This is a genomic window from Paenibacillus sp. L3-i20 (genome assembly GCF_022180385.2).
Classification (GTDB): domain Bacteria; phylum Bacillota; class Bacilli; order Paenibacillales; family Paenibacillaceae; genus Pristimantibacillus.
The window spans coordinates 2522978-2580648 of record NZ_BQME02000001.1 but is presented as its reverse complement, the minus strand read 5'-3'; the positions used below and the strand labels follow the sequence as shown (position 1 = coordinate 2580648).

The window sequence follows — 57671 nt, the reverse complement described above, 5'->3', positions numbered from 1 at the left end:
GTTGATTCCGATTCCGAATTTAAGCAACAATGAATTTGAAGCGGCACGTAAATATGAAGCGATGGGACTTGGCAATAAGCTTTATACGTTCAGCCCAGATGACTACAAAGATGTCGTGTTAATCTGGAACGGACAGAACCCTCAAACAGGCGCCAAGCTAGAGGTTATTCAAGGCGCACCCGAGGGAGCGCCGATGCCTGATCTTGCTGAACTCCCTGAGGAGTTTGCACCAGGTATTTCGGAAGAAGACTTTAATGAAATTGCTCGCAGATTAAAGAGGAATGCCGGACTGTAGATTGGAACAACTCGATATAGGTATGCTTCCACGAAGACCTCTCGACACTATGATAGGAAGAGGTCTTCTTTGCACTATTATGTCGCCTTGATCAAATGAATCAAATGGTTTAACTCTTGTTCACATTGCTCTGTTGTTTGCCAAGCCTGCTCGTCATTCAATAATTTACGTAAAAATTTCTTTACCTCTGGATGTAATTTAAGCTCCTCTTCCCAGCCCTTTTCAACTTCGCCATCAGGATGTTCGTATCCCGCATACATGACGAACAGGAACAAATGTCCAAGTCCGAACCAATCACTTGCCGGAATTGGAGCTCTCATTCTCTTTTTAATAAAACCAGCACTATCATAAGTTTGCCCGCTTAGTTCACCTAACGCATGACGGAGCTCAGCAGGCAGCTCTTCATTAATACTGCATGATAATCCAAAATCAATTAAATAAAATGTACCATCTCGCATCAATACATTCGGAATGCGGACATCTCGGTGAACGAATCCTTCGTTATGCAAATAGATTAGCGGCTTCAGCAGCGCTTGAATGATAAGTAGTGCATCTAGTTCGGAATAGCTCTGCTCGAGCTCATAAATGGAAAACTCAAGGTTATAACCTTCCACATATTGCATGATGAGCCCTTCATCTAGCCAGCGCTTGCTATAATTAAGCCACTTGGGAATTTGTGCATGACTAAGCGATTCCATAATGACACTTTCTCGTCGCAGCAGTTCAATGCCGAGACGACCTTTACTAGGTTTATTTCGTTTCAATAAAACAATTTCATTTGTTTTTATATCGGTACAGGTATACGCCTGCCCATAACTGCCCATACCAAGCATATGATCAATACGATATCGATTCTCCCAAATAGTACCTTGCTGAAGTGGATAATCACGCCAGTTGCTAACAATTTGGGAAACTCTCATCTTTAGACTTCTCCACATTCCAATCAACTCCTAGTTTTAGCATATCGCCCACTAGCTTAGTTGTCGAGCCAATGATTAGGCATTATTATCAGAAACCATCCTTCTATTTTAACGTATTAATAATCTATGCTATTAATTTTTCTCCACCACAATTTAAAGGAGGATTCATTATGTTAAAGCGAATATTACACTCACTAACAGGCCGACAAAAATATGGATATCAACATTTCAGCAGCAGCGACTTCAAGAAAGGGAAATATCCGCCGCCGCACTACCCAGGTCAGCCACCATATCCAAATCAGGGTCAACACTATCAAGGTCAACCGCCTTACCCGAACCAACATGGTCAACATCCGGGACAGCCGCCATATCCTAACCAGAATGGGCAATACAACGGACAACCACCTTACCCGCATCAGAATGGGCAATACAACGGACAACCACCGTACCCTAATCAGAATGGACAATATAACGGACAACCTCCGTACCCTAATCAGCCGCCACATTATCCGCCGCAGCATCCGAATCATAACTACGGTCATGGGTATTATAAGAAGAAGTGGAAGTACAGTAGCTCATAAAAATATGCACCTGTTAGAAATGTATTAGTAAAGTAAACATTTATCTGACGACAGTTTCATAAGAGGCTAAACTGTTCAAGGTAGAATAGGAAAAACACGAATCAGAGGTGTATGGTACAATGATGCGAGTCATAAACTTCAAAAATCGTTCCGTTCCTGTCTATTACTCAACCGAACAATCAGCATCTGTAGAACTGCTTTCTCATAAATTGTCCGAAATGGAACTCGATTTTGATTTCAGAAAAAAATGGAGAAGAATTAAATCTGTTGAAATGGTGCGCGATGTTGCGATTTTCCAATACAACGATGGTACGAAGCTCTATTTGGAAGTCAGCTAATTGAAAGTATTGTAACAAGCTAAAGACCCGCCCGGCTAGTAATTAGCCTGAAGCGGGTCTTTTTTTATACTCGTATGTATATACTATCTAATAGCCTCTAGCAGAATTTCGTTCTCAATTAATTTAAGATTAGCTTGTGATTTATTGTTGCGCAGCATCGTCATATCGATCAGAGTTGGTTCCATCGGCTTCCCAAGAAGATAACCTTGTACATAGTTGCAGCCCCACTCCTTGAGCATCTTGTATTGTTCTTCATATTCAACACCCTCTGCAATAACCTCTAACCCAAGCTTCTGCACAAGTCCAATTATCGCCTCTACAATATGCCTGTCTGCGCTTTGCAAATCTATTTTTTTCACAAAAGATTTATCAATTTTCAAACAATGTATAGGTAGATGCTTCAAGTTGCTAAATGTAGAGTAGCCTATGCCGAAGTCATCTAACACGATACGGACGCCTGCTGCACGTAATTGGCTAAGTGTTGCAATAGAAATATCTGAGGAATAAATCATAATGTTTTCGGTTATTTCTAGCTCAATCGAATGTGGTTGTAGACCGTTTTCCCGAATAATATTTAATACCGTTTCTGTAAAGGTAGGGTCCACAAGCTGCACAGGAGATATGTTGATCGATATTGTCATTTCACTAGTATTGTATTTCGTTAGTCCTGCTAACATCTTGCACGCTTCCCTTAGCACCCATTCACCAATTGGCACAATCAATCCATTTTGTTCAGCCAATGGAATGAACTCATTTGGAGTGACTGGACCTAGCTGTTGATGATTCCAACGTATTAAAGCTTCATATCCCTTTAACCGTCCGTCTGCTAAGCGATAAATGGGTTGATAACTGAGATGAAAATGACGAAGAAATAATGCAGGTCTCATGCCCGTTTCAATCGTTATTCGTCTATCCATCCGCTTTGTATCATCAGCATTGTAGAATAGTACTAAATTCCCACCTTGCTCTTTGGATTGATGGAGTGCTGACTCTGAGTGACAAATGATTTGTTCACTCGTATGACCGTCATTCGGATAAAGGCATACACCGATACTGGCTGTTAAATAAAGCTCTGTGTCAGTATCCTCTATTGGCTGTGATACAGCGTATTTAATCGCTTCAACCCGCTTCCAACCACTTGTATCCTCTTCATCCACTTGCATAATTATTAAGAAAGCGTTGCCTCCAATTCTAATGATTGAATGCATACACGCCTCTGATATTGCTGTCTCTATATCTATTAACCTCTTATATATAGTGTTCAACACATAGTTTCCGAAATCTGTACCTCTAGTTTCATTGATTCGATAAAATCGATCCAAGTCTACTAATGCTACTAGCAATCGCTTACCCGACATACGCGCATGATTAATTGCTAACTCCATCTGTTTGAATGCTGCACTGCGCCCAGGTAAATCGATTGACCTTCCCATAATGAACTCCCCTTCCAAACTTTATCGTACTTTTGAATTACTCCAATAGTCGCATATAAATATTAGAAAAGTGCCCTGTAGACTTTTAGAAGATTGTTAGATATTTTAATGCATTGGGATTTAACGGGGATTTAACGGGGTATTTACAAAAAAAAGTACTCCGCAACAGCGGAATACCCTCATCCTACATCAGTACTATTGACTTTCATCAATAATAGTAATAGTTCTATCTATCTCGTACTGTACATCTTAATTTGCGTACTTGTACCCAAATCCCCAGACAGTTCGTATAAGCTTAGGTTCTTTTGGATTTTGTTCGATTTTTTTACGAAGATTAACGATATGTACATCAATTGCACGGTCTGTGACGAAGGAATCAAATCCTCTAATGGCATTTATCAATTCTTCTCTGCTAAACACTTTTCCGGGATGAGCGAGAAATAGCTTCATTAACTCATATTCGGAGAAGGTCGTTTCTACCAATTTTCTGCGTACTAGTAACAGACGTCTCTCAACATCAAGCTGAATAGGATTTTCTTCCTCAGCCGTCACAATTGTTGCCGCCATTTGCAAGGCAGCTTCCACATGAGTCGTACCCGAGCGACGAATTAACGCCTCCACTCGCGCTGTCAATTCATGCATACTAAAGGGCTTGCACAAATAATCATCCGCACCGGACTTTAACGCATGCACTCGTTCAGAAACTTCACACTTCATCGATAATATCATAATCGGTACTTGTGAGTAGCTTCGAATTCTAGTACAAACCTCAATACCATCCATATCGGGAAGCATGAGATCTAGGAGAATCAGATGCGGCTCGAAACTGCCCGCCAGCATAAGTCCTTCCTCTCCGCGAAAAGCCTGTTGGACTGTGTAGCCTTCCTCAGTAAGATACATGGACAACATGTTACTCATCATGACGTCATCTTCAATAACTAAAACTTTATACACCGGCGTCACCCTCTAACAAATTGAAGATTTCTGTCGAAATTATATAGTAACTCTACTATACAATACCAAACTCTCTCGAACAACAGATTGTTAGAGAAATGTTAGATTTATTTGTCGAAACCTATCTTTTGGTGACGAAGGCTACTAATCAGATTAGTTAATTCCGCTGCTAATCGTTCCATTACGGTCTCAAATTCCGCTGACTCCATTCGACCATTCTTAACCATTTCCTCTACTTCGGACGCTGCTTTCCCAACTGGCACAGCAGATAAATAGCCAGCTGCTCCCTTTAACGTATGAAGCATTCTAAGGGCTGCATCAAATTCTGATTGATTCAACTTTAGTTGTAATTGTTCCATAAACGTATCGTAATCCTGCTTAAATTGCTCAATCATATGTAGCAGTATAGGCAACTTTCCATTCACACGCTCCAAAGCACTTACTACATCCATTCCATCAATAAGCGTTAGCAAACTAAACTCAGCCCTATGCAGTTGCTGTGATTGTCGTTCTATTGAAACTGTCTGAGTCCCAGTACCTCTCCCCACTATCTTATTTCGTAACAGAGATTTGGACGAATTATCAAGCCAATAGAGCAATACCTCTTGAAGCCTATCTACGGCAAGCGGCTTAGTAATCACATCATTCATACCTATACTTATATAATGCTCATGATCCCTCTTCACGATATTCGCAGTAACTGCAACGATCGGGATATGATTAAATTTCTCCATACTTCTAATGATGCGAACTGCTTCCGTTCCATCCATTATCGGCATATGAATATCCATCAGCACGAGATCCCATCGTGATTCCTCCAGCATTCTCAGCGCTTCTTCCCCGTTCTGGGCTAACCCAACTTCATAACCGCAATCCCTTAACATTTCTAAAGCGACTAGCTGATTTATTTTGTTATCCTCAGCCAAAAGGATTTTCACAAGATGACTATCATCTTCTGCAATCTGCTCTGTTTCATGACGCTCAGCCGCTTGTTGTTCCTCAGCTCGTTTTCTAAACACTGGACCGAGTGCCCGCAGAACAGCTCCTCTAACTACTGGCTTAGTCAAAATAGCTTGAGGACGTACTTCAACATCCAAGCTCTGTAGTTCATCTCGGCCATACGTCGTTGTAAGAGCAATAATCGGAATGCCCACTGCTTCTGCTTCAAGCTGGAAAGATAACCACGTATGAATACCGTACATATCAGACATTTCCATATCCATAAGAAGCAACTGTGGCATAGCTCCCTCACCGATACGACGAAGCTTATCAAGAGCAGTCTGCCAACTGTCGAAAGCAATGACGGAAAATCCTATCGTTTCGAACATATAAATCCAATGCTCACGCATCTTCTTGTCATCCTCCACAACCCAGACGGTCCCCTCTTTGCCAAAGATCATATTCGGATTGTGAGGTTCATAACGATAAGGATCTGCAGCAAAGGATAATGTAAAGTGGAACTGACTTCCTACACCTACTTCGCTGGAAACAATAAGTTTGCCTCCCATGAGCTCTACTAGATTTTTCGATATGACAAGCCCAAGTCCTGTACCGCCATATTTGCGTGTAGTAGAACTGTCCGCCTGTGTGAATGGCATAAACAGTTGGTCCAACAGCTCCTTATTCATCCCGATTCCCGTATCTGATATTAAGAATTGTACGGTTACCTTATCCGACGTTTCCTCTACAATACGAAGCTCAAGCTTGACCAGTCCTTTGGGAGTGAATTTTATGGCATTCATACACAAATTAAGGAGCACTTGTTCTAGCCGCATAGAGTCACCTGTAAGCATAAGCGGAAGTTTCTCAGGCGTTTTGATCATAAATTCAAACTGCTCCTTCCCGCCAAGGAACACGCTCAGACCATTCGCTAACCGATGAAGTAACTCTTCCGGCTGGAATGGCAGCCGCTCTACTTCGATTTTCCCCACTTCAATTTTCGAGAAATCAAGCACATCGTTTATGATACGAAGCAGTGACTCTGAGGACATATTCATCTTGTCTAAATAGTCCTTCTGAATAACGGATAGATCTGTCTTACGAATCAATTGTGTCAAGCCGATTATGCCATTAAGTGGCGTACGAACCTCATGGCTCATAAGTGCTAGAAACCTGCTTTTCGCTTTATTAGCTTCATCAGCTTCTTGCGTTGCTCTTACAAGTTCTTCTTGCACGCGCTTCTGCTCGGTAATATCCCTTGCAATACAAGAGAAAAACATCTCTCCAGTAACAGAATCGGCATGGGACACCACAACCATGGATACATACAGCGGCTCACCATTCAGCTTTAGTAAAAGAGCATCGCTCTCCCAATAGCCATGCTCTTTGGCGATCGCTGCACCTTCAAGCAATTGCTTGAACAACCCCTCGCCAACATATCGTTTAACGAGGGAGTCGGAACCTTCACTATGTACTAGACTCAGCATATCTTTTCCTGCTCGATTGACGTAGATAAACTCACCATCCATATTAACGGAAGCAATTAAGTCCTTCGCTGTTTCAACAATATCAAGTAACCGATTGCGTGCTCGTTCTACTCGCTTACGATATGAAATATCTCTTATCATTCCAACAACACCGGTAAATTTCCCATTACGATCTTTAAGTACATTAGAACTGTGCAAAGTTGGAATACGAGTCCCATCCTTATGAATGAACATCCACTCCCGTTCTAGAGTGTAACCCTCCTTACGAAGTTCCTTAAGCACTTCCAGTCCGGGCTGAATCTCTCTGCCAAGCTCCAGTGACAGACGCTCGGCTTCAGCTTTTATTTCATCCCCATCCATAAATAGCAGAGGGGTAGCATGTCCAATTAGTTCTGATGTTTTGTATCCGATCAGTTCTTCCGCTGCTTGATTCATGTAGGTAACTCGATACTGATTGTCCAAGACGATAAACCCATTTTGATTTTGATTAATGATCGCATTCAGTCGGTCGAACATTTCCTGTAGATGTTCCATCATCCCATTAACTGAATGTGCGAGTTGACCTATTTCATCATTTTGGGATGTGTCCAGATGATTGGCTTGGAACTCGCCGCCTGCTGCCTGTTCAGTTACGGATAATATATGTTCGAGTCTTTTAACAATCCGCTCAAAGTATAAATAAAATAATAATGCAATGACGATCTCCGCAATCGCTATCGTTAATACAATTCGCCAAAATATAGGCGAAAGCATCTCCTCCATATTCGAGAACGGCTCCTGCAGTGCCAGCCTCCATGGTGTCCCTGCTACTTTGGAGTAAAAGACCATATAGGAGTCACCATCGATACGAACATTCACTTTACCTTCATTATGACTCAACATTTCATCAGCAACGAGGTTAAGCGAAGAATCCCATCTAATCGATGTCTTATCCGTTAAGTTAGAATTTGAGTCGTATATAATGGCTCCATTATCGTTATAGAATCTAACAGGAGCATCTTCCTCTCCATAATCAAGAAATCGATTAAACGAAGTAAACGGAATTGATCCATAAAAGACGCCAACGATTTCAGTGCCGCGACCATAAACGGGCACGACAATAAAGGTTTGTTCCATTAAGGAAAAACCCGGCTTGTATGGATCTGTTATTGTTAGTTCACCATCGATAGCTGATTTGAAAAAGGACTCTTCGCTCATATCAATTGTCGGACCATCACTACGATAGGCATTGCCATTTTTATCGATAAAGCCAAGTGAATGATAAGTAAATCCATTCCGAATTAGTTCTCTTCCCAAATAGCCCAAGCGATCCTCATTCGTTCCGAACCTAATCACTCCTGTTCGACTCATAACGAGCATCTCTGCCCGGCGTATATCCATCCAAGCAGCAATATTGTTTGCCTGACTGCTTTGTTTACTGCTTATCTTCTCAATCTCCGATTGGATCATAGCTACCTTGACGGCAGAATAATTACCGACACCAGCAAGAAAAAGAGGAATAAATGAAATTGATAAGATTAAAATTAAACCTTTCGTTCTTAGCGACATTTTATTCATCATTTATCCCCCTTTCACCGCTGCTGACTAGTATGAGACGTATAATTCCACTTATTCTGCAGCTGAAAGAATTAAATCGATTTTACTTAGCTCTTCACTGCTAAAGGACAAATTGTTAATAACGGCCACGTTGTCATCGATTTGTTCTACTCTACTTGTACCAATCAATGCGGTAGTTACTTTTCCATCCCGAAGTACCCATGCCAGTGACATTTGAGCAAGAGACTGCCCGCGTTCTTTAGCAATGTCATTGAGTGCTTTAATTTTGTATAGCTTACCCTCGGTTATTTGTTCTGTTTTCAAAAATACGCTCGAACCAGCTGCTCGTGAGTCAGCAGGAACACCGTCTAAATAACGATTTGTCAGCAACCCGCCAGCGAGCGGCGAGAACACGATTGAACCAATGCCTTGTTCATCCAATACATCTTGAAGCCCATTTTCTATTCCACGATTAAACATAGAGTAAGAAGGCTGATGAATGAGGCAAGGTGTTCCAAGATCCTTCAAAATAGCAGCGGCTTGCACGGTTTGCTCTACGTTATAATTTGAAATTCCTACATACAATGCTTTACCTTGGCGAACCACATGATCTAGAGCCCCCATCGTTTCTTCAAGCGGGGTTTCCGGATCTGGACGATGTGAGTAAAATATATCGACATAGTCTAGTCCCATACGCTTCAAGCTTTGATCGAGGCTTGAAATCAAATATTTGCGCGATCCCCATTCCCCATAAGGACCACTCCACATTTCGTAGCCTGCCTTCGTTGAGATGATCATTTCATCCCGATAAGACGACATATCGTGCTTTACTATTGTTCCGAACGTTTCCTCAGCCGAACCCGCTGGAACACCATAATTGTTCGCTAAATCAAAGTGAGTAATGCCAAGATCGAATGCCCGTCTCACCATAGCTCGGCTATTCTCATAACGGTCAGTACCACCGAAGTTATGCCATAATCCCAGTGAAATCGCAGGAAGCTTCAAGCCGCTTCGTCCTACTCGATTATATTTCATTCCATCATATCTATCGTTTGCTGCTATATAGGTCATTACCGTAACCTCCGTTTATATGTTTTAGCTCCATTTAATAGATAAATAAATCAGTTAGCCACCTTATCCTCTAGCTTCAAATGCGGACTATTTTGTAACGTTTCTTGGAAAAATTCCTTCTGTACGGCTACAAGTCGCTCCCAAGCATGGATACATCTTGGATCAAAGTGTCTGCCGCTTTCTTTGAGCAGAATGACCATCGCTTCATCATGAGTCATTGCTTTCCGATACGAGCGCGATGATGTAAGTGCATCATACACATCTGCAACAGCAGTAATACGAGCCACTAACGGAATCTCTTCCCCAGACAGTTGATCTGGATAACCGCTGCCATTCCATTTCTCATGATGCCAACGGATAACCGCAAGTTCCTCTAACATAAAGCCCAAACGCTTGCAAACATCATAACCTGACACTGGGTGTGACTCAATAATAGTACGCTCTTCATCCGTCAACTTCTCTGGTTTATTCAATATACCATCTGGGATGTATAACTTACCGATATCATGTACAAGACCGCCCTGTGCAATCGCACGCAGCTGGGCTGATGATAATCCTAGTTCTTCTCCTAGCTTAAGGGCATATAGCGCAACACGATAGTTGTGTCCCGCTGTGTATGAATCCTTCGCTTCGGTAGCCATTACAAGCTCTCTCACACTCGGAGAAATATACGTATTAATCCAGTCTTCGGGGTTAGCGCGGAATAAAAGTTTAATCGATGCGGTTATAGAACCCGTGCTTAGATGTTCTCTTATAATGCCGCTCACCATAATAATGACAGAAGCGAGTAATAAGAAATGATAGAGCCACCAACTCGCCATCCATGCTTCGCCAGTAACCATGATGATCTGCGCAATAAACATCCAACCAGTACTATAAACAATAGCTAGTTGAAGCGGGAATTTGGATACGAGATAGGTTTGCAAATTTCGATAGATTGTCCATGCATTCATCAATAATATAGCAGCCGTCGTTATCCACTTACTAACACCGCCCTTGAGATGCAGATGATACACAAAATCCGGGTTCAACCATAAGTATGTGCCGAATGCCAAAAGCAATGTCGACCAAACAGGCAGAAGCCACATTTGTTTAATCGACAGCCATCTAACTACTTTGTGATCAGCGGAAATGGAGCAAAGCCATAACCAGAGAGCAGAAAGCAGCACACTTAATTGAGCAACACTTCCTGAAATACCTGTATGATGCATGAGTAATCCTGGCGTTGATATACCATGTAATATAAACATGGCTGCCAATGAAACGTAAGAAAGCGAAAGGAAACTGACCTTAATATTGCGTATTCGAGGGGCAACTACGCCAATAGCAGCTGCTACCGCTAGAGCAAGCAATGACACGACACTTACAATATAGAAGTGACCTTGCGGTGTATGTATTCTTTTATCTAAAGGAGTCATTGCAATAAATAAATAGCAGAGCAGGGGCAATATCATCAAGACTCCAAGTGTAATAAATACTCGCTTATGTTTTCCCAAGTCGATCCCTCCATCTCAATTGCCATATCATTATTTGGATAACCCAATCAACCATTCATCAACTTCTTCTCGCGGCATTGGCTTCCTGAAATAATAACCTTGCATGATCGAGCAACCTGCCCCGCGGAGAAACTCCAATTGACGCTCTGTTTCGACTCCTTCAGCAACAAGCTGAATATTCAGTTGGTTCGCCAAAGTAATAATTGTATTAACAATTGCCCTCTTGGAGGGGGATTCATAATCTTGCATGTAAAGTTTGTCAATCTTCAACGTCTGGAAAGGAATTTTATCGATCGAACCTAAGAAAGAATACCCTGAACCAAAGTTGTCCATTGACACCCTTACACCAGCTTCCTGAAGTGGGAACAGCTGCCTAGTCGCTTCAGCTGCATAATTCATAACGGTAGATTCTGTTATTTCGAGCTCAAGTAAAGCTGGCAGCAGTCCAGAACGCTCCAGCGCTTGATTCACCATATCTTGAAGTCCTTGGCACTCGAATATCGTAACAGAAAGATTAACAGACACGCCTAGTTCACCCGTTCCGGTCAAATTCCACGCCTTACAATCTCGACAAGCTTGTTCCATCACCCATCTTGTAATGGGTACAATTAGCCCCGTTTCTTCAGCTATAGGTATAAATTCGTCAGGCGCAATCGAACCAAGCTGCGGATGTTTCCATCTAAGCAGAGCTTCAAATCCAATTGGCTGATTCGTCACTGCGTTCCACTTCGGCTGATAGTAATTCGATAATTCGCCCAGCATTAGTGCTGTTCGAAGTCCCTTCTCAATTTCCATTCGTCTTGCAAGCTTTTGATTCAGCTCCTCATTGTAGGAACAATACTGGTTCTTCCCCTGACTCTTCGCATAATACATCGCAGTATCTGCGGCTTTGAGCAGCTCCGTCCGTTTCGTTCCGTGCTGAGGAGAATAGCTAATACCAATGCTCCCCGTTACATAAAGCTCATTTCCTCCAAGCCAATACGGCCGTCTAATTTCCTCTAATATTTTTTCAGCGAGCTTCTCCACTGGTATGGTCGAACTATCATTAATAATGATTAAAAACTCGTCTCCACCTAGTCTGAACATGCTCTGCGTCTTATTCACAAATTGATTAATCCGTCTTCCTACTTCCTGCACGAGCAAGTCGCCGGTATCATGTCCAAGCGTATCATTAATAAGTTTGAATTGATCCAGATCGATAAACAATACTGCACTTTCCGACGAATTCCTTAATTTCTCATCAAAATAATGATTCATCGCATGACGATTCGGTAATCCAGTAAGCGGGTCACTATAAGCGAGACGTTTGAGCGTAATGCGCTCCCAAAATAAAGCAGTCCATGTTACCAATATGATTGCAAGCATGACACCTGATAGAGAAAATAAGATTGATAAATCTATGCTTTTTTCAGAGGAATGACCCAATGCTTTAGGTGAGTGGCACCAAAACTGCGCTGCTTCCATTCCCATGTAGTGCATACCTGATATAGCTATGCTCATAAATAAAGCAGCAAATATTTTGGTCCACCACGCCTGACTATTATCTTGAAATCTCTTTAATAGATAAATAGCCCCATAGGATGCAATAATGGCAAATACAGCTGATGATGCCCATAATAATGAATCATATGTTATATCTATTTCAGAAGACTCCATTGAAGCCATGCCTGTATAATGCATTGCAACAATTCCGCAACCCATAAAAACGCTTCCCAAAATCAACTTCAAGTTGGTCACTTTAGAGGTTAACGTTACATAGAAAGCCAGTAATGATGCTATAATACTTGCTAGAATTGATAGTATAGTATTGGGTGCACGGAAATTGACCTCATAATTAAGATTAAAACCAATCATTCCTACAAAATGCATCGTCCAAATACCACTACCCATTACTACTCCTGACATCAAAAGCCAGCCAAGCTTCGCATTACCTCTTGAGTTCGAAATTTTATAGGAGAGGCTTAGGGCTGAATACGAAGTGAATAAAGCGATTAAAAATGATAACAACACAATCCAGCCATCATAGCTACCCTGTAATCTGATCAAACTATCCCTCCGTGACATACATCATCGTTAAATTATAACAATATTATAACAATACAATTAATATGATTCGACATCCCTTGGAAGTTTTTTTATTTTAGATTAAGGTTTTTTTTATTATCATTTGTTATAGTAGGTGAAGAATTGCAATTTGAAGGGAGTTTATGGAATGACTAACAAAGACTCGCAGTCGAACGATAAGCAAATAGATAACGATACTGCGAACAAAGAACGTACTACAAACGAGGGTCAACATAATGAAGAAACGTTGTCCGAAGGAATTGAAGCTAAGCACGATGAGGCTTATGAATCCAAGGATGAACCTTTTGATGACAATGATGACACATCCGAATCTTCGGTGAAAGAAAGCTCAGGAAGCCAATATGTCGTATCTGCTGGTGCACCTCCTGCCCCTGCCAAAAAAGGTGGACTAGGCTGGGTTGTTTTATCCGCGGTGTTGGCAGTTGCTTTGATCGTTGTATTGATTAAGCCGCCATTTGGAGACAGTGGTAAAGATGCTGTTGCAACAGTTAATGGAAGTAAGATTACAAAAAACGATCTTTATGATGCGCTAGTAAAAATTTATGGACCAGCTTCGCTTACGAATATGATCGAAGAAGAACTAGTTCAACAAGAAGCTGCTGCTGCAAGTGTTGAGCTGACTGATCAAGATATTTCGGAAGAAATTGAAGCGATCAAGCTACAATTCGGTTCAGATGAGGCATTCAATGCTAAGCTCGCTGAGAGCGGTATTACTATCGATGATCTTCGTGAAGACGTGCGTCATTACACATTGATCCGTAAAATTCTACAACCAAAAACAAACGTAACAGATGATGCAGTGAAAAAATTCTTCGACGAGAACAAAGCCGTACTAGGAGCTGCGCCTGAACAGGTTCGTGCTTCGCACATCTTAGTTAAGACGAAAGAAGAAGCAGACGCTATTATAGCTGATCTGAAAGCAGGAGCAGACTTTGCTGAAACAGCAAAAACAAAATCAACAGATACAAATTCTGCTGTAAATGGCGGTGACCTGAACTTCTTCGGTAAAGAAGGTGACATGGTTCCTGAATTTGCAGAAGCTGCTTTCGCTCTTGAGGTTGGAGCTATTAGCGGAGCTGTGAAAAGTGATTTCGGCTACCATATTATCAAAAAAACCGATCATAAAGCAGCTAATGAGCCTAAATTCGAAGACAAAAAAGCTGCAATTCGTACCGTTTTGATCGGACAAGAAGTGAGCCAACTTTCACCAGCATGGCTAGAAGAAATTAAGAAAAAAGCGAAAATAACGAATTCTTTTGACAAAAAAGAAGAGCCAGCAGCTGAAACAGAAGCACCAGCAGCTAAATAATAGCGTTATGTAGAAGGGTCGGTTCATGGCTCCCATTATGGGAGTTTATGTTACCGGCTCTTTACTCATTTCATAGATTAAGGCAAAATAGGGATAGATTGATCTACTTATGGAGGTTTATAGATGAACAACTATGAAGTACGCCATTTTCAAGATACTTTTACCGTTTATGAACTTCAGGAGCGTAACACTTCATCACGCGTTCTTGTATGCCCAGAAAGAGGCGGCATCGTTATAGGATGTCAATTGAATGGAGAAGAGCTCTTTTACTTGGACAAGAGTACCTTCGAAAATCCAGCTTCCAATATTCGTGGCGGCAATCCTATTCTATTCCCGATTTGCGGATCACTTAAGGATGGCGCTTATGTGTGGAATGACCACACGTACAAGATGGGGCAACACGGTGTAGCTCGTACCGCTAATTGGGAAGTTGTTGATACATCAGCTTCGACTGAAGCTTCCATCACACTTCGTCTTCGGGCGAACGAAGACACTCTTGCAGTCTATCCGTTTAACTTCGAGCTAATTTTCACATATGTGCTGCTAAACGGAGAGCTTCATACTCGCCAACAATATCGGAATTTGGGCGAGACAGAGTCGATGCCATTCTATTCAGGCTTCCACCCTTACTTCGCCATTGCATCTAGCAAAAATATCGCTTACGAGTATGATGCGACTCGTTACTTGGACTTTAACGACAATCTTGTGAAGCCATACCTTGGTTCTATTGACATGGAACCTCTTGTAGAATCCATTTGTCTAATGGATGCAAAGCGAAGCGAAATAGCCTTCCCGATACGTGAAGACGTTCGCGTAAGGCTCCGCTATGATGACATTTTTAAATATATGGTTATTTGGACGATCAAGGATCGACCGTTCATCTGTGTTGAACCATGGATGGGAATGCCTGATGAGTTAAACCGAAAAGAAGAACTCACCATGCTCGCTCCTGGTGAAGAGTTGAGTACCAATTTGATTATTAGCTGCGAAAAATAAAAAAAAGGGCTACTAAGTAGCCCTGCCCTGCTACTTAGTAGCCCTCACCTTGTCCACCCGTAACGATTGCAACGCTTGCGCTTGCCCCGATACGTGATGCTCCTGCGCGCAACATTTGAAGCGCTGTATCTAGATCACGAACGCCTCCTGATGCTTTAACTCCTAGATCTGGACCAACCGTCTTACGCATAAGAGCGATATCCTCTGCTGTAGCACCACCATGACCAAATCCTGTTGACGTCTTCACAAAGTCTGCTCCAGCTTTTACGCATAGTTCACAAGCAGTTACTTTCTCTTCATCCGTTAGCAATCCTGTTTCCAGGATAACCTTTAGTACAGCTTTATCTTTACATGCTGCAACAAGTCCCTCAATATCACGTTGAACTGCTTCAAGATCTCCAGATTTCAGAAGACCAATATTTAGAACCATATCTATTTCTGTAGCACCATCTGCAATTGCTTGCGTTGCTTCGAAAGCTTTGGATACAGTCGTCGTTGCGCCTAGTGGGAATCCAACTACCGTTGTGATACCTACTCCTGAACCTGCTAGTTCTTTAGCCGAAAGTTCCACCCAGCCTGCATTAACGCAGACAGTAGCGAACTTGTTTTCTCTAGCTTCTTTGCAAATGTGGATAATTTCCGCTTTAGTTGCATCAGCTTTCAATATCGTATGATCGATCATAGCCGCTACTTCTGCTGATGACCATTCCTTTGTATTACTCATTAAGTCGTCCTCCATTATGCTAATAAGATATCTTGTACTCATCCATTATACGAAGCTTTTAGCCAAAGAACAACTTCACTCAAGTTTACCCCTTGTTCTTTTCTTTAAACCGCTTACCCCATTACTATTAACGCTAACATTAATTTACTTTTTCCTTGCAGATACGCTATTATGAAGTTCCTTCACCTCGTTCAAAAATAAAGTTAAAAATGAAAGATTATCTTTTTATTCGAAATCGAGGTTTTATTTATTCTTTACATTAAATTCATAAAAATTAGTACAGGATAATCAATTTTATTGTAGAATAAGTTGTTATTCCAATCTTTAAACCATACTAATTAACAGCGGAGGAATGATCTATTCATGGCAATGAAATCGAAATGGATGTTATCAGCAGTACTCAGCACGACCTTGTTATTCGGTGCAATAAGTGGTGCAGCGGCTCAAGAAGCAGCAATCAAAAAGTATCCTAACGCAAAACATATTACCGTTTTGCACACCAATGACATGCATTCTCGTGCGCTAGAAAACAGTAATGGAGAAATGGGCTTCGCTAAACTAGCTGGAATCTTTGACAGCTTCAAAAGCAAAAACCCTAACACTCTTGTGCTGGATGCTGGTGATGCTATTCATGGCACAACTTTTTCAACTCTTGTACGTGGAGAAAGTGTAGCAAATGTAATGAATTTGATGGGCTACGACGCTATGACTCCTGGTAACCATGAATTCAATTACGGCTCTGATCGCCTACTTGAAATTGCCAAAACACTTAAATTCCCGATGCTAAGCGCAAATCTTGTGGACAAGCAAAACAAACGTGTATTCGAACCTTACGTTATTAAAGAAATTAATGGTGTAAAAGTCGGTATCTTTGGTTTGTCAACGCCTGAAACCGCGTACAAAACACATCCTAAAAACGTTGAAAAAGTAACCTTCAATGATCCAACAAAAGAAGCACAAGCGATTGTTGATGAAATTGACGATAAAACAGACGTTATCATTGCTATTTCTCATCTAGGAATGGACAAAGCAAGTGTTGATACTAGTACTAAAGTTGCAACAGAAGTAGAGGGCATTGATGTTATTATTGACGGTCACAGCCATACTGTTCTTGAAAAAGGACTTGAAGCTGACAACGGAACTCTAATCGCTAGTACTGGTGAATATACTAAAAACGTAGGTGTCGTTGACATCTGGGTTGAAGATGGAAAAGTAGTTGGCCGTGAAGCAGCGCTTGTTAACAATGAAGCTGTTAAAGATATTAAGCCAAATGCTGTAGTAGCAGAACGTGTTACAGCTATCGTTGCTGAGCAAAGCAAAATTCTTGCTGAAGAAGTAGGTACATCCTCCGTTGCACTTGAAGGTGCTCGCGAGAAAGTACGTGCAAGTGAAACTAACCTAGGTAATCTAGTTGCTGATTCCTTGCTCTACGTTACAAAAGCTGATGTAGCACTAACAAATGGCGGCGGCATTCGTGCTTCCATCGATAAAGGTCCTATCACTAAAGGCGAAGTTATTACTGTCCTTCCTTTCGGTAACCAAATCGTTACATTGAAAGTAACAGGCGCAGACATTAAAGCTGCTTTGGAAAATGGTACTAAGGGCTACCCCGCTCCAGAAGGTTCTTTCCCACAAGTTGGCGGTATGACATTCAAAATTGATCCTGCTGCTGAAGCAGGCAACCGTATTCACTCGATTACAATCGGCGGCAAGCCAGTAGATGAAAAAGCGCAATACATGCTTGCTACTAATGATTTCTTGGCTGCTGGTGGAGACGAGTTCACTATGTTTGGTCAATATCCACAAGCTGGTATGTACGGATCACTTGATGAAGCACTAACTTCCTACATCAAGTCTCTAGGAACTGCTAACCCTGCAATTGAAGGTCGTATTACTGAAGGCCCAGCTCCTGCACCTGTTAAGCCAGAACCGAAACCAGAGCCTAAACCAGAAGTTAAACCAGAAATTAAACCAGAACCAAAACCTAAGCCAGAACCTAAACCAGAAGTTAAACCAGAAGTTAAACCAGAGCCTAAACCAGAAGCAGTAGTGAAAAGCTACACTATCAAAAAAGGTGACACTCTTTGGGCAATTGCTCGCAAACATAAAACAACTTGGCAAGTACTTCGTGACCTTAACAAAATAAAAGATGCTGATGTAATCTTCCCAGGGCAAACAATTATTTTGCCAAGCTAATTTAATCTCTCTAGTTAAAGTAAACCACTCGCTGACTTAAGTCAGCGAGTGGTTTTTTCTGTACTTCCTAAATTCGACAACGCAGAATACTCACATCATGAGCGTTACGACGGAAGAGGATACCCCGATGAACTAGCAAGAACTGATATCCCGCTATTAGGTCGTGTGATCGCAATTGCAGATGCATACGATGCGATGACCTCTAATCACCCATATCGAAAGGGAATGCCCCCAGAACGGGCACTCGCTATATTAGAGGACGGTAAGGGGACACAGTGGGATCCCGAACTCACAGAAATATTCCTCGGATTCGGTAGAAATCTTTTAATCGGCAATAATAATGATCTCACGTAATACCTATAGTTTGCTGCTATTAGCATCCTTTAAATACCATAGAGTTTATGTTTCCATTCATTTAGGCTATAATTATAACAACTACTATTGCATGTATTTGAAATAAAGGAGGTGGAGCATGAACGACAACCAACGCATACACACTAAACATAATATAGTACTCCGTAGCTTATTTACATTAATCGTCCTGCTCCCCCTCCTGCTTTCAGCATCTTTTGCTTATCAAGCCGGTAACATTTTTGAACTGACAGCAGGCACTAACAAATCAGCTGCTAGTTCATCCAACTTGCATATTACGCAGGGCAAACATCCTGCTGACACTAAAGCTTTAGTTCCTAATAGTCCCGATGTTCTCACGGCAGCTATAAGCTTGCTCACCATATATCTCATAACAGTGCCCATTTCCTTCATCCTAGCTCCATATCTTCAGATGCTAAAGGATAGGCTGCTCGCACCAATTAAATTCACCTCGACTTATGTGAACAACTATCTGAGTCTTAAACGCCAATTAATCTGAAGAATGACCTTAGGAGGAACATCTATGAATATCAGAGAATCAGACTTGCCGGGTATCGGCAGAAAATATCAAATGATCACACGCAGCGGTGATAAATTTGTTGTCGTCATTCACGACGATGGAAGACGTGAGCTATACCACTTCGACTACGACGATCCAGATGACAGCATTTCCTTAGTCACTCTTGAGGACGAGGAAGCTCGTCAAATAGCCGCTATAATCGGTGGGATGACCTACAAACCAAAGGCACTTGAAACGATTGAAGTTGCACTTGACGATCTAACAATTGAATGGTACAAAATCGAAACAAATGCGTCGTGTATCGGACGCAGCATTGGTGATGTAGACATTCGCCAGACAACAGGAGCAACAATCATTGCTGCTGTTGAGAAGGACGCTAAACATATTAATCCCGGGCCGGATTATAAGTTCAAAGCGGAAACGACTCTGATTGTTGCAGGAGAACGCCAACAGCTAAAACTTCTTAAGGCGATGCTGCAAAACGGGAGTCGTTAGTTATGGATCACATGGTGCTTGAAATCGGCCTTGCCGTTATACTCGTTGCCTTAGTCGGCATCTTTGCAACGAAAATCCGTTTCTCTGTCATCCCTTTTTACATTCTGATCGGAATGGCAGTCGGGCCCCATGCTCCTACTATAGGCGTACTTGACTTTACGTTCGTCAATAGCGCGGAGACGATCCATTTTCTTGGACGTCTCGGGGTTCTGTTTCTGCTATTCTATTTAGGCTTAGAATTTTCAGTAGGCCGTCTAATTAAGTCAGGTCGAAATATCGCCGTAGGCGGAACCATCTATATTATTATCAACTTTACACTAGGTTTATTGTTCGGATTCGCTACTGGATTTGACTTCGCGGAGACAATGGTTCTCGCAGGTATTACAACGATCTCGTCTAGTGCGATTGTTGCTAAAGTTCTCGTTGATTTGAAACGTACAGCCAATTCAGAGACGGAAATGATTCTTGGCATTATTATGTATGAGGATATATTCCTTGCTGTGTACCTCTCTGTTTTATCGGGTCTTGTCCTTAGTGACGAATCCTCGTTAGGAGGCGTACTATTATCTGCTTCATATGCACTTGGATTTATGCTTATATTCCTTGTACTTGGAAGAAAGGCAGCACCACTGCTAAATAAGCTGCTGAACATTCGCTCCAACGAATTGTTCATCTTGCTGATCTTCGGCTTAATGTTTTTCGTAGCGGGACTTGGCGAAACCATTCATGTCGCTGAGGCGATTGGTGCATTGCTATTCGGACTTGTGCTTGCAGAGACTGAACATATGAAACGGATCGAGCATTTGATCTTGCCGTTCCGTGATTTCTTCGGAGCTCTGTTCTTCTTCAGCTTTGGTCTAACGATTGAGCCAAGTAAGCTCGGCGGTGCGGTATGGCTGACTCTTGGAGCTGTAGCACTAACGCTATTCGGCAATTTCATTGCAGGAATGCTTGCAGGTAAGAGCGCAGGTCTCTCGCCTAAAGCTTCATCGAATATCGGGCTTACCATCGTTTCTCGTGGTGAGTTTTCTATCATCGTCGCGAACGTAGGTATTGCTGCTAATTTGGATGATAGACTTCAACCATTTGCAGCACTGTACGTGCTAATATTAGCAATACTTGGACCTTTGCTTACTAAAGAATCCAAACATATTTATAAAGGGCTTAACTTTATATTTAAATGGGATAAAACAAAACCTAAGCCACGTAGAGAGCGCAGTACTTCAGGCGGTTAAAAAATCAGAACATTTGATTTAATGAAACAAGTAAGCGCAATCTGTTAACGTTGTTCCATTAAGAGCCAGTATACATTCCAAGACAAAATAAGAGGGTACAGCTGTTGATGCTTGCGCATCGCTAGTTGTACCCTCTTTCTTGTTCCTGTTATGAGCGACCAAATTGTGCCTCATGCAGGCGACTATAGATTCCGCCTACCGCAATTAGTTCCTCATGTTTGCCTTGTTCGCTTATACCATCCTCTGTCACTACGACAATACGATCCGCATTTTTGATAGTTGCCAGTCGATGTGCGATAACTAATGTCGTCCGTCCTTCGGACAATTCACTTAGCGACTGCTGAATTGCTGCTTCTGTCTCGGTATCGAGCGCTGAGGTTGCTTCGTCCAAAATAAGGATTGGCGGGTTTTTCAGAAACATTCGAGCTATAGCTAGTCGTTGCTTCTGTCCACCGGATAACTTAACACCCCGTTCTCCAACGACGGTGTCCAGCCCATTCGGGAGTGATTGTATAAATGATTCAAGCCTCGCTCTGCGCGCAGCCTCCAATATGTCGCTATCGTGAGCACCCAGCTTACCATAAGCAATATTTTCTCGTATCGTGCCAGCAAAGAGAAACACATCCTGCTGTACAATCCCTATTCCTTGGCGCAGAGACTCTAACGTCAAGTCACGGATATCATAACCGTCTACCGTAATGCTGCCTCCTTCAATCTCATAGAACCTCGGAAGCAAGCTGCACAGTGTTGTTTTCCCCGCTCCAGATGGGCCAACGAAGGCTACAGTCTCACCTGCTTTTATTGAAAGACTAATGTTGCGTAGCACTTTAGCCTCACCTTCATAACCAAAAAATACATCGCGGTATTGAATGTCACCGTGCAATTTGTCTGCAATAATTGCATTAGGTCGATCAGCTACATCGGGTTCTGTATCCATCAGTTCAGTATAGCGTTTGAAGCCTGCTATACCTTTCGGATAACTTTCAATAACTGCATTAATTTTCTCGATCGGTTTAAAGAAAATGTTCGTCAGCAATATGAAGGTCATAAAGTCACCATATGGCATCCCTTTTTCTAGCACATAAAAGGCACCTGCGATAAGGACAAACAAAGAAACAAATCGCATTAGCATATAAGATATGGAGTTGTTCATACTAATAAGCTTGTAAGAAAACAGCTTTGCCTCACGGAAACGAAGATTGTTTCCTTTAAACTGCTTATCTTCATGTTTCTCATTAGCGAAAGCTTGCACGACGCGGATACCGCCGACAGTATCTTCGACGCGTGCATTAAAGTCCGCCATATCCTTAAACAATCGATCAACTGCTTTGGTCATTTTGCCATTAAAGAATAGAACGAGCCAAATAATAATCGGAACGATAATGAAGGTCATAATGGCAAGCTCAGGCTGGATGAACAGCATAATACCGAATGCTCCGATAAGTGTCATTGCGGCAATAAACATATCCTCTGGTCCATGATGGGCAACTTCACCAATCTCGAACAAATCATTTGTCAGCCTAGAAATTAAATGCCCTGTCTTCGTATTATCGAAAAATCGGAAACTTAATTTTTGTACATGGCTGAACAACTTCCGCCGCATATCAGTCTCAATATTGATACCCAACATATGTCCCCAATAGGTGACTATGAAAGATAACAGCGTATTAATGACATAAATAAGCAGCAACACTGCACAAGCCGAGACAATCAATCCCCAGTCTTTTGCCGGCAAAAGTGTATTGATTACATAGCCAACTGCAAGAGGAAATCCTAATTCCAATATTGCTAGCAGTACTGCGCAGCCGAAATCAAGGAAAAACAACTTTTTATACGGTTTGTAATATGAGAAAAAACGACGTAACATACAAAACTCCTCTTCTGTCCATTATGCAAGTTACAGGACCATTAAATATTACCCATTAACAGGGAAATCATACCTAATTGATCCTATCTAGGTCAAGGTATTCAATGATTCTAACTATTCATTACGAGCTGGAAGCAATTGAATTGCCGCCTGCTTCCCACTGATCTGAATACCTGTTGCCTTCTTGCCGCTGCTGGATAAGTCGGTGATGAGCCGTTCCAGTAGCGCTTTCGCTTGCGGCCCTTCCTTACCTTGAATACGCACAACTAACATGACGCTGCTCCCGGATTCCAGCAGTTTCTCCCCTTGTCTGCACTTCGTATCATAATCGTGATCTTCTATGTTAGCCGTCAAACGAATTTCTTTCACCTTCACAGGGCCTTCCTTCAATCTCGTTTCCCGTTGCACCTGCTCCTTCTGTCGCTGTGCTCCGCCTCGGCTCATCAGCTTGCAAGGTGGCGGACTGCTCAGCAAAGACGTGCAAACCAAATCAACCTTGAGCTCCTTTGCCATAGACAATGCCTTATCACGAGCAACGACACCCAAATTTTCACCTTGCAGCCCCGTCAGTTGCACCTCAGATGCTTTTATCGCTTCATTCATCGTTAGTTTAGTTCCCATGTCACATTACTCCTTTTCCACGATCGTAAAATGCAGCATTAGCTCAAACGAACTAATGCTGTGCTATAACCCTATTATACGTCGAGGGCGCTTTCATTACGAACTCTATCCGTGTGAGCGGACGTACTATCATGATTTTGGGCCGCAGCCGCTTTCCGTAAAAATTTCTGTCCGCGCCATCGGAAAACGGAGATGATTCCACGTACATATTCGTCTGCAATCATACAAATGTATATTCCAATCAAGCCCCAGCCCATCATTATGCCCAGCGTATAAGAAAGACCAGTGGCGATAATCGCCATCGATAGAAGTGAAACCCACATCGTAAACCGCGTATCCCCTATTGCATTAAGTGAATTGGTTAACGCCATATTGAGCATTTTGGCAGGCTGCAATATTAAATTTAATCCTAACAAGGAAATTCCGAGTGCAATAATTTCAGGATCTTTTGTGAAAATGCTTAATATCTGCCCGCCGAACAAATAGAGCAAACATGCGTTGACGATAACTAGCGCTAATCCAATCCAAAGTGCGCTGTATGCTGCTTTGTAAGCTTCCTTAAACTGACCCGCTCCAAAAAGATGAGCGATTCTAATTTGGATTGCAAGAGCAAGCGAGTAGCCAAGAAGGAAACATACGGACTCAAGCGTATTCATATACGTTCTAGCGGCCAGCTCCAGTGAGCCTATCGTTGCGATAAAGGAGAAGATTGCAAGCTGAGAAAATACCCAGCACGCCATATTGACGCCAAGTGGCCAGCCGATACGCATCACATCTTTGAACAAGCCACGATCGAATAAACCGAGATGACGCAAGAAGATCGGCTCGTCAAAGGTGCGTAGGAACATAATGAACAATACGACGCAGGCTAACAACCGACTAATGACAGTAGACAACGCTACCCCCATAAGTCCCCATTCCGGCAATCCAAATTCTCCAAATATAAATCCATAATTTAAAACAACATGAAAAACATTCATTCCAATTGCTATATACATAGGTCCTCTTGTATTACCTGTACTGCGAATTGCTGTGCTAAGCGCCGACATAATCGCAACCAGCACCATCCCGCCGCCAACGATGGAAATATACGTATTAGCAAGAGGCAGCAGTTCTTCCGGCAGTTGCAACATAGAGGATACCTCGGACGGAGCCACATACAATACAACACTAATAGCTAATCCAATCCAAAAGCTGACCGAAAGCGCCATTATGCCTATCTTCCTTGCTTGGTCTCCTCTTCCCGCTCCTAATCGCTGGGCAATTAATATGCCTGCACCGCTAGCAACAGTAACGAACAAAGTCATTAGCGCTGAAAATAATTGGTTCGAGAACCCTACAACGGCGACCGCATCATCAGAAATTCGGCTAACCATTAACGTATCTGCTGCTCCTAATAAAAATTGTAAAAACAGCTCAATAAAAATAGGCCATGTCAGCATCCACAACGATAATTTTCTCTCTCTTTTAGCCACAATTGGCTCCTCCTGTATGAACCGCATCTGCAACAGTTCTGTTAGTTTATGCATTATAGATGTTATACTGAGCCAGATGTATCATAATTCAACGAAAACTACTACAATTCCAACTTATACTTATATAGAGTAACAAACTGCAAAAAGCATAACGAATGCCCCCAACAAGATCAAGGTATTCAATGGTTAATAACCATTTGTTCCCACAAAAACTCATGTACGCTAACTTTGACTACATCCATCGCAATTGTCGGAACTGTTGCTCTGTTGCACATCCCAACAGTGCAAGCAATTCCTGTAGATTTCTACGAGCATAGCATATAGTCATGATCATTTGGTTGGAAACTTCCCCCACCTCATCAAAATAAGGCGCTTCTTCATACGTAGATTACTCTACTAACGAAGAAGCGCCTTTTCTCTTCACGTTGCTAATGATTAATGCCCTGCACTTTGTTCATGATCTTTACCGTCAAAGGTAGGATCAAGCTTGCTGTTGCCCATGAAACAAACGACTACCAGCGCCAGAGCCGCTGGAATGATTGCAAGTGCAAACGTAAATGTAATCGAAGATGATAATGAACTTGTAATCGCATTAAGCACATCAGGAGGGAATTTCTCCCGGGCCTCTGGATTAAGCAGCTCTCTTGGATCTCCAAATACCATTTCTCCTCCACCTTGCACTCCACTACTTGCAAAAGCTTCCTTCAGTTTGCTAGTAAACATATTCCCCTGAACGATGCCGAAGATTGTTATACCTACTGTCATTCCCAATGAACGGATAAACGTAAGTGTAGAGCTTGCTGTCCCTCGCTGCCTCGCTGAAATACCATGAATCGCAGCGTTACTAAGGACAGAGAAAGATGCCCCTATTCCAAGTCCGATTAGAATCATATAAAGCGTTACTTCCAGACGACTCGATTCCGGTGTTAACGTGGTAACAAGCACTGAACCGACTACAAGTAAAATAAATGTAGCTACCATTATGTTGCGATAAGGGAATTTTGTAAGAAGAAAACCACCAAGTGTTGCAGTTACAACAGAACCGACCATCATCGGCAGAAGCACAAGGCCGGAATTTGTAGCCGTTCCGCCCAACACACCTTGAACGAATATCGGGATATAAACTGACGCTACTATAAAGGCTGCGCCACTAAAAAATCCGCTAAGAATAGTAGTCGTATATACACGATTTTTGAACAATCCATATGTAATAATCGGTTCCTTTGCCTTAGTCTCCACATATAAGAAAATAGCTAGCAGCAATCCGCTGCCCGCGAACATACCTATAATTTCTGGAGAAGACCAAGGGAATGTTTTGCCGCCAAACTCCAGAGCGAACATAAGACAAATGACGGACCCTATTAATGTTATTGCACCTAACCAGTCAATAGGTTGTTTCGAATGCTCATGCGATTCTTTATAGAAGAAAGCGATCATACAAAGAGCGATGACGCCAAGCGGAAGATTAATATAGAATATCCACTCCCAAGCAATATGATCGGTAATATAAGCACCAAGCAGCGGGCCAAATATACTCGACATACCAAACACCGCTCCAAACATTCCACCCATCTTACCTCTCGATTGTGGTGGAACTGCATCAAGCATAATGGTGAACGAAGTCGGAATAAGTGCACCAGCTCCAATACCTTGAATCGCTCTAAAGAGCGCAAGCTCCGTAATATTGGATGCGGTACCGCATAACGCTGATCCGATCATGAAGATGATAATACCGAAAACGAAAAACTTTTTCCGTCCGTACATGTCCGAAAGTTTACCGAAGATTGGCATACCGGCCATTTCCGCTACCATATAGGCAGATGTAACCCAAACAAACTTTTCTAATCCTCCAAGCTCCCCTACGATATTACCCATAGCCGTTGCGACAATCGTATTGTCCATCGCAGACATAAGTATCGCAAGCAATAAACCTGCAATAACGATGCCTAAAGGTTTATTACTTTGTTTGGCAATCACCACTTTTGAGCACAGCCTTCCAACATTAAATTTGTTGTTCTACTTCTACTAAAGATTTTGCATGTTTTACGTAAGATGTCCGGTATTCTACCCTTCCAACCTCGCAACCAGGTCCTAGCTTTACAGAGCTACCTCGAATGACATCCACAATCGCATATTCCACATAAACGTCGTCACCTTCGATTAAGTCTGTACGCAGCGCCGCCTGCAAGCCTGGTCGGAACAGCTCATTCAATAAGCCACCTCGACTCCTCTTGATCGATACGCTGCTCCCTACAACTTCCTTGGCAGTTGAGGGTCCATACATCAGCAATTTAACCCTTTCTGCATTGACCGTATCGTTACAATCAAACGCCCCTCGAATTTCTAAATTCTCCCCTTCAATCGGACCATCGACAGCTAATCGACCAGTCAGTCGCACATCTTCACCACGAAACTCACCGCTAACTTTGAGCTCGCCCATCCCACGAAGATCGCCGCCGCTGAATGAACCTGCTATCTTCATTTCTCCGGTAAATTTCATGAACCTTGATATAAGACTTCCCCGTACATCAACTGTCCCCATACTGCTCCATCTCTCGCAAGTAACATCTCCTTGTAATAATGCTTCTCCAGTAATCTTCACACGAGCAAACATGCCTCCCGGTGCTTCGGACTGACCAACCATCTTCAGATCGTTCACACCATTAATCATGAACTCTCACCTCTTCCAAAACACTGGCATCAGGATGGACGATAAGTTCATCACTATATTCCACCAATCCGATTTTGCAGCCCTTGCCAATCACGACACGGTTGCCCCGCACTACCTCTGCGTGAGTGTATTCCAGTTGGACAGCATTACCTTCGATCAGATTCACGTCGAATCGTACTTCACCTTTTGGAATTGCCCATCTCCAAAGCCAGTGAAACTTGCTCTCGCTAAGCCTTCTCACGGTGATTTTCTCGCCTCCGACCTCCTTTACACGACTTGCCAAATGCATAAGTCCAAGCTCTATCTCATCTGCATTCAACAAACCACCAATCGTCATAGCGCCCTGTACGATAAGCTGTTCCGCCTCAAAGTCCCCGTTAGTGGTTAGCATTCCATTCATTTTAAATAGCTCCACTGCAACTGCCCCACCTATGTTTGCCATGCCGTCTATTCGTACGTCGCGCGCCTTTAGGTATCCTGCAATCTTAAGCTTGCCGTCGCAACTTAATTGCTGCGCATTCAAAGCACCGTCAATATGGAGAACCCCATTTACTCGTGAATCCCCTGCCACGCTCACATCTCCTGAAAACCGACCAACACCATCGACCGTAACATTGTTATATTCTCCACCACCAATGTTACTTACACCATTTATTTTTAGTTCTGAACGTTCTCTTCGTGAATGATCATTCATCCCATTTTGATGGTTTGTCCTGCTAATCATCGCCGCACCCTCTTTCATGCCAATTTCCCCTTCAGCTGCTCAGCTTGACCAGACATCGAAAGTCGTGAGACAACTTTAACCCCATTATCGAAATATAATTCTGCTCCAGATGCTACAAGCATAAAGGACGAAATACCCATCCGCCGAATGAAAATCATATCACAAGGATTTCCTTTGAACTTTGAGAAGTGCTCCTGTAATACCGTTAAAAGTGTCGCTCCTTCACTCACACTCATATCACCCGATTGCAGCATAACTTCTATCGTATAGAGATAAAGCATTTGATCAAACGAATAGATGTGATCCGCTTCGTCTTTTGACATCCATGTTTGAATGACTACATCTGAGATTAGGTTACGTGATATAAAATCACTTCTTCGCATTTCTAGATCAACACTTCCCCCAGTTAGCTTCTCAGCCAAATCATCCAGCGAAAGTTCATCTTTCATATTCAATATTTTATCAATACGGGTCAGCACTAGTTCTCTTGGGAAAAAGGTTTCCTGACCTGTAAAAGCTGATTTCCGTATAAACCATTCCTCGGGTATAAGCTGCTTTCGTTTCCAACGGTACAGTTGCCCGTATGATATTCCCGTTGCATCTAGTAATTCCTTTTTCGATATTAATTCCGACGACATGGAATCACCTCCCAATTTAATGTAACATAACATTGTTACGCTGTAAAGACGAACAATGTTATCTCCTTATGTAGAACGCAAAAAAGGATATACGCCTGCGGGTGTCCCCTGACAGGTGCATATCCTTTTATTTTGATCACACTGAACTTTACTTACGATGCATCTTGAACTCTAAAAACAACTCATTGTAATGGGACAGCATGCGTGGACCTAAATTGTTGTACACTTCAAGACGCTCTGTCAGCTCTTTATCTGGATAAAATCGCTTATCACCAGAGATCTCCTCAGGTAGAAAAGCTAATGCATCCTTGTTTGGTGTAGAGTAGCCTACATATTCTGCGTTCTGTGCAGCTACTTCAGGGTCCAACATAAAGTTGATGAACTTATGTGCACCTTCTAGATTACGTGCCGTTTTCGGGATGACCATATTATCGAACCACAGATTAGAACCTTCTTTCGGTACGACATAGTCAAGCTCTTCATTTTCGCTCATAATTTCAGAAGCATCACCTGACCACACTAAGCCTGCTGCTGCTTCCTCGTTCGCAATAAGCATCTTAATCTCGTCACCCACGATTGCTTTTACATTTGGCGTTAGCTTAGCAAGCTTTGCTAATGCTTCCTGCAAATGTGCTTCGTTCGTATCATTTAGTGAATAACCCAAACTATTTAAACCCATCCCCATAACTTCGCGTGCTCCGTCAAGCAGGAACACTTTGTTACGCAAACTTTTATCCCACAGATCATCCCAACTCTCAAAGGTAAGATCGCCAACTAGATCAGGATGGAACACGATTCCAACTGTCCCCCAGAAGTAAGGTACGGAATAAGTGTTTTTGGGATCAAAGGCAAGCCCCATAAAGCTGGAGTCTATATGCTTAAGATTCGGCAGAAGTGAATGATCGATCTCTCGTAGAGACTTCTCTTCCTTCATCTTGCTAACCGCATATTCAGAAGGGATTGCAACGTCGTAAGTCGTGCCTCCCTGCTTAATCTTTGTCATCATCGCTTCGTTCGAATCAAACGTTTGGTAAATGACTTTAATGCCCGTTTCTTGCTCGAAGCGCTCAATTAGCTCGGGATCGACATAATCGCCCCAGTTATAGACCGTGAGCGTGTTGCTACCGGAGTAGCCTTCGCTGGAATTCAAATACACGGTTGCGTACATAAGGCCAAACGCCACTACAAACACAACCAAAAACATGCGGACAAGCTGACTCATGCGTGTCCCTCCTTCCCTACCGGTCTGTTATTGCGGCGGTTAATAAAGTAATAGCCGATAACGAGCAGCACCGTAAATAGGAAGATCAATGTGGACAATGCGTTGATCGACAGCGAAACACCTTGACGTGCTCTCGAATAAATCTCCACCGACAACGTTGAGAAACCATTGCCCGTTACAAAGAACGTTACCGCAAAGTCATCAAGCGAATACGTTAATGCCATAAAAAATCCTGCAAATATACCAGGCTTAATATATGGAAAAACAACCTTCGATAACACTTGCCAAGAACTTGCACCCAAATCACGTGCCGCATCAATCAGTGTACCGCTCATCTCTTGCAGCTTCGGAAGCACCATTATGACGACAATAGGGATGCTAAAAGCAATATGAGATAACAGTACAGAAACAAATCCGAGCTGAATGCCAGCTATCGTGAACAGAATGAGGAATGATGCACCAATAATGACATCCGGGCTGACGATAAGCACATTATTCAGTGCAAGCAGCATTCCTTTTGGTCTATTTTTTCTAATATTGTGTATCGCAATTGCTCCAAACACACCAATAATAGTCGATATTGCAGCTGAAAGAAGTGCGATTACAAATGTGTTCAATACAATAATGAGCAATCTCGTATCTTGGAATACTTCCCCGTAAAATTCGAATGTAAAACCTTCGAAGTTCCGCATCGAGCCGCCGCTGTTAAAGGAGTAAAACATAAGGTATAGAATTGGCGCATAAAGAATCGCAAATACCGCGATCAGATATAAATTGGATAACCGCCATTTACTTTTTGTCAATGTCGATCAACCCTCGCTTTCGGTTCCCGGTCAGAAGCATTAGCAGTACCATTGCAATAATAAGGAATACAGCAATAGTTGCTCCCATGCCCCAATCCTGCGTCACCAAGAAATGCTGCTCGATTGCTGTTCCAAGCGTAATCACTCGGTTACCCGCGATTAGCCTTGTAATCATAAAGAGCGACAACGCTGGAATGAACACCGCCATACAACCAGCCTTTACACCATCTATAGTCAGCGGAAATACGATACGACGGAACGTCATCCAAGGTGAAGCACCAAGATCACGCGCTGCGTCAATTAAGGTCGGGTTCATTTTTTCAAGTGCATTAAAGATCGGCAGAATCATAAACGGGATAAATATATATACAGATACAAATACAAAACTAAAGTCAGTAAACAAAATTTGCTTATTGCCGATGCCCGTCAGCTCGAGCACCGCATTTACGAAGCCATATGTACCAAACAAGCCGATAAACGCATATGCCTTCAGCAAAAGATTAATCCAGCTCGGCAGTATAATGAGCAGCAACCAGAGCCCCTTATGCTTTGTCTTCGTTAATAAATAAGCAGTTGGATAAGCAACTAGCAGTGAAAACAATGTAATAAGAAATGCATACCAGAAGGAGCTAAGCGTCATTCGCAAATAAACAGGTGTAAAAAACTTCGCGTAATTATCTAATGTAAAGTTGCCTTCAACATTAAAAAATGAATAATACACGATGAGCAGAATCGGTGCAATAACAAATAACACGATCCATAGTACATAAGGGACGAGATACAGATTGCGAGATCTAGCCTCCATGGCTATCCTCACCGCCGCTTTCTTCATAAGACTCAAGCCGCTTGTCGAATTCCTCTTCCGTCTCTCCCAGCCTCATAACGTGAATCGCTTCCGGCTCAAAGGTCAGACCAATTCGTTCGCCAACGATTGCTTTGCGAGTGGAGTGAACGAGCCACTCATTATCCGCATCATCATAGCAGCTTATTTCGTAATGCACACCGCGGAACAGCTGCGTATCTACACGGACTTGCAGCTTACCGTTTGCAGCTCCAGTAATTTCAAGATCCTCTGGACGAATAACAATATCGATAACTTCTCCATCGTTCAAGCCTTGATCGACACATTCGAACTTATGTCCTGCGAACTCGACCTCAAAGTCACGCACCATACGTCCTTTTACTATATTGGATTCACCGATAAAATCAGCTACGAAGCGGTTGATCGGCTCATCATAAATATCCGTAGGTGTTCCTGATTGTTGAATTGTCCCTTCACTGAGAACAAATATTTCGTCTGACATCGCAAGCGCTTCTTCTTGATCATGCGTAACAAAAATAAATGTTATGCCAAGACGACGCTGCAACTCACGCAGCTCGTACTGCATCTCAGTCCGCAACTTTAGATCAAGTGCAGACAAAGGCTCGTCAAGCAACAATATTTCCGGTTCATTCACAATTGCACGTGCAATAGCAACACGCTGACGCTGGCCGCCCGACATTTCAGTTATTTCACGCTTCTCATATCCGCTTAAGTTAACGAAGCGTAATGCTTCCATCACTTTCGTTTCTATAGCCTCGTTCTTAAGTCCTTTGATCCTCAGACCAAACGCAACGTTCTCAAACACATTCAAATGTGGAAATAACGCGTAGTCCTGGAACACTGTGTTCACTTGACGCTCGTTAGCTGGTACTCGATTAATTACTTTTCCATTAAAATAGATGTTCCCTTGCGATGGCTCTGTAAAGCCGGCAATTAGCCGCAGAATCGTCGTTTTTCCACAACCCGACGGTCCAAGCAGCGTATAAAATTTGCCCCGCTCAATTTCAAAGCTAACATCCTTAAGTACAGCAGGCTCATTATGGGCATACTGCTTCGTCACATGCTCGAAGCGAATAATGGTGTTGTTTTGCAATTGTTAGTCCTCCTTAGCCACAATAAAAGAAATCATAGTGATTATACAGCATCTCCGAAAAAGGGCAAGTGGAAACAAAGGATTCAATGCGCTCATTCGTTCACTTGCTTGGTAGGTTATGTATGAACAGTATACTGTTACTATTCCTTGTTTTCCTATTTTCAATCAGTCCACCAGACTGCTCTTCAATTTAAAGAGGATGCCCTACATTTGCAGTGAAATATTCAATATCCAACAGCATCCAACTATACTCATATATAAACATAAAGCGTTAGTTTATCACACTGAAGATCGAGAAGAAATATATTCTGTTGTATCTGCTCTAAAACAGAAATAAAGAGCGCTGTTTAAGCGCTCTTCATTATACATTCCTTTTTTATAATTATACAGCCGTTACTTCGCGACTTGAATCAGATTGACTTTCACGACGGTGACTAGTAATGAAGTAAATCAACGTCATGATAGCGAACAACAATCCGAATGCTGCAAGAACGCCTGCGTGACTCCACATATTGCTGATATCTCCGCTGGAAATGACATCTTTAAGTCCAGCAACAGAGTAAGTCATCGGCAACCATGGTGTTACATGCTGTAACCAACTTGGCGTTAGTTCCAGCGGGAACGTACCTGCAGAGCTTGTAAGTTGTAGAATCAATATCACAATCGCTACAAATCGACCTGGGTTACCTAATGTTGTTACGAAGAACTGAATCAACATCATAAACGTTATGCTTGTCAAAATTGAGAACATAATAAAGAGTGGCATATTTTGCACATCAAGTTTAAGCAAGAAAATCAATACCGCATCCGCAATCAATGCCTGTATTGTACCAACCAGCATTAGCGTCAATGACTTGCTCCAGAACCAGCTCCAACCGTTTATTGGACGAATTGCGGGCTCACGAACCGAATACACAATTGTTATTAAAAGAGCACCTACATACAAACCTAATGACAAGAAATATGGTGCAAATCCTGTACCGTAGTTCGGTACTTCAGTTACTCGATCCACGTTTAGATTAATCGGATCAGCGAACATATTTACCATCTCATCGGACATCGACAAATCTGATGTTTGCTTAGAAGCATCCCCTAACTTCTGAGACAGCTCATGTGAGCCTCCATCTAGTTCAAGCAATCCCGAAGTGATTTGTGTAGCTCCATCCTCAAGCTTCTTAGTTCCTGTCGTTAGCTCACTTACCGATGAGTCCAACTTCGAAATACCAGCTGCAAGCTCACTAGCGCCGCTATTCAGTTCGACAAGTCCTGACGACAATGTCTCAGCTCCGCCTTTTGCTCCAGCCAACTTCTCATCCAAAGTTGCTGCACCAGTAGAAAGATCGCTTAGCCCCTTCATAAGACTAGCTGCTCCTGCACTTAATTCCTTCTGACCGGCAGATGATTGACCTAAACCGCTCGCTAATTGCTTACTTGCTGCAACTAACGATTGGAAACTCTCATTATCAGTCAAGCTCGGATCGCTCGCTGCAAGTTGCTCTAATCCTGCTGCCAACGTCTTCGCACCATTTTCTAACTCCGCTGTACCTTTAGCCGAAGCTTCTAGTCCACCTGCAATTTGTTTAGATGCACCCTGTGCACTTGTTGCCCCATTGGCAAGCTGATCAGTAGCTCCAGCAAGCAATCCCATTCCGCTAGCTAATTCAGTAGCACCATCTTTTAACTTCGAGCTGCCTTCTGCTAGCTTGCCTCCAGCGTCATTTAGCTTAGATGAACCCTCTTGAAGAGAAACAGTACCACTAGCTAATTTAGTCAGATTTTGCTCAAGCAACTGAGCGCCATCCTTCGCTTTTGTTGTTCCATCCGCAAGTTTGTTTGCTCCGTCACTAGCCTTTACAATACCGTCCGCAGCATCCTCAAGCTTATCGAATACTGTCCTTGTGTAAGCTTCTGTTACTTCCTTGTTCAACATACCTTTCATCTGCTCAACTGCTGTATTACCTATTTGAGATGCAAGGAAGTTATAGCTTTCATTCGGTAAATATACGAGCTGTGCTTGCTCCGGTTTATCGGAAGTTAGTGATGTTGTCTTCTCCGAAAAGTCCTTTGGGATTTCTATAGCCATATAGTATTTATTATCTTTCATACCTTGAAGAGCTTCTTCCTTACTTATGAAGTCCCACTTGAATGTCTGATTTTCTTTTAGCTTTTCCTCAAAATCTTTTCCGATATGCATCGATTCGCCTTCATATTGGATTCCTTCATCGGAATTAATGACTGCTACTGGCAAGTCCGCAAGCCTTTGATACGGATCCCAAAATGCTCCAAGAAACATAGCCGCATACATGACGGGAACAGTCAAAACTGCAATAACTGGAATTAACACCTTTTTATTGCGAGCAATTGCGGCCAGTTCTCTGCCAAATTGCTGAATACCTCTTAATTTCAATATCCTCACTCCTTTAAATCTGCTTAATACCAATTGACCATTATAGTATTTTGGTCAATTTTGGTTATAAAAAAAGGCATCCCGCTCACACAGGAGCCAATCCTTGTTCCAAATAAAATCTCAATCGTTCCGCTACTTTCGATTTCTCCAGCGGCTCGTTCGTTTTTTTCCATTCAACAGTAAGCGCCGTATACAGCTTAAGCATGACGAATGCGGTCATTTCTGGCTCACATTGCTTAATCTCGCCCTTTTCTACTGCACCCTTTACTTGCCAAGCGATATAACCAATAACCGCCTTCTCCAATTGGTAAAGTCCTTCAATCGCCATCGGTGTACCAATTTCCCGTACCTCTTGCGACAATTTCAAGGCTAATTCATGTTCTTCGCGGAAGTCGAGCAATAGCTCAAGTGCTGCATTCAAATTGTCAAAAAACATTCTGTTCGGGTCGATTGCTTTCTCCGCAATACGTTTCATTTCCAAACTCAATTGATTCATTATTTCTTGAAACAGCTCTTCTTTGTTCGTAAAAAAGGTGTATATCGTCCCTTTACCGACATTCGCAATTTTGGCAACTTGGTCCATCGTTGTCGCCTTATAACCAAACATCGAAAATGACTTAGCTGCCGCTTCTAAAATTTGCTGTCGTCGATCAATGGCCATTTGTGCACCTCCCCATTAACAACTGCTCGTTATGCGTTATGACCAAAATACTAATTCGGTCATTTCGTCCGTGGATTCATATTATCACGTTCATCGCACAAGATCAACCCTCACCAATCACCTTTTTAATTCAGCTGCAGATGGCGGGATGACTTGTCACTCCAATTAACGATATAATAAAGTATAACGCAGATCAGTACATACATAATTATTAAAGGAGAGATCAACGTATGACTTATAGAGAAATCACATCGATCGATGAATGGAACAGTGCTTTAGAACAATCGAGCACACGTCCGATCGTCGTGTTCAAACACAGCACAACTTGTCCAGTGAGCGCCAACGCACATGACGAGTTTAACAATTATTTGAAGAGTACACCTCGCGAAGACATCGATTATTTATTTGTAAAGGTAATCGAATCGCGTCCTATTTCCAATCAAATTGCTGAGAATACAGGCGTTAAACATGAATCTCCACAAATCATCTACATTGATAAAGGCGCAAAAGTGTGGACTGCTTCTCACTGGTCCATTACAAAAGCTCATATTAGTGCGGTTTTGGATTAAGTACTAACTGCATTTGAATATTGATGAGTCTGCCTCAAAAGTAAGTTCGCTTACTTGAGGATACAGCTCGCTTTATGAAAAATAGGCAACAATCAGAAAGGGCTGTGCTAGGGAGGTTATCCCTGTACTGCCCTTTCTGTTTTTTGGTCTATCTCCGCCTTCTTGAGCAAATTGTAGGCAAGTGACCGCTAAACTACATCACTAAGTAGAAATATATATTAAGAGCAGTTCTCTTCAACTTTAATTTCGTCATTTGTGATGATAGCTGTTGAATATCCAGATATGCTTTCCGTATACGAGCATACTGACGCTGAAGCCGTATTACCTTTCGAATCAATATATGTTAAGTAAATGCCACCTTCACCAGTTATGCTGAGGTTTGGCTTAATCGTTCGTTTTTCTCCGCTTCGTATCTCTTTTTTAAACACATCTTTGGAATTTCCTTCGTTTTCTTTTTCCCGAGAAGCGCTTGTTACAGTTCCTATTTCAACAAAAGTTAGATCGTGATCCGATTCATTATGAATCTCAACCTTGAAACTACCCAAGGCTCTTACTATTTCTAATTTTGAAATCTCGTTTATTACCATTATCATTCCAATACCAATAATTAACACGCTTACTAGAGTAATTAGAAAATACTTTAATTGTTGGTTCATTTCTCTCAACCTCCATTTACAAAACATACGCTATTTACACTATTATTGTTGCAATCCTCCGCTTGACGGTATGTGTATGATGTACCTCAATTGAGGTATTTTTCGACTTTAATCTCGTTTTCCCCGCCTTATCTTCACACTAAAAAGTCATTTATTACTAATTTCTATATGAAATATAGACTAGATGAATTTCTCCGATAAGCTGAAAGGGCTATCAGTTTCTGGAAAGTCAGGACTAATAGCGCTTTCAAGGTTGTACCATTCAGCCCATTCTAAATAACGAATTTATATGGTTATCTATAATATGTCGGAATATATCGATTTAGGAGGATTTACATCAATGAAACGTCTATCTCTACTAGTACTTGGAATTATGTTGTTATGGGCAACATTTACTACCCCAATAGCATACGATCAAGCAACGGTTGCAGCCTCAGCATCCGCATTCACAGATACAAAAGGTCATTGGGCTGAGAAAACAATCAATGAAATGGTTAGTCGAGGCATACTTGAGGGCTACCCAGATGGGACTTTTAAACCAGATGCTACAATTAAAGTTGATCAATTTGTAAAAATGTTAGTTCTTTCGTACACTGACCTTCACAAAAATGGCTCGCGCAGCTGGAATGCTGCATTTTTAAATTCTCTAAGTCAAGAGAACCAGGCCATTTTGAAGCAAGATTACCGGTATTTCACCTTTACCCCCAGCACAGTAGGTTATTGGGCTAAGGAATTTATCGATATTGCAAGTGATCTGCACTTCCTGAATAAAAGTCGCTATGCTGATTTTCAGGCTGACATGAATCGTGAAAACGTAGCAGAAGTCATTTATTACACTCTTCAAGAAACAGAGTTTTTGGAAGATAGTCAATTTGGTCAGAAGATGGCCCAAGCGTACGGAGACATCAATGGAGCAACCGATCGTGAACAACGGTTCATCGCTGAATCGCTTGTGAAAGGTATTATGGAAGGTTTTCCGAATGGATTTTTTGGAGTTGGACAAAAGGTAACTCGTGCTCAAGCACTCGTGTTATTAGAAAGATTGACGAACAAATCCAAACGGATCGTCGTGAAAGTGTCGCCGGACAAGCTGGAGAGAATTGTACCTACTGCCGGCGGTGGCACCAAAGTTATTGTTTTCCCTGACAAACGGATGTGGGATGCTTATGAAACACTTCTCCAAGTGAGTCAACTGCGTGGAACCAACCATGACTTATACGATACGACACTGCGCCTATACAAGGATAAAACAGAAAAAGATAGCGTCTATAATCGTCCATTAGGTTCAACGAATATCAACGAAGAAGCTGCAATATGGCTCGATCCACAATACAACACGTATGGCATCACCATGCGCCTACGTGACGGTTCACTAGCTCGGAACAAAGAAGTGGTGGAACAATTTGCGAATAGTTTATTCGGCTACAACGCCATCGCATTTAAAGAGTTATTCGACAATGTGTGCGTTAAAGTAGAAAAAGGCGAAGCAGTAACTACCCAACATACGTTGATAGGTACTGATACCGTAAATATTTTGGTAGACACCAAAAATAAAACAGTCATCTTCTCCATTGCAACCAAAAAATAAAAATAGCCTCCAAGCCTATGAATGGTTTGGAGGCTATTTTTCTACTACAGTGTCGATTTTGCTTTATTACAATTAAGCTTATATGATCGTCCATATCTACGACCGTAATATACAATACGTCTAATCATCGATTGATCCTGCAATATGGCGAATGGACAATGATCTGGCCTCGTATTTACCTCTAGTATCCATGGGTGCAGTTCTCTATCTATCGCAATATCTAATCCAATTTCTTTTAGGCTCGGATAGTAGCGATGAAGTCGTTTCATCGTATCGACACCAATTCGATTTAAGTCTGAAAGCAATTGATCCATCCTGCTTTGGGAAGCGTAAGGTTGCAACACTTGAGTTGCAGGTAAAATCGTTCCGCCTTGACTACCGTTTGTTACGATTTTCCCTGGGTAAGCAATTCTAGCCACTGTGCCTGTCGCCTCCCATCGCTTTGACGGGGTTTGCTGCACAACTAAACGAAGATCATATGGTCTATCATCATAAGTTAATAGATGAATGCCTCTCTGCACGATATAACCTTTGCCTAGAGTATCTTTTTTAATGGAAAGATATAGTCCATCAAAGGTCCGAAAAGTCCGCTTTCTACCCAAAAGTTGATATGAATAGGTTCCAGCAGACGTTTTCTCCACCTTCATAACACCACGGCCCATCGAGCCGAATGTTGGTTTTACATAGACCATTGAATAATCTTGCAGCATTTTCAATAAATTGTTGCGGTTAAATCTCTTCGTTAATGGGATATAATTTCGTAATTCCTCATGCCCTAGTAAATAATTCGTCTTCGCCCACTTGTCAGTTGTCCGATATACACTTTTGCTTGCACTCACCTTAAGTTTAGGCATTGTCCGCATCTGAACTCCCTTCTATCGCGGCGTCATGCTGACGCTATCTGGTCCTCCACCTGCCACTATTCTAGACTTGTATCTCTACTATTCTCGCTCTACTACTACTATACGAAAAAATAGTCATTTCGCTTTAGGCCGCTGTCGTCATAGCTGAACCAACTATCCGCAAACACATATGATTTATTATTGGAGAAATAGGTTCAAACAAACTTATCCTCATAGGAGGTCTGCTATTAGGTGTACACAACACGACTGCTTCATCAGCTTCGTATTATTGAACAACTTCACCCGTGGTACAGAGAGCTACTTCAGCAAAGGGGCACTGTTCTATCAGCTATTCACGAGGAGCAGTCGCTTGCCGCAGAGCAGTTGCCTCTCATGACAGCCCCATTATTAGATCAACTTTACTATTCGCAGCCACCTAGACAAGAGCCAGGACTGTCCATATTCCGCACCTCTGGTACATCATCAGGCATACGTAAAGCCATTTATTATTCCCAAGACGATGATGACCGTTATATAGAAGCTAAGAAAACGAGTTATAAGGAATGGCTTGGCGAAAAGAGCACCGTCTCACGAGCTTTGGCAGATATGGGTACCGGTCACGCAGCGAGTACTGCGCTCACTATATTCGAGCAGCTCGGCTTTCAAGGAGAAGCGATCCCTTTCACCTCACCTATTGAGGATCATATTGCAAAGCTTCGTTCCTTCAAACCAGACCTTCTTTATACGATGCCATCGATATTAGAAGCAATTGCGGATGCTGTTCCTCCTAATGAAAATTTTGGCTTGCAGAAGATTATTCTTGTCGGTGAGCTTGCTACTGCAGATTGGCAAGCCAACATGGCTGCAAGGTTCCAAATCACTACTCGTGATATTCTCGACACTTACGGTTCTATAGAGGTTGGTGCAATTGCGGCATTTTCCCATGAGTTCGGTCTTTATATATTAGCGGATGACTTAATTGGAGAAGTGTTGCGGGCGGAGGATATTAGCGAAGAATTCCAGACGTTACAGCATAACGAAGGGGTGCTCATTCTAACCTCATTCTCACGCAGTCTGTTTCCGGTTATTCGTTACGTTACTTATGACGTAGTCAGAGATTTCCGAACGATCGAAATTAATGGCAAGCAAAGGCAAGGATTTACTTGTATTACAAAACGAATTGGTCCAGAGCTCAAACATGGAGAAAAGATAAGCCTCTACGACATCGAACAAGTGGTCAATCGTCATCTGAACGATGCTTTGCTGCGCGTAATGGTGCAAGATAACAAACTCAAACTTTTTATAAAGAGTGACCAACTAACCAACAAAGTCATTTCCATTATTAAGCTTGAGGTCGAAGGGCAGATTGACGATATTGGACAAATGATTCGGAATCGACTGCTGCAAGGCATCGAAGTCATTGCTGTTGGCAAACGCGAGCAGCTTCCGAGCGGAACGGTAAAATCGAAGAAGCTGTACCAATGAAAGGGGCTGCGTCCCATGAATGAAGGTTGGCTCACGCAAATCGGCCATACCCCTCTCGTTCTATTATCAAAGCTGTTTGCCAATTCACGCGGGATAAAGGTATACGGCAAGTTGGAAATGATGAATCCAACCGGCAGTGCCAAGGACCGCCCTGCACTTCGCATTATACAAAAGGCATATGAGCAAGGCAGAATTAACCGAGGGTCGGTCATTATAGAATCGAGTTCCGGAAACATGGCAATAAGTTTAGCTGCTATTTGCTCCTATTGGGGTATGAAATTTATTAGCGTTATTGACCCGCGAACTGCTGCTCAAAATATTTCGATTATGAAGACTTATGGAGCTGAAGTTTCTTACGTGGACTCCCCTGATCCCGTCACAGGTGAATTCCTACCCGCGCGATTGGAACGAGTCCGTCAATTAACGGAAAGTTTGCCCAATAGCTTCTGGCCTAATCAATACGGCAATGAACATAATTACATGGCCCATTACGAAGGTACGATTCCCGAAATTATTGAAACGCTTGGACATATCGATTATATCGTTGGCGGGGTAAGTACTTGTGGAACGATGTTCGGCTGTTCCCGGTATATTCATGACAACAATCTTACTACCAAAGTTGTGGCAGTTGATGCAGTAGGGAGCGTTATTTTTGGCGGCGAAAAGGGATCAAGAAGGTTCCCTGGACTTGGTGCAGGAATCATTCCTCCCTTTGGGCAAAATCAGTTTATGGACTATGCCATTAACGTAACTGACAGAGATATGGTTGTTGCATGCAGGGAGCTGGCAGCCCAAGAATCTATTCTTGCAGGACCTTCTACAGGTGCTGTTATTGCCGCGTTGCAGTCGATCATTGCGAATATTCCCGATCAGTCGACTTGTATTGTTATCGTCCATGATCGAGGCGAACGCTATATGGATACCGTGTTCAATGATGAATGGGTTAATGAGCAATTTCGTGACATTTCTCCACTAGAAAGGAGCTTTTGACTTGCTTTATATCGGTGAGGAGCAACTTCGCTCAATCGGCTTCGAATGGCCTGAACTGGTCGACCAGCTCGAAGCAGCCGTTCACATTATGAATGGAGATCATTATTCACAGCCGCTAAAGCCTTATTTACGCTATAACGATCCAATCAATCGCATTATTGCGATGCCTGCCTATATCGGCGGCACAATACACGCAGCAGGCTTAAAGTGGATCGCAAGTTTTCCGGACAATTACCGACTGAATCTGCCCAGAGCACATAGTGTTACAGTCTTAAATGATGCTGACACAGGTGTACCCAGTGCTATATTGAACACAGCTTTAGTGAGCGCTGTAAGAACGGCTTCCGTTAGCGGCTTGATGCTGCGTCATTTCTTAGAAAGCCGTTCTACTGCTTCCGGCCCGCTTCGAGTAGGTATTATCGGCTGGGGTCCGATCGGTCAGTTTCATTATGAAATGTGTAAAAACATGTTTGGTGATCTCATCGAATCTTTCTATATCTATGATGTACGAACGATTGCTACCGAAGCAGTACCTAACGATATGTATCGCGAGCGGCTAACTATCGCTAGCAGTTGGGAAGAGCTTTATTCTGCATGCAACATAATCATTACGTGTACAGTAAGTCCTGAGCGATATATTAATAATACTCCCTCGCCCGGCTCATTTTTGCTTGATGTGTCGCTTCGAGACTATCAGCTTGATGCGATCAAAGGAGTAAAAGCAATTGTCGTCGACAATTGGTCTGAAGTATGCCGAGAAAATACTGATATTGAGCTTCTTCACCTTGAAAATGGACTACAAGCTGCAGAGACAAGTTCACTAAGCGATGTTGTCTGCCATGGAGCTCTTAGGCAATACGACGAGAGAGAAACTATCCTATTTTGCCCGATGGGAATGGCTATCTTCGATATAGCCATTGCGGCATGGTTTGCTCGCAGAGGAACTGAGCTTGGCATTGGTATACAGCTTCCGTAGTATTGACAAATAAGTAAATTTTCTTATACATTATATTTGTTGCAATTTAATTGAATCCTATGAAATAGATACGTACGATTGCGGGCAGCTTCGCGCATTCGTTATGGAGGCCGAACTAATGCCCGATGACATTTTAAAGTTAGACAACCAAATATGCTTTGCCATTTATGCCAGCTCACGCGAAATTACGAAGCTTTATCGCCCTCTTCTGCTCGATCTTGGACTGACATATACGCAATATGTTACGATGCTGGCACTTTGGGAACAAGATGAAGTTACAGTTAGCGCGCTAGGTTCGAAATTATATCTCGATTCCGGCACACTCACGCCTCTTCTCAAGAAGCTTGAGCATGCTGGCTATGTCACTCGTACTCGCGACAAAAATGATGAACGAAACGTTCTCGTTGCACTTACTGAGCAAGGAAAGTCACTTCGTGAGAAGGCTTTGGATATTCCAGAAAAGCTATTCTGCCAATTAAATGCAACACCTGAGGAAGGTGCGCTCCTCGTAGAACAGATGCACATGTTGATGAACAAAATTAATAAGCTCTCAAGTAAAGACCCGTCACATCAGTAATGGAATTGACTAACTGCCAATGCTTAAAGCGAGGGAAGTCAACCGTATATACAAGGTAATAGCCGCCGGCGACACTTCACATCGCCAGTGGCTATTTTTATTACTTCAACGTTCTGTCCATCTGTATATTGATACAAGATAATTATTATTAGTCAAAGGTCCTCCACCAAATTCCTGCACATTCCGGTAAATGTGTGATTTGTTCTCGTGCAACTCGATCACCCAGCTCATCACCAAAAAAGAATGTCGTCAATCGTTCCGCCTGCTCTACATTTACAAAGTTGTAGTCTGTTCGTATCCATTTGTGATTAAACCCATATACATTGCTAAGCTCCGCATAGTATGAGGTCAGAAAATCCGGTGGATGAGGTGTTTCATAACCTGTTCCCATCGTCTCAAAGATAATCGCTGTCCCTCCACCCTTTAGGACCCTCTTGAGTTCTCCAATAACACGTTCAAGATTACTCCTCCAATCTTCATGCATCGATGAACATACATAACAAATACTCCATCCCGACACGATCATATCCGCACAATTATCTTCAAGCGGAAGCTGCCGATGATCACCAGCAAGCACGCTCCAATTAGTAAGACCTGCCTCACGCAATCGATCACTTGTCAGCTTTAACATTGCTGATGATGCATCAATAGCTGTAATTGACTTCACATTCGGAGCAATTACCGTCGTCAAACGACCTGTTCCCGCACCAAGGTCTATAACATCTAACCCTTCCAAAGCACGGATCTCGGACACATATTGCAACATGCTTGATTGTCTAGCAATTAGTTCATCGTATTGATCTGCTTCTCTTCTATAAATCTCTTCATGATTTGGCATCTTGATATCAACCTCCACGATTTAATGTCCCACTAACACCATAAACGTTGCCGTAACGAGAAGGTCAAGAGAAACGAAAATATTTATCAGAGTTGTCATGCTATAATAAATTTCAGTAGAGATCGGGGGCATACCATATGATCAAGAAACTAATGATAGCTGCTATTTATGCGCTCATTGCTTTTCTTATTTATATTTTTGGCGACAACATTCTTAATTGGTTCCAGCAAACTAACAACATTCTACTAATCGTTTCAATGGCTTCTATTATGGCACTGTTTCCGATCATTCCTTATCCCCTCGTCGGTGGTGTCATAGGTGCTGCACTAGGACCCGTGCTTGGTGCTGCTGTCACTTGGTCCGGTTCGTCCATCGCTTCCATTCTTATGTTTCTTTTTGTGAGGTACGGCTATCAGGAGTGGGGACAACGGGTACTTTCTCGGGGTAAAAGTATTAATAAAGTTACCGTTATGTTCGAGCAAAATGCCTTTTTAGCTATTTTATTTGCCCGAATGCTGCCGTTTATACCCTCTATAATCATTAATGTGTATGCTTCTTTGAGCAGGGTATCCTTTATCACTTATGCGATTGCTTCATCCATAGGTAAAATACCTGCTATGCTGCTCTTTGTAGTCGTAGGCGACAACATTATGAGCTCCCCGCAGAACTTGCCGATAACGATTGTCGTTTATGGCATATTTATCGCTCTCTCTCTAGGTGCATATCGATTATGGCAAAAACGAGCGATTAGGCCTGCAGCAGGATAGTGTCGATGGGAGTCGGGCGTTAGAATTAGATTTTAGAACGAAAATTGTGATACTATAAATTTTGGATACTTAATAAGGGGGAATTTCTTAACGATGCAAGCAATCAAATCAAAGCTAAAACTAAGCACGGTAATGTTGTTGCTAACTGTATTTGCGCTAATCGTAGCTGGCTGCGGGGTTGATCAGGCTAAAGGCACTACTCAAGGATCTGGCGGGAACACCGCTACAGTAGAACCTTCAACGTCACCTTCACCTTCACCAACTGCAACACCGACTGAAACACCAGCAGAGTCGGACAAGCTTGAGCTGCTCGGACCTGAGAAACATCCTGTTGTTACAATTGAACTAAGCAATGACAAGATCATTAAGGTTGAGCTTTATCCAGAAGTTGCTCCTAATACCGTTAATAATTTTGTTACGCTTGTGAATAAAGGTTACTATGACGGTCTGATTTTCCATCGTGTCATGCCAGGCTTTATGATCCAAGGCGGCGATCCTGAGGGCACTGGTATGGGCGGACCAGGTTATACCATCGCTGGCGAGTTCACTTCCAACAACTTCAAAAATAATTTGAAGCATACAAGAGGCGTTATTTCTATGGCGCGTGCTACCGATCCCAATTCAGCTGGATCACAATTTTTCATCATGGTTGCTGACTCTGATTTTCTAGATAACGAATATGCCTCATTCGGCACAGTCATTGAAGGTATGGAACATGTCGATGAAGTTGTTAGCCAAGAGCGTGACGAACAAGATTTGCCAAAAACACCTATTTCGATGAAAAAAGTAACAGTCGATACAAAAGGTATGACATTTGAAGAGCCAGTAAAAGTAGAATAACGTAAAAAGGGGTTCTCCTTCAAAGTAGTTAATCTACTTAAGGAGAACCCCTTTTTATTGGAACAAAATTAAACTTTAATTGTATTTAAAACAACTTATTTATCTGCTTTTTTCCAAACGTCGGATCCATCTGGCTTATCGCCCATTGTCCACCATTTAGCTACGTACTCTACTCCGTTATATTTCACTTGATCGCCGCCAACGTAAGCCTTAGTGCTTGACCAATCAACAACTACTTTACTTGTTAGTTTCCAAGCATTCGAGTTGTCAGGTGTATTGTTTTGAGTCCAATATTGAGCCACATACTCAAGACCGTTATATTGCACCTTGTTTCCTTGTACATAGACAGTTTTGGCATCCCATAGAGGCAACGTGCTTCCTCCACCGTTGTTGCCACCACCAGGCTGCTCTTCTTTTAAAGTCCTAACTACTAAAGGCGAAGAGAAGGAAGATGCAAGACCATTTTGGTCAATTGCTTTGATTGTATAGGTATAAGCTTTATCTCCTTGAAGCTTGTCATCTGTAAAAGTACTGTGTGTAGTTGATCCGCACAAAACACCATCCCGATACACATCATATTGCTTAATGCTGATTTCCGATGTTGATGGCAGCCAGCTTATTACAATTGATTTGACAGTTTGAAGCGTAGAGACAAGCTTGCTTGGTGCTGTCGGTGGCTGTGGCTGAGGTTCTGGCTTCGGCTCCGGCTGTGGAACAGAACCATCGTTAACGAGATTAACATCAACAACGTTATAGAAAGCATTGATAGTGTCTGCAATTTCCCACACGCCCAATATTAGGTGGTAGCCACTGCGGTCAGTAGGAACGTCGCAATCATGCGAAACGTTCATTGGTGGTTTTGCACCTTTGTAATCAATCGTACAGAATGGTTTAGCTTCCAAAGCATCGCGTGTAAGCGGCTTGTTAGGGTCCCAATCTTTTTTAGTAATATAATATTTCCAGCTCTCGGAAACGTGATTAGCGGTTAACTTCCAAGTAAATGTGTTTTTGCCGCCGTTCAAAGTAACCTTTTTCCAACGGTCTTTTGTTTGTTCATTCAACTCTTTAAAACCGCCAGCGCCAGCAATTTGACCGTCTGCCGGTCCCGATTCAGGAAAATTGCCTTCAGCTTCTAAGCTTTGTGGTTCATATATTATAGCTCCACACCCTGTATTTAACTTGTCCTTACACATATAAGCTCGGCTGGCCGGTGACTCCATGTATCCATGCGCAGAGGCGCTTTCAGATAACAAAATAGATAGTAGTAGTACGAATGCAAATGTGCCGAATGCGATAAACAACTTTCGTGGTAGCAGTGATTTCTGCTGTGCTGCTGTCTGTAAAATCATAAAAAGTTCCTCCTTCAAAAAATGGGTTTTTCCGATCGAAATTCTAATCTATTCCTAAAAGATACCTTCGGTTATGAGTATAACATGCCAGAATATATTGGTAAATAATTCTTATTACTTATATATTAACCTATTATTCAATCGCATCTCACTATCAAAAATGTATAGTAAAATGGAACTATTTATTAAATATTCAAATGTAAACGCTAGTTCCAACAGTATGAAATTATGATCCTTAATTAGATGCACAACTTTTATTAAATAGCGTTAATTTGCAAGCAAAAAGGCTGAGCCGCGGATAGCCGCACTCAGCCTTTATTCCCTCACGCTAACTGTTCTTCATAGCGCATCGACAATCTACGCACAACTTCGAAATTCGGCTTCAGTACCAAATCCTGCAAATATGCCGACACTGTACTGCCCGGCACTCTCGCACGATTAAGGTGTCCTATAATTTCTTGCCCTGATCCAATGCCTATGCCGTGACCAAAAAATAAATTATCGTCCAACTTAATAACATTTTCACCTTGCCATTCCGGCGTTTCGGGATTATGATCCGGATTTTTGAAATACATCACATCACCAGGATATGTTTCATACAGATCATGTGTCGTAATGAGTTGCAAATCTCTGTCGTGCTGCCAATCTCTAAGAAATAAATTTTGGAAATAAGTATTAAATGCCGCATCACCAATTGTATCTAGCACAGCCTTGTATAACATAATGATGATAGCTCCAGCACATTCAAATGCGTACAGATGACCGTTTTCGAATATATCGTTAACGGCTACAGAGGGTGGGACTCCTGGTCTTAGCAAAAAGCCTCCATCTGGCGTACGAATCCAATACTTCTCATTACATCTAGAGTTGCTGAATGTACCGAAGCTCACCCCGCTAGCATACAACGCCTTAGCAGCTTCCACGATATGCGTTCTCATCTTTAGTTCAAAGATTAGAGCATCCACCGATGGATACTGATACATTACAGGACTGCTTTGTTTCTGGCGCAAAATTTTCTTCTCCAGATCCGTCAGCATCCGAGGTGGAATTTGGGCGGAACTCCCATCTGAGATTACGATCACGTTATTTCCCCCAAGCCAATTGAATTGATTAGGTTATTGTACGTGTGCAGTCCTCGTTTGGTGAGTTTATCTTTCATTATTGAAATTAATTATAGGGGTTAACCCTGTAACAATCCTGCTTTTATTAAGCCGTTACGAATCCCTTTTTCGTCCACATGCGTCGTTACGTAATTAGCATACGGTAGTAATTCAGGATGGGAATTGCCCATTGCAACGCCAAACCCTACATACTCCAGCATTTCCTTATCGTTAAGCCCATCGCCAAATGCGACAGCATCTTCTGCCGAATACTCCAACTTCTTCAACATTGCTTCAATGCCTTGTGCTTTGGAACCCCCAAGCGGCAATACATCCATCGCCTTCGCATGCCAACGAATCAGTGTAAAATGTGATTTAATCGTTTCGTATAAATGCTCCTCATGGCTTTCACAATGGAGAAACACTTGGAAAATTTCATCCGTTTGCCAGAAGTTTGGGTTGTAATCCGGGAAATCCACCTTTAAAGAAAGAACAGCTTCGGTAATGTTAGGATGATCATCTTTATCTCTAAAGTAGTTATGCTCTCCTTCAAATACGAGCCCATGATTATGTTCACCAGCTAGTCCTACTAAAGCTTCCAGACTACTCTTATCCATTACTCGCTTGTAAAGCAATTGACCTTTATACACGACATAACCGCCGTTTAAGCACACATAGGATTCAATACCTAGTTGCTCTGCTAATGGCTTGATAAAATAAGGTGCTCTTCCTGTAGCAATAACTGGCTCTATACCATTCTCTTTCAACTCACGAATAGCTTGTAGCGTATCGTTTGGAATTTCCTTCTCTTCATTTACTAAAGTGCCGTCAATATCAAAAAATACGATTTTGTAGCTCATGCTGTACAGTCACCTATCCTTTTTTATACTAGTATAAAGAATAGGTTCACATCCTGCTACCCCCCTACTACCATCCAAAATCAAGTGTATTACCCGTTTCTACGTAAGATTTCAGATTGCTAAGTATGATCCACCAGTTCTCTGGTGTCTTCTCATACGATGGGTGATTTGCTGTAAACCGGTCGTGTACAAGCGTTAGCTTCGTACAAGCTCCGACCACTTCCAATGTAATAGAAATATGTGAAGTCAGTTCATTATGATTTTCATAATAAGATGGACCTGGATGCTCTATAAATACCATCGATTTATTTTTTTCAACTGTCACAAAATCTCCGTACAAATGTACTGTCTCTGCCCCATCATTTCCCGGACCAACGTAAGCGAAGGAGCTTCCATCAACAAACTCAGATTGAATCACACAACCATAATAAATTTTTCGTGTGCCCTCTGGCTTGGTCAGTGCTTCCCAAATTTCGCTTGGCTCAGCGCCGATATACATTTTAAAGATAAAGCTCATCCCATATCTCTCCTTTGCCATCTATGAATTTCAATTGCGCCCTCCTAAAGCGACTGCTAATATAAGACTATATAAGACACGTGTTCCTGTATTGTAAAAATGCGACATTGCGATTGGAGCGATTATTATTAATCCACTTCAGACGAAACAAGCAAGTATGGGTATTTTGCACATGGGACAAGCCGAGAAACAGTTTCAATTAAGTAGATATGCACCTTCTTCGTTACTAGTACCTTTCATTAAACATTACTGGCTCGCCAGTTGGGATCTAAACGATCAACCTCCCCACTATCAAGATGTCGTACCAAATCCATGCGTCAATCTTATTATTGAAGAGCATCGCAGCGGCATATATGGTGTTGCAAGCTCCAAATATACGAAAGAACTCATTGGAAAAGGTAGCGTGTTTGGAGTGAAATTTAAACCCGGCGGCTTCTATCCCTTCTTTCAAAAGCCTTTATCAGAGCTTACCGATCAGTCTCTTACGATTAAATCCATATTTCCTCATGACAATAATAAGTTGTACGATGCCTTTATTTCCTACGAAAAGTCTAAACCTCTTATTCTGTTAGTCGAGCAATTATTAACCTATCGATTACCTGGTCCTGATGAAAACGTTATTTTGATTAATGAGGTAATTGATTATATTACAGCGCATAAAGAAGTTACTAAAGTGGATCAGCTATGCACAATATTCGATCTAAACAGCAGGAAACTTCAGAGATTGTTCAACCAATACGTAGGAATAAGTCCAAAATGGGTCATTCAACTCTATCGGCTTCAGAATGCTGCCGAAACGTTAGATAAAGGCTTGACGACAGACTGGACAGAGTTAAGTCTAGAGCTTGGTTATTACGATCAATCCCATTTCATTAAGGATTTCAAATCTATTATCGGTAAAACTCCAGAGGAGTACGTTGCTCAAATTTCTTATAGAACTGACGTTAAACATAAACAGGGTTGACCATCCATTATTATTGCATTATAGTATTGGAAAATAGAATTCGGCTTACGATGGAAGCACCCGTAAGGAAAGACGCTTTGCGTTTTTCTTACGGGTGCTTTTCTATGTCTTGTAGCCAAAATCCAAGGAGGCTTTAGTATGCGTATTTCTCGTTATGTGCTCATTGTTGGTATTTCATTATTTCTGATATTCGGAGGCGTCAGCTCCATACTGGCAGCACCATTCGAGTTCACCGTTACTGCAAAAACTGCTTTCGAAAAAATCATAAAAGGAACGGATTCTACTACTTCAATTGCGTTAACATCAAGGTATGCTGAGTTTCAGAAGCTGCAGCAGGAGGCTATAGATTGGGATGTGAAAATTGTTACGCTCCACTACAACAATGAAGCAGAGGAAAAAGCCATTCGCAAGAAGATAACTGAAATTGATTCTACTCGCATTACTGCAGCAACTGCCGAAGTTAACAATGCGAAGAAGAAGTACCAGCCTTTATTCGATCTTTACGAAACCCAAAAAACACAATTACGAATAGCGAAGGCAGCGAGGAATAAGAGCCTTACGACTTTTTTTAACGCTCAAGTTGAGATAACTAAAATTGCCGTACAGAGTGCGAAAGGGGACATTCGTGTGAAGGAGGCTACATTAAAGGAGGTTAAAAAAACAGCTTCCATGAAGATGAAACAAATCCGAGATATACTTGAGACTGTCGTGGCAACCGCTGCTAAGACTAAAGCTTCCAAAAGTACGATCAGTAGTACAAACAAGCGGGTAACAACTGAAACGAAGGTGCTAACAAATGCAGTCAAAAAAGGTGATGCAACAGCCGCTCTTAGTTCGCTTATGCGACTAGTACTTTATCAAAATGAAATCCTTGTACAGAAACGTAGTATATACAGCTATGAGCAATCCGTGCAAAGTACCATTGCCAAAGCCTCAGCGAGAATGAAGTCGTTTTAAATAACAAGTTGAAATCCCTTTAACTTAAAGAGATTGAAGTTTTATTAACCACCTTACATTAGTTTCGTCAATTGCATCTCATTTCAATTGTTAAAATATTACTTGCGCTCAAGTTGCCACCGATAACCAATTGTGCTACACTGTTGTCATTCCTAGGATTGGAGGGTTACGATGTGATTGATTATATCCGAGTTAGATCGTTGCGCAGCTAATTGAATAGCGCCGAAGCTCTGCCTGTGCGCAGAGGACTCAGGATTGGTCTCTCTACAACCATCTGTAACCGTCTATAGTCATTTCTAGCGAAATAGTTCCGTTGTTAATCGTTGCTGTTGTTAGGAGCGTATTCCTTATACGTGCCGCAGCAGTATATGCAGTGTGAACTTTCCTTATACTATAGCAGACCAATAACTAACAGGATATTGTTTTTATTTCCTGTTTGCTAAACTGATATCCTCTTGCGTATTAGAGACACAGGCCTCCTTGCCTGTGTTTTTTTAATTTATTTGATTAACCTATGGAGGATGATAAATATGACTGAACAAAACATTCAAAAAGCTATTATTGTCGGAGTACAGCTACAAAGGGACAACGACTTTGAATACTCAATGCTTGAACTGCGCAATTTGGCAGCAGCATGCTATATCGATGTCGTTGACGAGTTGACTCAGAAATCGGACCGAATCAACCCTACCCATTATATTGGCACAGGAAAAATTGTTGAGCTACGTGCTCTTCTTGATGCTCATGAAACAGAAACAGTTATTTTTAACAATGAACTTTCCCCTTCGCAAATTCGTAATTTGGAGAAAGAACTTCAATGCGTCGTGAAAGATCGCACCATTCTTATACTCGACATATTCGCTGAACGCGCGAAGACAAGAGAAGCTCAGCTTCAAGTCGAGGTTGCTCGACTCCAGTACACTCTCCCTCGTCTAGTTGGTCTTCGCGCTTCATTAGGTCGCCAAGGTGGCGGCGGTGGTGCTGGGCTTAGCAACAAAGGTTCTGGTGAGACGAAGCTTGAGCTGGATCGCAGACGTATTGAAGAGCGTATAACTGCTCTTCAAGCGGAACTGGAGAAGCTCGTTGCTAATCGCCAAAACCAACGTAAACAACGCCAAAAAAATGAAATACCTGTTGTATGTCTAGTCGGCTATACGAACACAGGGAAGTCTAGCTTAATGAATGCCCTTCTCGAGACGTTCGACCCAGATACAACTAAACAAGTATTTGCAAAAGATATGTTGTTCGCCACATTGGAAACATCAGTACGAAGCATCGACATGCCTGACAATAAGTCTTTCCTGCTCACAGATACAGTCGGCTTTGTCAGCAAGCTTCCCCATCACTTAATTAAGGCATTCCGTTCGACACTTGAGGAAGTTACTGAAGCGGATCTATTACTTCATATCGTCGATTATGCCCATGAAGATTACGGGCAGCTAGTTGCTGTCACGAATGAAACGTTGAAAGAGCTTGGTGCAGATGGTATTCCTACCGTTTACGTCTACAATAAATGCGATATGACCGACCACCCTTATCCCGAAGTAACTGACAATAGCGTCTATATGTCTGTTAAAGAAAAAAGCGGTGTAACCGAGCTTGTGGAACTCGTACGGGGTAAAATTTTCAACAATTATGTTACTCGTGAGATCATAATTCCATACGATCAAGGACGGCTTGTTTCCTACTTTAACGAGCATGCCCATGTTATCTCTACAAGCTACGAAGAAGAAGGTACACGCATGAAATTGGAATGTGACTTGGCACACTATGACAAATACCGGAAAGATTTTGTCGAGGTGGAATCTTAAGCACCCTTTTAAATTTCCTGTAAACACCAAAAAACCTCCACGGCTGCTCGCAAGCGGCTGTGGAGGTTTTCACTTATTTGACTACTTCCCTGAATGAAGAAACGGCTTCAAGCAATTCCTCTCTTCTTAGATCAATCTTAGAGCTAAGAGTCCACGCAATAATTTGATGATAGTGATGAGCGGTTTCCACAGTTGTTATTAGATATGTGATCGCCGTTCCATCTTCTCTTTCTTCATATTCCAATTGATAACCTGGAGCATCGCCTATTACGACAGGTTTATAATCAGAAGCATTTACCTCTGCATATTCCCCTCGGAAATGATTATCGATAATTGTCGTGTATTCTTCTAACGTGATTGAAGTATCAAAATCCGTTTTCTGCTCGGTTAATACGATCAAATACTTTTCACTAAAAATATTACCAAGGGAAATATCTGCATCTTCGCTCAGTTCATTCATCACAGACCAGTCATCTTTGGCTGTTACTTGAAACTCACTGTTAGCACTTGCGTACACCTCATACTTATCCGGCGCAAATATTCCTTTCTCATTCTTTACTCCATAGATAATTCCACCTACTAATAAGGCGATAGAGCCAATCACTGCGGCAATACAAAAGATCATCCACCACACGGATATGCGGTTATTTTCCCATTGTAAATCTCTTGTATTAGCTACATACGTATCGGTAGACATATCGCCAAGTCGTTGCTTCTTTTTCGTTACAAGTACACTTATACCTGCCGGCAAACCGCCGAACAAAAGCGGGTTAGTATCTACAACTCTAACCAAAGTCCGCAGAAATCCTTTTTTCAAACCGGGAGGTTGACCATCCTCCCTAACTGCTCGGATACGGAAAATATATTTACCGATCGTATAACCACTCAAGCTTTCGACTAAAAAATAATAGGACAAAATAAACAATAAAAATGCAATACTAAAAACACCGATAAAGTAGCCATTCATATAAAAAATCATGCCCGTTACTCCTGTGAAAAAGAGGAAATCGATGAGCGTTGCTCCCCATCTTTTGAAAAAGAGAGACGGTCCGTATTGCCCCATCACCTTCTCCATATATGTCAATTCGGGAGGTGGCGGGAAGTTGAAATTGTTCACATATGAATGTGCAGCCTCTGGTGAAGACGGTTCTTCCGGTGATTCATTCATAGCCATTATTCGCATCCTTTCCGGATCAGTAATCTGTTTCCATCAGTGTCTGCGTTTGTAGTAAGTAATCGCAAGAGCTAGCGCCAGTACAGATCCCTTCACAATATCCATAGCGTAATAAGGAACTGAGAGCATAATAAGACCATTAGACAATATACCGATCAATACCGCTCCAACGAATGTTCCAAATGCATTTGGCTTACCTGCCCCAAGGACAGAATAACCTATGAAAGCAGCAGCTACCGCATCCATCAAATAAGGTCCACCTGCATTCACTTCGGCACTCATAACACGAGCACCAAGAATAATTCCTCCTATACCTGCAAACAAAGCAGCGATAAGATAGGCAAGCAGTCTATATTTACTTACAGCAATACCTGATAGTTTCGCTGCTTCTGCATTGCCACCGATCATATACATATAACGACCATGCTTCGTATAGGTTAGAAATAAATGAACAACTAACACGACAACTAGCATAATAATAATGATCCAAGGTACTTTGCCAAGCTCGCTGAACACCTTTGGAATTTCACCAGTGGCAAAGTCGCCGTTTGGCATAATCATATTTTGCGATACCGTTGCGCCTCTCGTATACGTTAAAGCTACACCTTGGAATATAAACATGGTGGCTAACGTCATAAGCATATCCTGAATTTTGAAATTTATTACCAAAAAAGCATTTATGAGTCCAACTACCAAGCAAAAAAAGATCGTAATCGCAATTCCAAGCCCTACACCTTGTCCATGCCAAACAAACATGGAGATAACAAGCGCATTCGCCAGTGAAGCCGTAGATCCAACTGAAAGATCAAAACCTCCGACTGTCAAAGAAACAGTTAATCCGATCGCAATAATCGTAACGATAGAAATAGAGCGTAATATATTAATAATATTCGTATAACTTAAGAAGTTATCGTTCATAGCACCAAAAAAGACAACGAGCAAAAGAATCGTAACCAACGTTCCATATTTATATAAAAATTCAAAAGCTCCAAACCTGTTCGTTAAGCGAGTAGAAGTAGCAGTATTCATGTCAGTAAGCCTCCTGTGCTGTACAGCATTATTTCTTCCTCATTTGTATGGGCTGTTATAAGTTCTTTCTTAATGGCACCGTCGTACATCACATACATCCGGTCAGTAATGCCCATCATTTCATTCATCTCACTCGAAGCATACAAAATACATTTGCCCCTTGAAGCAAGCTCCGCCACTAAGTTGTAAATATCCCGTTTTGCTCCAACATCAACACCTTTGGTTGGCTCATCGAATATATACACGTCGGCATCTACCAACAACCATTTACCAATCGCTATTTTCTGTTGATTGCCGCCTGATAGGTTCCTTACAAGCGCATCCCCATTTGGTGTTTTTACTCCCAAATCATGAATAATAGTTGCGGCTGCTTCTCTTTCCTTCTTCTTATTGAGCCAAGTCCCTATGCCTGCAAACTTAGACAAATTGGAAGCCGTCAGATTAACGACTACCGATTCATCAACAAACACTCCTTCACGGCGGCGTTCCTCGGGAACAAGTGCAATGCCATTTCGAACCGCATCGTAGGGGCTCTTGATACGAAGCTTTACGCCATTAAGGAATGTTTCGCCCGTTGCTGTAGGCGATGCTCCAAACAACGCTCTGCACAGCTCTGTTTTACCTGCGCCAACGAGTCCAGCAAGGCCAACAATTTCCCCCTTATGTATGGAGATGGATACATCATTCACTTTGCCAACGTCATGCATCCCTTTAGCTTCAAAACATATGTCCCCACTATTACTTAATCGCTGTGGGAACTGTCCTTCAAGCTTAGAGCCTAACATGTATTCAACGAGCTGCCCTTGCTCCAATGTCGCAATTGACTTACGAGTAACTAACTTCCCATCTCGCATAATTGTAATGTCATCACATATTTCATATAGTTCAGGAATGCGATGAGAAATAAATATAATGCCCACGCCGTCTGACTTAAGCAAACGAATTAATTGAAAAAGCTGATCTGTTTCACTTTGGCTCAGCGGCGCCGTTGGTTCATCCAGTACTAAAAAACGGCATTCCATCGAAACAGACCGAGCAATAAGAACCATCTGCTTCTCTGCGAGCGTTAAGTCTTGTGCAAGTTTCTTCGTTGAAACCTTCACATTCAAACGATCAAGTATCGCTTGCGCCGACTGATGCAGTAGCTTCCAATCTATCAAATGTTTTCCCTTCATCCCATTCACAGTATACTCCAACATAATATTTTCGCCGACCGATAGGTTTGGAATAAGCGCTGTATCTACTTCCTGATAAACAACTTGAATACCTAGCAGCTTGGCATCCCGTGGGCTGCGAATATGAGCCTTAACCCCATTAATCCAAACCTCTCCGGTATAGTGGCTATAAGCACCTGCAAGAACCTTCATTAACGTTGACTTCCCAGCTCCGTTGGCACCTATTAATGCATGGGATTTCCCGGTAGTCGTGTGGAAATCAACTTCGGTTAGCGCTTGAACGCCCGGGAATGCAATAGATATATTTTTCATCTCAAGCGTTGTAATATCGACATTCGCCAAGAGGCGCACCTTCCTCTCCAAACAGGATAGAGCGCCCCCATCCAATGGATAAGGGCGCTGTATATTTTAGCCTATTATAGCATTAAAGTGTTTTATTTGGCGTTAGCTTCTTTCAATGCTTTCATCCAATCTTCTTCTAATGCATCCGATGTACCCCAGCCTGGAATAATATCTGCAAGTGTCGATATATTAACCGCCTTATCAGATTTTTTTAGATCCTCTTGCGTAATAAGTGCCGCATCTAAATCAAATGTAGCAGGAGTCTCTTCACCAGCTAG

At 42.1% G+C, this 57671-nt stretch carries 52 protein-coding genes and 1 pseudogene (2 of these 53 running past the window's edge); 21 read left to right on the top strand and 32 right to left on the bottom strand.

All coding sequences use genetic code 11. From position 1 onward, the window contains the following. Nucleotides 1-295: the 3' portion of a manganese catalase family protein gene (locus MFF31_RS11945; RefSeq protein ID WP_238188202.1), read on the top strand. The gene continues 602 nt to the left of window position 1, outside the view; 295 of the gene's 897 nt are visible here — the last part of the coding sequence; its start codon lies beyond the left edge, outside the window; its stop codon occupies nt 293-295. Nucleotides 296-372: 77 nt separating this feature from the next. Here MFF31_RS11945 and MFF31_RS11940 read toward each other — a convergent pair whose 3' ends face one another. Continuing rightward, the gene (locus MFF31_RS11940) at nt 373-1233 is read right to left on the bottom strand and encodes a serine/threonine protein kinase (protein WP_238188201.1); all 861 of its coding nucleotides are present in this window, start codon (nt 1231-1233) and stop codon (nt 373-375) included. A 152-nt stretch (nt 1234-1385) separates the two neighbouring features. On the opposite strand from MFF31_RS11940, the gene MFF31_RS11935 reads away from it, so the two are divergent. Continuing rightward, nucleotides 1386-1796: a hypothetical protein gene (locus MFF31_RS11935; protein ID WP_238188200.1), complete on the top strand. Its 411-nt coding sequence runs from the start codon at nt 1386-1388 to the stop codon at nt 1794-1796. 119 nt (nt 1797-1915) lie between these two features. Then, nucleotides 1916-2134 carry a hypothetical protein gene (locus MFF31_RS11930; RefSeq protein WP_238188199.1) on the top strand — a complete coding sequence of 73 codons (219 nt, stop codon included), beginning with the start codon at nt 1916-1918 and terminating at the stop codon, nt 2132-2134. A gap of 83 nt (nt 2135-2217) precedes the next feature. Here the strand turns inward: MFF31_RS11930 and MFF31_RS11925 are convergent, their stop codons facing one another. The 6 genes from MFF31_RS11925 to MFF31_RS11900 all read right to left on the bottom strand — a co-directional run bounded on the left by MFF31_RS11925 (nt 2218) and on the right by MFF31_RS11900 (nt 13096). Beyond that, nucleotides 2218-3567 carry a putative bifunctional diguanylate cyclase/phosphodiesterase gene (locus tag MFF31_RS11925; protein ID WP_238188198.1) on the bottom strand — a complete coding sequence of 450 codons (1350 nt, stop codon included), beginning with the start codon at nt 3565-3567 and terminating at the stop codon, nt 2218-2220. A 249-nt stretch (nt 3568-3816) separates the two neighbouring features. Continuing rightward, nucleotides 3817-4521, bottom strand: coding sequence for a response regulator transcription factor (locus MFF31_RS11920; protein ID WP_238188197.1), 705 nt, complete (start codon nt 4519-4521; stop codon nt 3817-3819). 107 nt (nt 4522-4628) lie between these two features. Then, entirely contained in the window at nt 4629-8507 is a 3879-nt protein-coding gene (locus tag MFF31_RS11915) for a response regulator (RefSeq protein WP_238188196.1), read from the bottom strand. Nucleotides 8508-8555: 48 nt separating this feature from the next. Beyond that, complete coding sequence (gene mgrA, locus MFF31_RS11910) at nt 8556-9554, bottom strand: L-glyceraldehyde 3-phosphate reductase (protein WP_238188195.1); 999 nt, start codon at nt 9552-9554, stop codon at nt 8556-8558. 50 nt (nt 9555-9604) lie between these two features. Beyond that, nucleotides 9605-11050, bottom strand: a complete 1446-nt coding sequence (locus tag MFF31_RS11905) for an HD-GYP domain-containing protein (RefSeq protein WP_238188194.1) — start codon at nt 11048-11050, stop codon at nt 9605-9607. Nucleotides 11051-11080: 30 nt separating this feature from the next. Next, complete coding sequence (locus MFF31_RS11900) at nt 11081-13096, bottom strand: EAL domain-containing protein (protein WP_238188193.1); 2016 nt, start codon at nt 13094-13096, stop codon at nt 11081-11083. A gap of 166 nt (nt 13097-13262) precedes the next feature. Here MFF31_RS11900 and MFF31_RS11895 point away from each other — a divergent pair, with 166 nt between their 5' ends. Both MFF31_RS11895 and MFF31_RS11890 read left to right on the top strand, forming a co-directional pair. Next, a complete protein-coding gene (locus MFF31_RS11895; RefSeq protein WP_238188192.1) occupies nt 13263-14444 on the top strand; it encodes a foldase protein PrsA in 1182 nt (393 codons plus the stop codon). Between the two features lie 123 nt (nt 14445-14567). Beyond that, nucleotides 14568-15440 carry an aldose epimerase family protein gene (locus MFF31_RS11890; protein WP_238188191.1) on the top strand — a complete coding sequence of 291 codons (873 nt, stop codon included), beginning with the start codon at nt 14568-14570 and terminating at the stop codon, nt 15438-15440. 34 nt (nt 15441-15474) lie between these two features. Here MFF31_RS11890 and deoC read toward each other — a convergent pair whose 3' ends face one another. Continuing rightward, on the bottom strand, nt 15475-16164 hold the full coding sequence (deoC, locus tag MFF31_RS11885) for a deoxyribose-phosphate aldolase (RefSeq protein WP_238188190.1): 690 nt from the start codon (nt 16162-16164) through the stop codon (nt 15475-15477). Between the two features lie 369 nt (nt 16165-16533). Between deoC and MFF31_RS11880 the strand changes: the two genes are divergently transcribed. From MFF31_RS11880 to MFF31_RS11860, 5 genes and pseudogenes are all read left to right on the top strand, one after another. Then, nucleotides 16534-18360 carry a 5'-nucleotidase C-terminal domain-containing protein gene (locus MFF31_RS11880; protein WP_238188578.1) on the top strand — a complete coding sequence of 609 codons (1827 nt, stop codon included), beginning with the start codon at nt 16534-16536 and terminating at the stop codon, nt 18358-18360. 90 nt (nt 18361-18450) lie between these two features. Then, nucleotides 18451-18714: pseudogene (locus MFF31_RS11875) on the top strand (HD-GYP domain-containing protein); the annotation flags it as partial. Nucleotides 18715-18832: 118 nt separating this feature from the next. Continuing rightward, on the top strand, nt 18833-19231 hold the full coding sequence (locus MFF31_RS11870; RefSeq protein WP_238188189.1) for a hypothetical protein: 399 nt from the start codon (nt 18833-18835) through the stop codon (nt 19229-19231). Between the two features lie 24 nt (nt 19232-19255). Next, entirely contained in the window at nt 19256-19747 is a 492-nt protein-coding gene (locus MFF31_RS11865) for a cation:proton antiporter regulatory subunit (RefSeq protein WP_238188188.1), read from the top strand. 2 nt (nt 19748-19749) lie between these two features. Next, complete coding sequence (locus tag MFF31_RS11860; protein WP_238188187.1) at nt 19750-20982, top strand: cation:proton antiporter; 1233 nt, start codon at nt 19750-19752, stop codon at nt 20980-20982. A gap of 148 nt (nt 20983-21130) precedes the next feature. On the opposite strand, the gene MFF31_RS11855 is transcribed toward MFF31_RS11860, so the two are convergent. The 13 genes from MFF31_RS11855 to MFF31_RS11795 all read right to left on the bottom strand — a co-directional run bounded on the left by MFF31_RS11855 (nt 21131) and on the right by MFF31_RS11795 (nt 35987). After that, entirely contained in the window at nt 21131-22849 is a 1719-nt protein-coding gene (locus MFF31_RS11855) for an ABC transporter ATP-binding protein (protein WP_238188186.1), read from the bottom strand. 114 nt (nt 22850-22963) lie between these two features. Then, complete coding sequence (gene infC, locus MFF31_RS11850) at nt 22964-23470, bottom strand: translation initiation factor IF-3 (RefSeq protein ID WP_238188185.1); 507 nt, start codon at nt 23468-23470, stop codon at nt 22964-22966. 74 nt (nt 23471-23544) lie between these two features. Beyond that, nucleotides 23545-24972, bottom strand: coding sequence for an MATE family efflux transporter (locus MFF31_RS11845; protein ID WP_238188577.1), 1428 nt, complete (start codon nt 24970-24972; stop codon nt 23545-23547). Nucleotides 24973-25380: 408 nt separating this feature from the next. Further along, on the bottom strand, nt 25381-26856 hold the full coding sequence (locus MFF31_RS11840; protein ID WP_238188576.1) for an MDR family MFS transporter: 1476 nt from the start codon (nt 26854-26856) through the stop codon (nt 25381-25383). A 91-nt stretch (nt 26857-26947) separates the two neighbouring features. Continuing rightward, entirely contained in the window at nt 26948-27616 is a 669-nt protein-coding gene (locus MFF31_RS11835) for a hypothetical protein (RefSeq protein ID WP_238188184.1), read from the bottom strand. Then, entirely contained in the window at nt 27609-28358 is a 750-nt protein-coding gene (locus MFF31_RS11830) for a polymer-forming cytoskeletal protein (RefSeq protein ID WP_238188183.1), read from the bottom strand. Before MFF31_RS11830 ends, MFF31_RS11835 begins: the two co-directional genes overlap by 8 nt. After that, complete coding sequence (locus tag MFF31_RS11825; RefSeq protein WP_238188182.1) at nt 28355-28978, bottom strand: YhbD family protein; 624 nt, start codon at nt 28976-28978, stop codon at nt 28355-28357. The genes MFF31_RS11830 and MFF31_RS11825 overlap by 4 nt, the downstream gene beginning before the upstream one ends. A 148-nt stretch (nt 28979-29126) precedes the next feature. Further along, the gene (locus tag MFF31_RS11820) at nt 29127-30200 is read right to left on the bottom strand and encodes an ABC transporter substrate-binding protein (protein WP_238188181.1); all 1074 of its coding nucleotides are present in this window, start codon (nt 30198-30200) and stop codon (nt 29127-29129) included. After that, nucleotides 30197-31003, bottom strand: coding sequence for an ABC transporter permease (locus tag MFF31_RS11815; protein WP_238188180.1), 807 nt, complete (start codon nt 31001-31003; stop codon nt 30197-30199). The genes MFF31_RS11820 and MFF31_RS11815 overlap by 4 nt, the downstream gene beginning before the upstream one ends. Then, nucleotides 30990-31808: an ABC transporter permease gene (locus tag MFF31_RS11810; RefSeq protein ID WP_238188179.1), complete on the bottom strand. Its 819-nt coding sequence runs from the start codon at nt 31806-31808 to the stop codon at nt 30990-30992. Before MFF31_RS11810 ends, MFF31_RS11815 begins: the two co-directional genes overlap by 14 nt. Continuing rightward, nucleotides 31798-32919, bottom strand: a complete 1122-nt coding sequence (locus tag MFF31_RS11805) for an ABC transporter ATP-binding protein (protein ID WP_238188178.1) — start codon at nt 32917-32919, stop codon at nt 31798-31800. The genes MFF31_RS11810 and MFF31_RS11805 overlap by 11 nt, the downstream gene beginning before the upstream one ends. 382 nt (nt 32920-33301) lie before the next feature. Continuing rightward, nucleotides 33302-35326 (bottom strand): YhgE/Pip domain-containing protein, encoded by a 2025-nt coding sequence (locus MFF31_RS11800; protein ID WP_238188177.1) that lies wholly within the window; start codon nt 35324-35326, stop codon nt 33302-33304. Between the two features lie 85 nt (nt 35327-35411). After that, nucleotides 35412-35987, bottom strand: coding sequence for a TetR/AcrR family transcriptional regulator (locus MFF31_RS11795; protein WP_238188176.1), 576 nt, complete (start codon nt 35985-35987; stop codon nt 35412-35414). Between the two features lie 230 nt (nt 35988-36217). On the opposite strand from MFF31_RS11795, the gene ytxJ reads away from it, so the two are divergent. After that, nucleotides 36218-36556 carry a bacillithiol system redox-active protein YtxJ gene (ytxJ, locus tag MFF31_RS11790; protein ID WP_238188175.1) on the top strand — a complete coding sequence of 113 codons (339 nt, stop codon included), beginning with the start codon at nt 36218-36220 and terminating at the stop codon, nt 36554-36556. A 218-nt stretch (nt 36557-36774) separates the two neighbouring features. Here ytxJ and MFF31_RS11785 read toward each other — a convergent pair whose 3' ends face one another. Beyond that, nucleotides 36775-37212, bottom strand: a complete 438-nt coding sequence (locus tag MFF31_RS11785) for a hypothetical protein (RefSeq protein WP_238188174.1) — start codon at nt 37210-37212, stop codon at nt 36775-36777. Nucleotides 37213-37552: 340 nt separating this feature from the next. Between MFF31_RS11785 and MFF31_RS11780 the strand changes: the two genes are divergently transcribed. After that, on the top strand, nt 37553-38800 hold the full coding sequence (locus MFF31_RS11780; protein ID WP_238188173.1) for an S-layer homology domain-containing protein: 1248 nt from the start codon (nt 37553-37555) through the stop codon (nt 38798-38800). A gap of 44 nt (nt 38801-38844) precedes the next feature. Here MFF31_RS11780 and MFF31_RS11775 read toward each other — a convergent pair whose 3' ends face one another. Beyond that, complete coding sequence (locus tag MFF31_RS11775; protein ID WP_238188172.1) at nt 38845-39663, bottom strand: YheC/YheD family protein; 819 nt, start codon at nt 39661-39663, stop codon at nt 38845-38847. A 231-nt stretch (nt 39664-39894) separates the two neighbouring features. On the opposite strand from MFF31_RS11775, the gene MFF31_RS11770 reads away from it, so the two are divergent. The 4 genes from MFF31_RS11770 (at nt 39895) to MFF31_RS11755 (ending at nt 43670) form a co-directional block, all read left to right on the top strand. Next, a complete protein-coding gene (locus MFF31_RS11770; RefSeq protein WP_238188171.1) occupies nt 39895-41127 on the top strand; it encodes a phenylacetate--CoA ligase family protein in 1233 nt (410 codons plus the stop codon). 15 nt (nt 41128-41142) lie between these two features. Then, the gene (gene sbnA, locus MFF31_RS11765) at nt 41143-42117 is read left to right on the top strand and encodes a 2,3-diaminopropionate biosynthesis protein SbnA (protein ID WP_238188170.1); all 975 of its coding nucleotides are present in this window, start codon (nt 41143-41145) and stop codon (nt 42115-42117) included. Nucleotide 42118: 1 nt separating this feature from the next. Next, on the top strand, nt 42119-43093 hold the full coding sequence (locus MFF31_RS11760) for a 2,3-diaminopropionate biosynthesis protein SbnB (RefSeq protein ID WP_238188169.1): 975 nt from the start codon (nt 42119-42121) through the stop codon (nt 43091-43093). A gap of 118 nt (nt 43094-43211) precedes the next feature. Next, nucleotides 43212-43670, top strand: coding sequence for a MarR family winged helix-turn-helix transcriptional regulator (locus tag MFF31_RS11755; protein WP_238188168.1), 459 nt, complete (start codon nt 43212-43214; stop codon nt 43668-43670). A 148-nt stretch (nt 43671-43818) separates the two neighbouring features. Here MFF31_RS11755 and MFF31_RS11750 read toward each other — a convergent pair whose 3' ends face one another. Then, nucleotides 43819-44508, bottom strand: a complete 690-nt coding sequence (locus tag MFF31_RS11750) for a class I SAM-dependent methyltransferase (protein ID WP_238188167.1) — start codon at nt 44506-44508, stop codon at nt 43819-43821. Between the two features lie 137 nt (nt 44509-44645). Here MFF31_RS11750 and MFF31_RS11745 point away from each other — a divergent pair, with 137 nt between their 5' ends. After that, nucleotides 44646-45275 carry a TVP38/TMEM64 family protein gene (locus MFF31_RS11745; RefSeq protein WP_238188166.1) on the top strand — a complete coding sequence of 210 codons (630 nt, stop codon included), beginning with the start codon at nt 44646-44648 and terminating at the stop codon, nt 45273-45275. Between the two features lie 93 nt (nt 45276-45368). Further along, the gene (locus MFF31_RS11740) at nt 45369-46115 is read left to right on the top strand and encodes a peptidylprolyl isomerase (RefSeq protein ID WP_238188165.1); all 747 of its coding nucleotides are present in this window, start codon (nt 45369-45371) and stop codon (nt 46113-46115) included. Between the two features lie 95 nt (nt 46116-46210). On the opposite strand, the gene MFF31_RS11735 is transcribed toward MFF31_RS11740, so the two are convergent. The 4 genes from MFF31_RS11735 to MFF31_RS11720 form a co-directional block, all read right to left on the bottom strand. Next, nucleotides 46211-47464, bottom strand: coding sequence for a lytic polysaccharide monooxygenase (locus MFF31_RS11735; protein WP_238188164.1), 1254 nt, complete (start codon nt 47462-47464; stop codon nt 46211-46213). A gap of 323 nt (nt 47465-47787) precedes the next feature. Further along, nucleotides 47788-48546, bottom strand: coding sequence for a protein-glutamine gamma-glutamyltransferase (locus MFF31_RS11730; protein ID WP_238188163.1), 759 nt, complete (start codon nt 48544-48546; stop codon nt 47788-47790). Between the two features lie 98 nt (nt 48547-48644). Further along, nucleotides 48645-49424 carry a Cof-type HAD-IIB family hydrolase gene (locus tag MFF31_RS11725; protein WP_238188162.1) on the bottom strand — a complete coding sequence of 260 codons (780 nt, stop codon included), beginning with the start codon at nt 49422-49424 and terminating at the stop codon, nt 48645-48647. Nucleotides 49425-49491: 67 nt separating this feature from the next. Then, a complete protein-coding gene (locus MFF31_RS11720) occupies nt 49492-49941 on the bottom strand; it encodes an SRPBCC domain-containing protein (RefSeq protein ID WP_238188161.1) in 450 nt (149 codons plus the stop codon). A 157-nt stretch (nt 49942-50098) separates the two neighbouring features. Here MFF31_RS11720 and MFF31_RS11715 point away from each other — a divergent pair, with 157 nt between their 5' ends. From MFF31_RS11715 to hflX, 3 genes are all read left to right on the top strand, one after another. After that, nucleotides 50099-50905, top strand: coding sequence for a helix-turn-helix domain-containing protein (locus tag MFF31_RS11715; RefSeq protein ID WP_248565467.1), 807 nt, complete (start codon nt 50099-50101; stop codon nt 50903-50905). A gap of 138 nt (nt 50906-51043) precedes the next feature. After that, a complete protein-coding gene (locus MFF31_RS11710) occupies nt 51044-51862 on the top strand; it encodes a hypothetical protein (RefSeq protein WP_238188159.1) in 819 nt (272 codons plus the stop codon). A gap of 530 nt (nt 51863-52392) precedes the next feature. Further along, nucleotides 52393-53673, top strand: coding sequence for a GTPase HflX (gene hflX / locus MFF31_RS11705; RefSeq protein ID WP_238188158.1), 1281 nt, complete (start codon nt 52393-52395; stop codon nt 53671-53673). Between the two features lie 73 nt (nt 53674-53746). Here the strand turns inward: hflX and MFF31_RS11700 are convergent, their stop codons facing one another. From MFF31_RS11700 to MFF31_RS11685, 4 genes are all read right to left on the bottom strand, one after another. Further along, the gene (locus MFF31_RS11700; protein ID WP_238188157.1) at nt 53747-54847 is read right to left on the bottom strand and encodes an RDD family protein; all 1101 of its coding nucleotides are present in this window, start codon (nt 54845-54847) and stop codon (nt 53747-53749) included. 36 nt (nt 54848-54883) lie between these two features. Continuing rightward, the gene (locus MFF31_RS11695) at nt 54884-55876 is read right to left on the bottom strand and encodes an ABC transporter permease (protein ID WP_238188156.1); all 993 of its coding nucleotides are present in this window, start codon (nt 55874-55876) and stop codon (nt 54884-54886) included. Beyond that, nucleotides 55873-57363 (bottom strand): sugar ABC transporter ATP-binding protein, encoded by a 1491-nt coding sequence (locus tag MFF31_RS11690; protein WP_238188575.1) that lies wholly within the window; start codon nt 57361-57363, stop codon nt 55873-55875. The genes MFF31_RS11695 and MFF31_RS11690 overlap by 4 nt, the downstream gene beginning before the upstream one ends. A gap of 122 nt (nt 57364-57485) precedes the next feature. Continuing rightward, on the bottom strand, nt 57486-57671 hold the 3' portion of the coding sequence (locus tag MFF31_RS11685) for a sugar ABC transporter substrate-binding protein (protein ID WP_238188155.1). The gene runs 924 nt beyond the window's last position; the window shows 186 of its 1110 coding nt (coding positions 925-1110); its start codon lies off the right edge, out of view — the gene reads right to left on this strand; it ends in the stop codon at nt 57486-57488.

Excerpts from the sequence above, each read along its gene's own strand:
- MFF31_RS11940 (WP_238188201.1), bottom strand. The coding sequence starts at position 1,233 with ATGTGGAGAAGTCTAAAGATGAGAGTTTCCCAAATTGTTAGCAACTGG.
- MFF31_RS11935 (WP_238188200.1), top strand. The coding sequence starts at position 1,386 with ATGTTAAAGCGAATATTACACTCACTAACAGGCCGACAAAAATATGGA.
- MFF31_RS11930 (WP_238188199.1), top strand. The coding sequence starts at position 1,916 with ATGATGCGAGTCATAAACTTCAAAAATCGTTCCGTTCCTGTCTATTAC.
- MFF31_RS11925 (WP_238188198.1), bottom strand. The coding sequence starts at position 3,567 with ATGGGAAGGTCAATCGATTTACCTGGGCGCAGTGCAGCATTCAAACAG.
- MFF31_RS11915 (WP_238188196.1), bottom strand. The coding sequence starts at position 8,507 with ATGATGAATAAAATGTCGCTAAGAACGAAAGGTTTAATTTTAATCTTA.
- mgrA (WP_238188195.1), bottom strand. The coding sequence starts at position 9,554 with ATGACCTATATAGCAGCAAACGATAGATATGATGGAATGAAATATAAT.
- MFF31_RS11895 (WP_238188192.1), top strand. The coding sequence starts at position 13,263 with ATGACTAACAAAGACTCGCAGTCGAACGATAAGCAAATAGATAACGAT.
- MFF31_RS11890 (WP_238188191.1), top strand. The coding sequence starts at position 14,568 with ATGAACAACTATGAAGTACGCCATTTTCAAGATACTTTTACCGTTTAT.
- deoC (WP_238188190.1), bottom strand. The coding sequence starts at position 16,164 with ATGAGTAATACAAAGGAATGGTCATCAGCAGAAGTAGCGGCTATGATC.
- MFF31_RS11880 (WP_238188578.1), top strand. The coding sequence starts at position 16,534 with ATGAAATCGAAATGGATGTTATCAGCAGTACTCAGCACGACCTTGTTA.
- MFF31_RS11870 (WP_238188189.1), top strand. The coding sequence starts at position 18,833 with ATGAACGACAACCAACGCATACACACTAAACATAATATAGTACTCCGT.
- MFF31_RS11865 (WP_238188188.1), top strand. The coding sequence starts at position 19,256 with ATGAATATCAGAGAATCAGACTTGCCGGGTATCGGCAGAAAATATCAA.
- MFF31_RS11860 (WP_238188187.1), top strand. The coding sequence starts at position 19,750 with ATGGATCACATGGTGCTTGAAATCGGCCTTGCCGTTATACTCGTTGCC.
- MFF31_RS11855 (WP_238188186.1), bottom strand. The coding sequence starts at position 22,849 with ATGTTACGTCGTTTTTTCTCATATTACAAACCGTATAAAAAGTTGTTT.
- infC (WP_238188185.1), bottom strand. The coding sequence starts at position 23,470 with ATGGGAACTAAACTAACGATGAATGAAGCGATAAAAGCATCTGAGGTG.
- MFF31_RS11845 (WP_238188577.1), bottom strand. The coding sequence starts at position 24,972 with ATGCGGTTCATACAGGAGGAGCCAATTGTGGCTAAAAGAGAGAGAAAA.
- MFF31_RS11840 (WP_238188576.1), bottom strand. The coding sequence starts at position 26,856 with ATGTCTGCGATGGACAATACGATTGTCGCAACGGCTATGGGTAATATC.
- MFF31_RS11835 (WP_238188184.1), bottom strand. The coding sequence starts at position 27,616 with ATGATTAATGGTGTGAACGATCTGAAGATGGTTGGTCAGTCCGAAGCA.
- MFF31_RS11830 (WP_238188183.1), bottom strand. The coding sequence starts at position 28,358 with ATGAAAGAGGGTGCGGCGATGATTAGCAGGACAAACCATCAAAATGGG.
- MFF31_RS11825 (WP_238188182.1), bottom strand. The coding sequence starts at position 28,978 with ATGTCGTCGGAATTAATATCGAAAAAGGAATTACTAGATGCAACGGGA.
- MFF31_RS11820 (WP_238188181.1), bottom strand. The coding sequence starts at position 30,200 with ATGAGTCAGCTTGTCCGCATGTTTTTGGTTGTGTTTGTAGTGGCGTTT.
- MFF31_RS11810 (WP_238188179.1), bottom strand. The coding sequence starts at position 31,808 with ATGGAGGCTAGATCTCGCAATCTGTATCTCGTCCCTTATGTACTATGG.
- MFF31_RS11795 (WP_238188176.1), bottom strand. The coding sequence starts at position 35,987 with ATGGCCATTGATCGACGACAGCAAATTTTAGAAGCGGCAGCTAAGTCA.
- ytxJ (WP_238188175.1), top strand. The coding sequence starts at position 36,218 with ATGACTTATAGAGAAATCACATCGATCGATGAATGGAACAGTGCTTTA.
- MFF31_RS11785 (WP_238188174.1), bottom strand. The coding sequence starts at position 37,212 with ATGAACCAACAATTAAAGTATTTTCTAATTACTCTAGTAAGCGTGTTA.
- MFF31_RS11780 (WP_238188173.1), top strand. The coding sequence starts at position 37,553 with ATGAAACGTCTATCTCTACTAGTACTTGGAATTATGTTGTTATGGGCA.
- MFF31_RS11775 (WP_238188172.1), bottom strand. The coding sequence starts at position 39,663 with ATGCGGACAATGCCTAAACTTAAGGTGAGTGCAAGCAAAAGTGTATAT.
- sbnA (WP_238188170.1), top strand. The coding sequence starts at position 41,143 with ATGAATGAAGGTTGGCTCACGCAAATCGGCCATACCCCTCTCGTTCTA.
- MFF31_RS11755 (WP_238188168.1), top strand. The coding sequence starts at position 43,212 with ATGCCCGATGACATTTTAAAGTTAGACAACCAAATATGCTTTGCCATT.
- MFF31_RS11750 (WP_238188167.1), bottom strand. The coding sequence starts at position 44,508 with ATGCCAAATCATGAAGAGATTTATAGAAGAGAAGCAGATCAATACGAT.
- MFF31_RS11745 (WP_238188166.1), top strand. The coding sequence starts at position 44,646 with ATGATCAAGAAACTAATGATAGCTGCTATTTATGCGCTCATTGCTTTT.
- MFF31_RS11740 (WP_238188165.1), top strand. The coding sequence starts at position 45,369 with ATGCAAGCAATCAAATCAAAGCTAAAACTAAGCACGGTAATGTTGTTG.
- MFF31_RS11735 (WP_238188164.1), bottom strand. The coding sequence starts at position 47,464 with ATGATTTTACAGACAGCAGCACAGCAGAAATCACTGCTACCACGAAAG.
- MFF31_RS11725 (WP_238188162.1), bottom strand. The coding sequence starts at position 49,424 with ATGAGCTACAAAATCGTATTTTTTGATATTGACGGCACTTTAGTAAAT.
- MFF31_RS11720 (WP_238188161.1), bottom strand. The coding sequence starts at position 49,941 with ATGAGCTTTATCTTTAAAATGTATATCGGCGCTGAGCCAAGCGAAATT.
- MFF31_RS11715 (WP_248565467.1), top strand. The coding sequence starts at position 50,099 with ATGGGTATTTTGCACATGGGACAAGCCGAGAAACAGTTTCAATTAAGT.
- MFF31_RS11710 (WP_238188159.1), top strand. The coding sequence starts at position 51,044 with ATGCGTATTTCTCGTTATGTGCTCATTGTTGGTATTTCATTATTTCTG.
- hflX (WP_238188158.1), top strand. The coding sequence starts at position 52,393 with ATGACTGAACAAAACATTCAAAAAGCTATTATTGTCGGAGTACAGCTA.
- MFF31_RS11700 (WP_238188157.1), bottom strand. The coding sequence starts at position 54,847 with ATGGCTATGAATGAATCACCGGAAGAACCGTCTTCACCAGAGGCTGCA.
- MFF31_RS11695 (WP_238188156.1), bottom strand. The coding sequence starts at position 55,876 with ATGAATACTGCTACTTCTACTCGCTTAACGAACAGGTTTGGAGCTTTT.
- MFF31_RS11690 (WP_238188575.1), bottom strand. The coding sequence starts at position 57,363 with ATGAAAAATATATCTATTGCATTCCCGGGCGTTCAAGCGCTAACCGAA.